This is a genomic window from Microbacterium sp., from assembly GCF_047607225.1.
Classification (GTDB): domain Bacteria; phylum Actinomycetota; class Actinomycetes; order Actinomycetales; family Microbacteriaceae; genus Microbacterium.
Genome location: NZ_JASGDO010000059.1, coordinates 1 through 55,451 on the forward strand (window position 1 = coordinate 1; position 55,451 = coordinate 55,451).

Annotated in this window: 56 protein-coding genes, 2 tRNA genes and 2 pseudogenes (1 of these 60 running past the window's edge); 22 read left to right on the forward strand and 38 right to left on the reverse strand. The window is 68.3% G+C overall.

Annotated features, from left to right (window positions below; translation table 11 throughout):
- Nucleotides 1–245 precede the first annotated feature (245 nt).
- The gene (locus tag QM591_RS11935) at nt 246–749 is read left to right on the forward strand and encodes a DNA modification methylase (RefSeq protein WP_415132620.1); all 504 of its coding nucleotides are present in this window, start codon (nt 246–248) and stop codon (nt 747–749) included.
- A gap of 48 nt (nt 750–797) precedes the next feature.
- Here the strand turns inward: QM591_RS11935 and QM591_RS11940 are convergent, their stop codons facing one another.
- Both QM591_RS11940 and QM591_RS11945 read right to left on the reverse strand, forming a co-directional pair.
- Nucleotides 798–1,481 carry a response regulator transcription factor gene (locus tag QM591_RS11940; RefSeq protein WP_067162090.1) on the reverse strand — a complete coding sequence of 228 codons (684 nt, stop codon included), beginning with the start codon at nt 1,479–1,481 and terminating at the stop codon, nt 798–800.
- Complete coding sequence (locus QM591_RS11945; RefSeq protein WP_415132621.1) at nt 1,478–2,782, reverse strand: sensor histidine kinase; 1,305 nt, start codon at nt 2,780–2,782, stop codon at nt 1,478–1,480. Before QM591_RS11945 ends, QM591_RS11940 begins: the two co-directional genes overlap by 4 nt.
- Before the next feature lie 171 nt (nt 2,783–2,953).
- On the opposite strand from QM591_RS11945, the gene phoU reads away from it, so the two are divergent.
- On the forward strand, nt 2,954–3,634 hold the full coding sequence (gene phoU, locus QM591_RS11950) for a phosphate signaling complex protein PhoU (RefSeq protein WP_067162093.1): 681 nt from the start codon (nt 2,954–2,956) through the stop codon (nt 3,632–3,634).
- 139 nt (nt 3,635–3,773) lie between these two features.
- Here phoU and QM591_RS11955 read toward each other — a convergent pair whose 3' ends face one another.
- Nucleotides 3,774–4,523 (reverse strand): phosphoglyceromutase, encoded by a 750-nt coding sequence (locus tag QM591_RS11955; RefSeq protein WP_067162851.1) that lies wholly within the window; start codon nt 4,521–4,523, stop codon nt 3,774–3,776.
- Between the two features lie 41 nt (nt 4,524–4,564).
- Between QM591_RS11955 and QM591_RS11960 the strand changes: the two genes are divergently transcribed.
- Entirely contained in the window at nt 4,565–5,401 is an 837-nt protein-coding gene (locus tag QM591_RS11960) for a class I SAM-dependent methyltransferase (protein WP_415132622.1), read from the forward strand.
- Between the two features lie 39 nt (nt 5,402–5,440).
- On the opposite strand, the gene QM591_RS11965 is transcribed toward QM591_RS11960, so the two are convergent.
- The 4 genes from QM591_RS11965 to QM591_RS11980 all read right to left on the reverse strand — a co-directional run bounded on the left by QM591_RS11965 (nt 5,441) and on the right by QM591_RS11980 (nt 8,736).
- Complete coding sequence (locus QM591_RS11965; protein ID WP_415132623.1) at nt 5,441–6,529, reverse strand: FUSC family protein; 1,089 nt, start codon at nt 6,527–6,529, stop codon at nt 5,441–5,443.
- Between the two features lie 54 nt (nt 6,530–6,583).
- Nucleotides 6,584–7,675 carry a YgfZ/GcvT domain-containing protein gene (locus QM591_RS11970; RefSeq protein WP_415132624.1) on the reverse strand — a complete coding sequence of 364 codons (1,092 nt, stop codon included), beginning with the start codon at nt 7,673–7,675 and terminating at the stop codon, nt 6,584–6,586.
- Nucleotides 7,675–8,280 (reverse strand): FABP family protein, encoded by a 606-nt coding sequence (locus tag QM591_RS11975; protein ID WP_415132625.1) that lies wholly within the window; start codon nt 8,278–8,280, stop codon nt 7,675–7,677. The genes QM591_RS11970 and QM591_RS11975 overlap by 1 nt, the downstream gene beginning before the upstream one ends.
- Before the next feature lie 165 nt (nt 8,281–8,445).
- Nucleotides 8,446–8,736 carry a hypothetical protein gene (locus QM591_RS11980; RefSeq protein WP_415132626.1) on the reverse strand — a complete coding sequence of 97 codons (291 nt, stop codon included), beginning with the start codon at nt 8,734–8,736 and terminating at the stop codon, nt 8,446–8,448.
- 104 nt (nt 8,737–8,840) lie between these two features.
- Between QM591_RS11980 and QM591_RS11985 the strand changes: the two genes are divergently transcribed.
- The 3 genes from QM591_RS11985 to QM591_RS11995 are packed head-to-tail and all read left to right on the forward strand — an operon-like array spanning nt 8,841 to nt 12,685.
- On the forward strand, nt 8,841–9,539 hold the full coding sequence (locus QM591_RS11985) for a response regulator transcription factor (protein ID WP_415132627.1): 699 nt from the start codon (nt 8,841–8,843) through the stop codon (nt 9,537–9,539).
- A gap of 42 nt (nt 9,540–9,581) precedes the next feature.
- Nucleotides 9,582–11,750 carry an RNA degradosome polyphosphate kinase gene (locus tag QM591_RS11990; protein WP_415132628.1) on the forward strand — a complete coding sequence of 723 codons (2,169 nt, stop codon included), beginning with the start codon at nt 9,582–9,584 and terminating at the stop codon, nt 11,748–11,750.
- The gene (locus tag QM591_RS11995) at nt 11,747–12,685 is read left to right on the forward strand and encodes an NUDIX hydrolase (RefSeq protein WP_415132629.1); all 939 of its coding nucleotides are present in this window, start codon (nt 11,747–11,749) and stop codon (nt 12,683–12,685) included. Before QM591_RS11990 ends, QM591_RS11995 begins: the two co-directional genes overlap by 4 nt.
- Before the next feature lie 31 nt (nt 12,686–12,716).
- Here the strand turns inward: QM591_RS11995 and QM591_RS12000 are convergent, their stop codons facing one another.
- Nucleotides 12,717–12,854, reverse strand: a complete 138-nt coding sequence (locus QM591_RS12000) for a hypothetical protein (protein ID WP_415132630.1) — start codon at nt 12,852–12,854, stop codon at nt 12,717–12,719.
- A 661-nt stretch (nt 12,855–13,515) separates the two neighbouring features.
- On the opposite strand from QM591_RS12000, the gene QM591_RS12005 reads away from it, so the two are divergent.
- The 5 genes from QM591_RS12005 to QM591_RS12025 all read left to right on the forward strand — a co-directional run bounded on the left by QM591_RS12005 (nt 13,516) and on the right by QM591_RS12025 (nt 18,691).
- Nucleotides 13,516–14,619, forward strand: coding sequence for a phosphate ABC transporter substrate-binding protein PstS (locus tag QM591_RS12005; protein WP_415132631.1), 1,104 nt, complete (start codon nt 13,516–13,518; stop codon nt 14,617–14,619).
- Between the two features lie 82 nt (nt 14,620–14,701).
- Nucleotides 14,702–15,667 carry a phosphate ABC transporter permease subunit PstC gene (pstC, locus tag QM591_RS12010; protein WP_415132632.1) on the forward strand — a complete coding sequence of 322 codons (966 nt, stop codon included), beginning with the start codon at nt 14,702–14,704 and terminating at the stop codon, nt 15,665–15,667.
- Nucleotides 15,667–16,764, forward strand: coding sequence for a phosphate ABC transporter permease PstA (gene pstA, locus QM591_RS12015; protein ID WP_415132633.1), 1,098 nt, complete (start codon nt 15,667–15,669; stop codon nt 16,762–16,764). Before pstC ends, pstA begins: the two co-directional genes overlap by 1 nt.
- 23 nt (nt 16,765–16,787) lie before the next feature.
- The gene (gene pstB, locus QM591_RS12020) at nt 16,788–17,567 is read left to right on the forward strand and encodes a phosphate ABC transporter ATP-binding protein PstB (protein ID WP_415132634.1); all 780 of its coding nucleotides are present in this window, start codon (nt 16,788–16,790) and stop codon (nt 17,565–17,567) included.
- A 290-nt stretch (nt 17,568–17,857) separates the two neighbouring features.
- Nucleotides 17,858–18,691, forward strand: a complete 834-nt coding sequence (locus tag QM591_RS12025) for a DUF559 domain-containing protein (RefSeq protein WP_415132635.1) — start codon at nt 17,858–17,860, stop codon at nt 18,689–18,691.
- 239 nt (nt 18,692–18,930) lie between these two features.
- Here the strand turns inward: QM591_RS12025 and QM591_RS12030 are convergent, their stop codons facing one another.
- From QM591_RS12030 to QM591_RS12050, 5 genes are all read right to left on the reverse strand, one after another.
- Nucleotides 18,931–19,815 (reverse strand): aminodeoxychorismate lyase, encoded by an 885-nt coding sequence (locus QM591_RS12030; RefSeq protein WP_415132636.1) that lies wholly within the window; start codon nt 19,813–19,815, stop codon nt 18,931–18,933.
- A gap of 259 nt (nt 19,816–20,074) precedes the next feature.
- On the reverse strand, nt 20,075–20,713 hold the full coding sequence (locus tag QM591_RS12035; RefSeq protein WP_415132637.1) for a DNA-directed RNA polymerase subunit beta: 639 nt from the start codon (nt 20,711–20,713) through the stop codon (nt 20,075–20,077).
- Nucleotides 20,714–20,761: 48 nt separating this feature from the next.
- Nucleotides 20,762–21,649: an anti-sigma factor domain-containing protein gene (locus tag QM591_RS12040; protein WP_415132638.1), complete on the reverse strand. Its 888-nt coding sequence runs from the start codon at nt 21,647–21,649 to the stop codon at nt 20,762–20,764.
- Nucleotides 21,646–22,245 carry an ECF RNA polymerase sigma factor SigK gene (gene sigK, locus QM591_RS12045; RefSeq protein ID WP_415132639.1) on the reverse strand — a complete coding sequence of 200 codons (600 nt, stop codon included), beginning with the start codon at nt 22,243–22,245 and terminating at the stop codon, nt 21,646–21,648. Before sigK ends, QM591_RS12040 begins: the two co-directional genes overlap by 4 nt.
- A 34-nt stretch (nt 22,246–22,279) precedes the next feature.
- On the reverse strand, nt 22,280–23,995 hold the full coding sequence (locus QM591_RS12050; RefSeq protein ID WP_415132640.1) for a cytochrome c biogenesis protein DipZ: 1,716 nt from the start codon (nt 23,993–23,995) through the stop codon (nt 22,280–22,282).
- Nucleotides 23,996–24,258: 263 nt separating this feature from the next.
- On the opposite strand from QM591_RS12050, the gene QM591_RS12055 reads away from it, so the two are divergent.
- On the forward strand, nt 24,259–24,921 hold the full coding sequence (locus tag QM591_RS12055; RefSeq protein ID WP_415132641.1) for a fasciclin domain-containing protein: 663 nt from the start codon (nt 24,259–24,261) through the stop codon (nt 24,919–24,921).
- Between the two features lie 128 nt (nt 24,922–25,049).
- Here the strand turns inward: QM591_RS12055 and QM591_RS12060 are convergent, their stop codons facing one another.
- On the reverse strand, nt 25,050–25,229 hold the full coding sequence (locus QM591_RS12060; RefSeq protein ID WP_415132642.1) for a hypothetical protein: 180 nt from the start codon (nt 25,227–25,229) through the stop codon (nt 25,050–25,052).
- Between the two features lie 113 nt (nt 25,230–25,342).
- Here QM591_RS12060 and QM591_RS12065 point away from each other — a divergent pair.
- Both QM591_RS12065 and QM591_RS12070 read left to right on the forward strand, forming a co-directional pair.
- Nucleotides 25,343–25,418: transfer RNA gene (locus QM591_RS12065), tRNA-Lys, on the forward strand.
- Nucleotides 25,419–25,524: 106 nt separating this feature from the next.
- Nucleotides 25,525–27,114, forward strand: coding sequence for a hypothetical protein (locus QM591_RS12070; RefSeq protein ID WP_415132643.1), 1,590 nt, complete (start codon nt 25,525–25,527; stop codon nt 27,112–27,114).
- A 132-nt stretch (nt 27,115–27,246) separates the two neighbouring features.
- Here QM591_RS12070 and QM591_RS12075 read toward each other — a convergent pair whose 3' ends face one another.
- Nucleotides 27,247–27,591 carry a histone-like nucleoid-structuring protein Lsr2 gene (locus QM591_RS12075; protein ID WP_415132644.1) on the reverse strand — a complete coding sequence of 115 codons (345 nt, stop codon included), beginning with the start codon at nt 27,589–27,591 and terminating at the stop codon, nt 27,247–27,249.
- A 157-nt stretch (nt 27,592–27,748) separates the two neighbouring features.
- Nucleotides 27,749–27,943, reverse strand: coding sequence for a hypothetical protein (locus QM591_RS12080; protein ID WP_415132645.1), 195 nt, complete (start codon nt 27,941–27,943; stop codon nt 27,749–27,751).
- A gap of 267 nt (nt 27,944–28,210) precedes the next feature.
- Here QM591_RS12080 and QM591_RS12085 point away from each other — a divergent pair, with 267 nt between their 5' ends.
- Complete coding sequence (locus QM591_RS12085; protein ID WP_415132646.1) at nt 28,211–29,389, forward strand: cobalamin-independent methionine synthase II family protein; 1,179 nt, start codon at nt 28,211–28,213, stop codon at nt 29,387–29,389.
- A 32-nt stretch (nt 29,390–29,421) separates the two neighbouring features.
- On the opposite strand, the gene QM591_RS12090 is transcribed toward QM591_RS12085, so the two are convergent.
- Nucleotides 29,422–29,961 carry a CGNR zinc finger domain-containing protein gene (locus QM591_RS12090; RefSeq protein ID WP_415132647.1) on the reverse strand — a complete coding sequence of 180 codons (540 nt, stop codon included), beginning with the start codon at nt 29,959–29,961 and terminating at the stop codon, nt 29,422–29,424.
- 26 nt (nt 29,962–29,987) lie between these two features.
- Here QM591_RS12090 and QM591_RS12095 point away from each other — a divergent pair, with 26 nt between their 5' ends.
- Nucleotides 29,988–30,227: a hypothetical protein gene (locus QM591_RS12095; protein ID WP_415132648.1), complete on the forward strand. Its 240-nt coding sequence runs from the start codon at nt 29,988–29,990 to the stop codon at nt 30,225–30,227.
- On the opposite strand, the gene chrA is transcribed toward QM591_RS12095, so the two are convergent.
- The 6 genes from chrA to QM591_RS12125 all read right to left on the reverse strand — a co-directional run bounded on the left by chrA (nt 30,217) and on the right by QM591_RS12125 (nt 35,851).
- Entirely contained in the window at nt 30,217–31,404 is a 1,188-nt protein-coding gene (gene chrA, locus QM591_RS12100; RefSeq protein WP_415132649.1) for a chromate efflux transporter, read from the reverse strand. The genes QM591_RS12095 and chrA overlap by 11 nt on opposite strands.
- Nucleotides 31,405–31,489: 85 nt before the next feature.
- Entirely contained in the window at nt 31,490–32,344 is an 855-nt protein-coding gene (locus tag QM591_RS12105) for a DUF2510 domain-containing protein (RefSeq protein WP_415132650.1), read from the reverse strand.
- Complete coding sequence (locus tag QM591_RS12110) at nt 32,341–32,922, reverse strand: isochorismatase family protein (RefSeq protein WP_415132651.1); 582 nt, start codon at nt 32,920–32,922, stop codon at nt 32,341–32,343. Before QM591_RS12110 ends, QM591_RS12105 begins: the two co-directional genes overlap by 4 nt.
- Nucleotides 32,923–32,949: 27 nt before the next feature.
- A complete protein-coding gene (locus QM591_RS12115; protein WP_415132652.1) occupies nt 32,950–35,247 on the reverse strand; it encodes an MMPL family transporter in 2,298 nt (765 codons plus the stop codon).
- Nucleotides 35,248–35,324: 77 nt separating this feature from the next.
- Nucleotides 35,325–35,714, reverse strand: coding sequence for a hypothetical protein (locus QM591_RS12120; protein WP_415132653.1), 390 nt, complete (start codon nt 35,712–35,714; stop codon nt 35,325–35,327).
- A 64-nt stretch (nt 35,715–35,778) separates the two neighbouring features.
- Nucleotides 35,779–35,851: transfer RNA gene (locus tag QM591_RS12125), tRNA-Thr, on the reverse strand.
- 214 nt (nt 35,852–36,065) lie between these two features.
- Here QM591_RS12125 and QM591_RS12130 point away from each other — a divergent pair.
- The 3 genes from QM591_RS12130 to QM591_RS12140 are packed head-to-tail and all read left to right on the forward strand — an operon-like array spanning nt 36,066 to nt 38,713.
- Complete coding sequence (locus tag QM591_RS12130) at nt 36,066–36,968, forward strand: MetQ/NlpA family ABC transporter substrate-binding protein (RefSeq protein ID WP_415132654.1); 903 nt, start codon at nt 36,066–36,068, stop codon at nt 36,966–36,968.
- A gap of 55 nt (nt 36,969–37,023) precedes the next feature.
- Complete coding sequence (locus tag QM591_RS12135; RefSeq protein ID WP_415132655.1) at nt 37,024–38,061, forward strand: methionine ABC transporter ATP-binding protein; 1,038 nt, start codon at nt 37,024–37,026, stop codon at nt 38,059–38,061.
- The gene (locus tag QM591_RS12140; RefSeq protein WP_082829044.1) at nt 38,054–38,713 is read left to right on the forward strand and encodes an ABC transporter permease subunit; all 660 of its coding nucleotides are present in this window, start codon (nt 38,054–38,056) and stop codon (nt 38,711–38,713) included. The genes QM591_RS12135 and QM591_RS12140 overlap by 8 nt, the downstream gene beginning before the upstream one ends.
- A 30-nt stretch (nt 38,714–38,743) precedes the next feature.
- On the opposite strand, the gene QM591_RS12145 is transcribed toward QM591_RS12140, so the two are convergent.
- The 7 genes and pseudogenes from QM591_RS12145 to QM591_RS12175 all read right to left on the reverse strand — a co-directional run.
- The gene (locus tag QM591_RS12145) at nt 38,744–40,315 is read right to left on the reverse strand and encodes an alpha/beta hydrolase (protein ID WP_415132656.1); all 1,572 of its coding nucleotides are present in this window, start codon (nt 40,313–40,315) and stop codon (nt 38,744–38,746) included.
- Nucleotides 40,312–41,508 (reverse strand): DNA polymerase III subunit delta', encoded by a 1,197-nt coding sequence (locus QM591_RS12150; RefSeq protein ID WP_415132657.1) that lies wholly within the window; start codon nt 41,506–41,508, stop codon nt 40,312–40,314. The genes QM591_RS12145 and QM591_RS12150 overlap by 4 nt, the downstream gene beginning before the upstream one ends.
- 45 nt (nt 41,509–41,553) lie before the next feature.
- Nucleotides 41,554–42,177: a dTMP kinase gene (gene tmk, locus QM591_RS12155; protein WP_415132658.1), complete on the reverse strand. Its 624-nt coding sequence runs from the start codon at nt 42,175–42,177 to the stop codon at nt 41,554–41,556.
- Nucleotides 42,177–44,888, reverse strand: a pseudogene (gene topA / locus QM591_RS12160) (type I DNA topoisomerase); the annotation flags it as partial. The gene tmk and the pseudogene topA, both read right to left, overlap by 1 nt.
- A gap of 83 nt (nt 44,889–44,971) precedes the next feature.
- Complete coding sequence (locus tag QM591_RS12165; protein ID WP_415132659.1) at nt 44,972–45,289, reverse strand: Rv3654c family TadE-like protein; 318 nt, start codon at nt 45,287–45,289, stop codon at nt 44,972–44,974.
- On the reverse strand, nt 45,289–45,627 hold the full coding sequence (locus QM591_RS12170; RefSeq protein ID WP_415132660.1) for a TadE family type IV pilus minor pilin: 339 nt from the start codon (nt 45,625–45,627) through the stop codon (nt 45,289–45,291). Before QM591_RS12170 ends, QM591_RS12165 begins: the two co-directional genes overlap by 1 nt.
- Nucleotides 45,624–45,734 (reverse strand): annotated as a pseudogene (locus tag QM591_RS12175) (DUF4244 domain-containing protein); the annotation flags it as partial. The gene QM591_RS12170 and the pseudogene QM591_RS12175, both read right to left, overlap by 4 nt.
- A 115-nt stretch (nt 45,735–45,849) precedes the next feature.
- On the opposite strand from QM591_RS12175, the gene QM591_RS12180 reads away from it, so the two are divergent.
- Nucleotides 45,850–47,454 (forward strand): recombinase family protein, encoded by a 1,605-nt coding sequence (locus QM591_RS12180; protein WP_415132661.1) that lies wholly within the window; start codon nt 45,850–45,852, stop codon nt 47,452–47,454.
- A gap of 465 nt (nt 47,455–47,919) precedes the next feature.
- On the opposite strand, the gene QM591_RS12185 is transcribed toward QM591_RS12180, so the two are convergent.
- Together QM591_RS12185 and QM591_RS12190 are read right to left on the reverse strand one after the other, a co-directional pair.
- The gene (locus tag QM591_RS12185) at nt 47,920–48,933 is read right to left on the reverse strand and encodes a Cfr10I/Bse634I family restriction endonuclease (RefSeq protein ID WP_415132662.1); all 1,014 of its coding nucleotides are present in this window, start codon (nt 48,931–48,933) and stop codon (nt 47,920–47,922) included.
- On the reverse strand, nt 48,933–49,163 hold the full coding sequence (locus tag QM591_RS12190) for a helix-turn-helix domain-containing protein (RefSeq protein ID WP_415132663.1): 231 nt from the start codon (nt 49,161–49,163) through the stop codon (nt 48,933–48,935). The genes QM591_RS12185 and QM591_RS12190 overlap by 1 nt, the downstream gene beginning before the upstream one ends.
- Before the next feature lie 118 nt (nt 49,164–49,281).
- Here QM591_RS12190 and QM591_RS12195 point away from each other — a divergent pair, with 118 nt between their 5' ends.
- Nucleotides 49,282–50,562 carry a DNA cytosine methyltransferase gene (locus QM591_RS12195; RefSeq protein WP_415132664.1) on the forward strand — a complete coding sequence of 427 codons (1,281 nt, stop codon included), beginning with the start codon at nt 49,282–49,284 and terminating at the stop codon, nt 50,560–50,562.
- A gap of 4 nt (nt 50,563–50,566) precedes the next feature.
- Nucleotides 50,567–51,388 carry a DUF3800 domain-containing protein gene (locus QM591_RS12200; RefSeq protein ID WP_415132665.1) on the forward strand — a complete coding sequence of 274 codons (822 nt, stop codon included), beginning with the start codon at nt 50,567–50,569 and terminating at the stop codon, nt 51,386–51,388.
- A 25-nt stretch (nt 51,389–51,413) separates the two neighbouring features.
- Here the strand turns inward: QM591_RS12200 and QM591_RS12205 are convergent, their stop codons facing one another.
- The 6 genes from QM591_RS12205 to QM591_RS12230 all read right to left on the reverse strand — a co-directional run.
- A complete protein-coding gene (locus QM591_RS12205) occupies nt 51,414–52,001 on the reverse strand; it encodes a recombinase family protein (RefSeq protein WP_415132666.1) in 588 nt (195 codons plus the stop codon).
- Nucleotides 52,002–52,599: 598 nt separating this feature from the next.
- Complete coding sequence (locus QM591_RS12210; RefSeq protein WP_415132667.1) at nt 52,600–52,848, reverse strand: WhiB family transcriptional regulator; 249 nt, start codon at nt 52,846–52,848, stop codon at nt 52,600–52,602.
- A complete protein-coding gene (locus QM591_RS12215) occupies nt 52,845–53,222 on the reverse strand; it encodes a hypothetical protein (RefSeq protein ID WP_415132668.1) in 378 nt (125 codons plus the stop codon). The genes QM591_RS12210 and QM591_RS12215 overlap by 4 nt, the downstream gene beginning before the upstream one ends.
- 2 nt (nt 53,223–53,224) lie before the next feature.
- Nucleotides 53,225–53,704: a hypothetical protein gene (locus tag QM591_RS12220; RefSeq protein WP_415132669.1), complete on the reverse strand. Its 480-nt coding sequence runs from the start codon at nt 53,702–53,704 to the stop codon at nt 53,225–53,227.
- A gap of 118 nt (nt 53,705–53,822) precedes the next feature.
- Nucleotides 53,823–54,404 carry a hypothetical protein gene (locus tag QM591_RS12225; RefSeq protein WP_415132670.1) on the reverse strand — a complete coding sequence of 194 codons (582 nt, stop codon included), beginning with the start codon at nt 54,402–54,404 and terminating at the stop codon, nt 53,823–53,825.
- 922 nt (nt 54,405–55,326) lie between these two features.
- A protein-coding gene (locus QM591_RS12230; protein ID WP_415132671.1) for a hypothetical protein crosses the window boundary here: on the reverse strand, nt 55,327–55,451 show its 3' end. 496 nt of this gene lie beyond the right edge of the window; only the last 125 of its 621 coding nucleotides appear in the window; its start codon lies beyond the right edge, outside the window — the gene reads right to left on this strand; its stop codon occupies nt 55,327–55,329.

The window sequence follows — 55,451 nt, forward strand, 5'->3', positions numbered from 1 at the left end:
ATCGTCGCGGCGCCGTGGTGCGGATAGACGACCGTCTCGCCAACCTCAAAAAGCATGCAGTTATGTCCTTTCGGCAACCTCAAGGATACCACAGCGCAGATAGGGTAAGGTTCGCCGCCTGACCCCTCCTCCCTCACTCTCGCGCGCGCGTGAGCGCCGATGGGATCCGGCCTGCTCGGACACTAGACTGGTGGCGAAATCCCGCCCGGTTCCGCAGATGGAGCCGTGATCACGACGGAGGAACCGTGCACACCACCCCCCGCGCTGCGGCGCTGCGCCCGAAGACGTCCCGACTCGTCGCCGCCGTCGCGGTCGGCCTCGCGGTGGCACTGGGCTCGACCGGGTGCAGCATGATCTCCCCCCAGGCCACGACGATCGAGTACTCGGCGTCCGACGGGGTGAACGTTCCCTCCTCCGGTCCGCTGCTGGTGCGCAACGCCCTCATCGTCGCCGACGAGTCCGGATCGGCGGGCAACTTCATCGCGGCGATCATCAACGACACCGACTCCACCGAGACCCTCAACGTCGGCCTGAACGGTCAGCGCGCCACGGTCACCGTGCCGGCACGCACCACCGTCAGTCTCGGCGTCGACGGTGTCGAGCCCCTTCTCATCCAGGGCCTGGACAGCGCTCCGGGCACCGACGTGTCGGTCGCGTTCCAGTCCGGCGATGGTGAGGGTGTGGAGCTCGCCGTCCCCGTCCTCGACGGCACGCTGCCCCAGTACGCTCCGTTCGTCCCCGAGGGCTGACCGCTCAGGGCCCGACTGCCCAGGGCTGAGCGCTCAGGGCCCGACTGCTCAGGCCTCGAAGCGGTAGCCGAGGCCGCGCACGGTGAGCAGCATCGTCGGTTCGCTGGGGTTCTGCTCGATCCGCGAGCGGATGCGCTTGATGTGCACGTCGAGCGTCTTGGTGTCGCCGAAGTAGTCGCTCCCCCACACGCGATCGATCAGCTGCCCCCGGGTGAGCACACGGCCCGCGTTGCGCATGAGCACTTCCAGGAGCTCGAACTCCTTGAGCGGCATGGCGATCTCGGCTCCGTCGACGGAGACGGTGTGACGGTCGATGTCGATGCGCACGCGGCCGCCCTCGACGATCCTCTCGTCCATGTCGAGGTCCGGGCCCTCCGCACGGCGCAGGACAGCCCGCATCCGCGCGAGGAGCTCACGTGAGGAGTAGGGCTTCGTGACGTAGTCGTCGGCGCCCAGCTCGAGGCCCACGACGATGTCGACCTCGGAGTCCTTGGCCGTGAGCATGATGATGGGGATCTTGGACGTGGTCCGGATGACCCGGCAGACCTCCGTGCCGGGCATGCCCGGCAGCATGAGGTCGAGCAGGACGATGTCGGCGCCGCGCGCAGCGAACGCGTCGAGCGCCGTGGGACCGTCCTCGGCGATCTCCACCTCGAACCCTTCCCGCCGCAACAAGTAGGCGAGGGGGTCGGCGAGGTCCGGTTCGTCCTCGACGATCAGCACGCGGGTCATTTCTTGTCTCCCTTCGCCCGCGTGGCGCTGCGGGCGGATTCCGTGGTCTGGGACTTGCTGTCCTTCGGGGCGCGTTCCTTCGCGCGTTCCTTCGTCGCGCCGGACGTTCCCTTGCCGGAGGCGCCCTTGCCGGAAGCGCCCTTGGCGGCCTTGCTCCGGCGCCGCTTCTTCGACGGAACGTCCTGAGGAGCCGCGACGGTCTGCAACCGGACCGTGAACGTGGAGCCTCGGCCTGGGCGGGACCACAGTTCGATATCGCCGCCGTGACGCTGGATGGCGTGCTTGACGATCGACAGGCCGAGGCCCGTCCCGCCCGTCCGCCGCGAGCGGGCCTGATCCGCCCGGTAGAACCTCTCGAACACCCGCGCCTGCTCGCCTTCCGGGATGCCGATGCCCCGGTCGGTCACGGCGATCTCCACGGCGTCATCGACGAGCTTGACCCCGACTCCCACCGGCGACCCCGGCGGCGAGTAGGCGATCGCGTTGGCGACGAGGTTCGCGAACGCCTCGGTGAGCACCTGGACGTCGCCGCGGACGTACACCCCCCGCGCCCCGCCGCGCACCACCTCGATCCGCGCCGCGTCGGCAGCGACGGCCTGCGACTCGATGGCCGCCGTCAGCACCTCGTCGACGGCCACGTCGCGGAGCTCGGTGAGGTCGTCGGCCGCCTGCAGGCGCGACAGGTTCATGATCCGCGACGTCAACTGGCCGAGACGCCCGGCCTCCGCGGTGAGGCGGCCGGCGAAGTGCCGGACCTGCTCGGGGTCATCGGCCGCCGACTCGATTGCCTCCGCGAGAAGGGTGACCGCACCGACCGGGGTCTTCAGCTCGTGGCTCGTGTTGGCCACGAAGTCGCGGCGCATCTCCTCAACCCGCTCGCGTTCGGTGATGTCGCGGATCACCACCAGCGTCAGACGGGTCGTGATGACGCTGGCTCGCGCGGCGACCGAACGCAGCTCCGATCCCCGCCTCAACCGCAGCGTGTGCGACTCGGGTCGCCCCGTCGCGCGCGCCGACCGGACGAGGTCGCGCAGCTCGTCTCCTGCCAGGGTCTCACCCTCGGTCATTCCGAAGAGCTCGGCCGGGGCCGAGGCGGCCACGACGCGGAGCGAGGAGTCCACGACCACCGCGACATCGTCCATCCCCTGGAGGACGGCACGGGTCCCGTCGGGCAGATCGGTGGAGGCGCGGGCTCGCGCGGCGTCGCGAAGGCGCAACGAGAAGAGCAGCAGTGCCGCCAGCGCTCCCCCGATGAGGGTTCCCACGGCGAGCGCGATTAGCGCCAGCTGCGTTGAATCCATGCCCCCAGCGTAGAGTCGCAGAGACCGTCGAATGGGACGTCCGCCCGTGCTGGCGGGGGTCGCTCGATGAGAGTTCACCGACGCGGCACCATTCGTTAACCTTCGGAGGGGATGATCGCCGCGTCGCCGGACCGGCATCGTGCCGCGCCCGCGAGGAGAGAGGTTCCGCAGATGCGCGAAGTGTTCCACCAGTCGCTCGAAGACGTCCAGGCCCGCCTGGTCGAGATCGGTGACCTCGTGACCGTCGCCGTGGACAAGGCCACGCGCGCATTCGGCGCGAGCGACGTCGCCCTGGCCGAAGAGGTCATCGACGACGACCAGGTGATCGACGACAAGGCGATCGCCCTCGACGAGCTGGCCATCGAGATCCTCGCCCGGCAGCAGCCGGTCGCTCGCGATCTGCGGATCGTCGTCGCCGCCCTCCGGGTGAGCGCCTCACTGGAGCGCATGGGCGACATCGCGGAGCACATCGCTCAGCTGACGCGTATGCGCTTTCCCGAGCGTGCGATCCCGAAGGGGCTGAAGAGCACGTTCATCAAGATGGGCGAGCTCGACGTCGAGGTGGCGCGCACCCTGACGGAGCTGCTTCGCACCGAGGATCTCTCGCTCGTCGAGCGCCTGCGCTCGCTCGAAGAGGAACTGGACGACCTGCACCTCGCGATCTTCGAGAAGGTGCTCGGCGAGACCTGGAAGGGCGAGGCCGCGGCAACCGTCGATGCCACCCTGGCCAGCCGGTACCACGAGCGCTTCGCCGATCACGCGGTGTCGGTGGCGAAGAAGGTCGCCTACCTCGCGACGGGCGACTGGACGCCCGACACCAACTCGATCGCGATCATCGCCGCCGAGGGCTGACCGCCCCCCCTCTTTCGCCGAGAGCACATGCTCCCACCGAGCGCACACGTCTCGGACGCACGGAACATGTGCTCTCGATGAGAGCATGTGCTCTCGATGACGCCGCCGGGCGCGGACGCACTGATGTCGCGACGCGGGGCTACTTCTTGCCCTGCGCGGCGACGGCAGCGGCTCCCGCCGCGGCAGCCTCGGGGTCGAGGTACTCGCCGGGCCCGAGGGGCATGAAGTCCTCGCCCAGCTTGTAGACGAGCGGGATCCCGGTGGGGATGTTGAGCTCGGCGATGTCGGCGTCGCTGATCCCGTCGAGGTGCTTCACGAGACCCCGCAGCGAGTTGCCGTGCGCCGTGACGAGCACCGTCTTGCCGGCGGCGAGGTCGGGGATGATCGCACTCTCCCAGTACGGCAGCATGCGGTCGATCACGATCTTGAGCGACTCGGTTCGCGGGACCTCGCCGTCGATGCCCGCGTAACGAGGGTCGTGCACCTGGCTGTAGGGGCTGTCGTCGTCGAGGTCCGGCGGCGGGACATCGAACGAGCGCCGCCACAGCATGAACTGCTCGTTGCCGAACTCCTCGAGCGTCTCGGCCTTGTCCTTGCCCTGGAGAGCGCCGTAGTGACGCTCGTTGAGCCGCCACGAACGGGCGACCGGGATCCACAGGCGGTCCGCGGCGTCGAGGGCGATGTTCGCTGTCTGGATCGCGCGGGACAGCAGCGACGTGTGGAGGACGTCGGGCAGGAGCCCCGCCTCCTTCAAGAGCTCACCGCCGCGCTTCGCCTCGGCCTTGCCCTGGTCGGTGAGGCGGACGTCCACCCATCCGGTGAACTGGTTCGTCTTGTTCCACTCGCTCTGCCCGTGGCGGAGGAGGATCAGCGTGTACGGCGCGGTCATGTCGACCATCCTATCGAGCGGCTCCCTGCCATCATGGAGGGATGCCGCCGGAGAAAGTGCCCGGCCGAGTGGTCGGCCGGATCACCCGCGGCACGACCAACACCAACCGACTCCGCCGCGTCGATCGCTGGATCGCTCGGCACCCGGCGCTGCGTCGCACGGCGGATCCCCTCGTCGTCGACCTCGGCTACGGCGCCAGCGGCGTGACCGCCTTCGAACTGGAGGCGCGCGTGCGATCGGTGCGACCCGACGTGGAGGTCTGGGGGCTGGAGATCGAGCCGGCGCGCGTGGAGCGGGCGCGCGCGCAGCTCGCGCAGGTGCGGGCAGGCCGGGGTGTCTTCGCTCCGGACGCGCGCGTGGGGTTCGGCCGCGGCGGGTTCGAGGTTCCCACGCCGGAGGGGCGCGCGCCGGTCGTGATCCGCGCGTTCAATGTGCTGCGGCAGTACGACGAGGCCGACGTCGCCGACGCGTGGGGGCGCATGTGCGCACGGCTCCAGCCCGGCGGCATCCTCGTGGAGGGGACGTGCGACGAGCTCGGCCGGATCTGCACGTGGATCGAGGTCGGGGCAGACGGCACACCTCGGAGCCTCACGATCTCGCTGCGTCTGTCGGGGCTGGACTCTCCTGCCGTCGCCGCCGAACGCCTCCCGAAGGCGCTCATCCATCGCAACGTCCCCGGCGAGCCCGTGCACGCCTTCCTCACCGCGCTCGACGAGGAATGGACGCGGGCCGTCGCCGCATCGGCGTTCGGGCCGACACAGCGATGGCGTACGGCTCTCGAGGCTCTGGTGGCCGGCGGATGGCCGGTGGGAGCCCGGTCGCGCTGGCGCCTCGGGGAGCTCACTGTGCCGTGGGAGGTCGTCGCTCCCGCCGAGTGACCCCCGTGGCGCGCTGTGATCGTGACGTCGATCGCGGCCTCAGGTGCGCGGCAAGGCGGCACGGGCTTCCGCGGCGGGCATTCCTGCGGCCGTCAGCAGGTCGACGGCGAGGGGCCGCAGCGCTGCCAGGAGGGTGACGTCGACCGTTCCGCCGTCGGCCGTCAGCGCCGCCGGGTCGAGCCGGCCCGCCACCGCTCGCAGCGCCTCGCGCGCGAGCGGCTCGAAGGAGATGTCGTCGAGGGAGTCGGAGATCAGCCGGGCGCCGGCGGCCAGTTCGTTGAGGAGGTCCGCTGCGACGGGCCGTGGTCGTCCGTCGTCGCATGCGTAGACGGAGCGCCGCGCGATGACGCGGAGATTGCGCACGGCGAGGTCGAGATGCGTGCGGATGCGTTCGTGGCGGTGCAGCTCGGCGCGCTGTCGGTGCAGGAACGGCGAGATGCGCGCGATCGCCCGTCCGGAATCCAACGCCACCGACCAACGATCGATCAGCCCCTGCAGCGCTCGAGCCTTCTGCAGTCCACGTTCCGCTCTCACTCGGTCTCCGCGGTGGAGGGCCTGGACGAGGGTGCGGCTCGCGTCGCCGAATGCGCTCAGCAGCAGTCGTCCTTCGCGGGTGACGGTTCGCAGCGGGCGCCGTGGCACGAGTGCGGTGACCAGGAGCGCGGCCACGCCCCCGATGACCCCGTCGATGAGACGCAGGAAGGGCGCATTGGCCGGGATCACCATCACGATCGCGGACTGGATGGCGGCGGCGATGGCGAACCCGGCCTGCGGGGAGAGGAAACGGGCGACGAGGAGGCTCGCGGCCAGCGTCGCGACGAGCTGCCACCAGCCGGTTCCCGCCGCGACGAGGATGAGCTCGGCGATCAGGATCCCGACGATCATGCCGACCACGGTCTCCAGCACGCGACGCGGGCGCGCGTCGCCGACGAGCCCGAGGCTCGAGATCGTGACGGTGACCGCGAGGAGCGGAGCGGCGTGACCGAGGACGAAATGCGCGAAAGCGTAGGCTGCGCCGGCGGCCACGATGATCTGGAGGACCCCCGGCCCGGACTCTCGGATCCGCGCCAGCCCCGGGCGCACATCGACACGGGTCCGCCATCCGACCCGCACCGATGTCGTGGGCACGGACCCGGTGGAGGGCTGGGCGGGCTCGGACGCCTGCGGCGCACTCACGCGCGGCTACCGGCGGCGCGACAAGCGCGGCAGACGCGGGATCGCGGCGGTGCGACCGGCGTCCGGCGGAACGATCTGCTCCTGCGCGGCGGAGATCACGCCTCCGTCGACCTCGACGGTGACGGGAGTGTCCGTCGGCGTCGTCCGCTTCACGAGGGCCAGGGCGATCGGCCCCTCCTCGAAGTGCCGCGCGACCGAGGTCACCGCGCCGACGACGTCTTCACCGACGCGCACGTCGGCGCCCGGCTCGGGAAGGACGGCGTCGCTGCCGTCGAGCTGCAGAGCGACGAGCCGTCGCGGCGGGTGTCCCAGGTTGTGGACCTTCGCGACGGTCTCCTGCCCGCGATAGCACCCTTTGGAGAGGTGGACGGCGGTGCGGAGCCAGTCGAGCTCGTGCGGGAGCGCCCGGCCGTCGGCTTCGGCGCGCTGCCGCGGACGCCATGCCGCAACCCGCAAGGCATCGGCCGCGAGAGTGCCCGCCAACGCGATCTCGCCCCGTGCCACCGCCTGCGCCAGTTGCACCTCGCCGGCTCGGGGGACGATCGCCTCGACCCAGTCGCGCTCGGTTCCCGGATGCGGCTCGACAGCCGCGTATCCCCAGCCGCCGACCGAGACGGCCGGCCACGGGTCGGCCCAGGTCGTGACGACCCCGGCCTCGGTCGGCAGCCCGGCGATGGCGGCCGCCGTGCCGCCGATCACGGCGTACGCCTCGGAGACCTCTTGCGGATCGACCCGCAGCCGAAAGCGCATCCGGACGAGCCACGCCAGGAGGCTCGCGGCGTCGTCGCGGTCGACGATGAGCCACGTCCGCTCGCAGTCGTCCACGACGGCCGCCGCGTGCTCGACATGGCCCTGGGGGTCGAGCACGAGCAACTCGGTGCTGGTGCCGGGTGCGAGGGCGGCGAGCGCCTGGGACGTCAGGGAGTCGAGCCAGCTCAACCGGTCCTCACCCGAGACCGTCAGCACGGCGCGATCGCCGAGAGGCGCGAGCGCCTCGCCGCCGGCGAGCATGCGCTGCTCGCGCAGCGGGTTTCCCACGTGCAGCAGGACGTCACCGTCCCACACGGTCGCGGGAAGCTCGGCGAACGGGGAGGACATCACTCGGCCCGCGCAAGTCGCGCGGATGCATGCGAGGCGAGCCCGCCGCCGAGAGCCGCGATGTCCCACGCCCAGAGGAGGTGACCGTCGACATAGCCGTACATGCGCGTCGCGGCACCGTACGCCTTGGCGCTCTCGGGACGCACGACGGCATCGGTCGCGAGGTCGATGCGGGGCCCCTGCACCTGGCCGACGTAGACCTCGCTCACGCCGTCGGAGTGGACGATGGCGACTTCGAGATCGAAACCGCCGTTGGCGTTTCGGAGCGCCTCGACGTCGTCGACGGTGCGCGGGGCCGACCGCGACGTGAGGGCGGGAAGCAGAGCCGGTCCGGCGTCTTCATCGGAAGCGGGACGCGCCAGACGCCAGTACCCCTGCTCGGCGACGAGAGGGGTGCGGTGGTCGTCATCGCCGATCAGCCATGCGCTGGCCGCGTAGTTGACGTAGTCGCCGCCATCGTGACTGAAACTCACGCGATGCGCGAACTCGCCGCTGAAGTGGTGATCGGCCGCCTCGTAATCGATGACGCCGGTGCCCTCCCAGACTCCCAACAGCCACGACAGCGGGACGATGTCGGCGGGAAGGTCGGTAGGCAGGTCGATCACGGGATCAGCGCTGGCCGCGGTACAGGTTCTTCAGAACGACGGCCGACACGAACACGATCGCCAGCGACGCGAGCCCGAGCAGCCCGACGAAGAACAGTTCGAGTGCGATGAGGTCCATGTGTCCACTCTACGCCGTGGCGCACCGCGGAGCGGCGCGGCGTCGGCTCATCCGGAGAAGAGTGTCGCGAGGCCCAGCCCCACGCCGATCAGGCCCATGACGAAGAGGGAGCCGATCATGCTCAGCGCCATGCGCTGGATGAAGCCCTGCGATCGCCCCGACCACAAGTGCACCGCGAAGGCGATCGGCACGATGAGGCCCATCCCCACCCCCATCCACGCGGCTCGCCAGTCGGGTTCGGCGAGCGCGCCCACCAGGACCGCCAGCGCTGCCGCGATCCCCCACACCACGAACACCCCGATCAAGGTGTGGCGGGGAGCGATCAGCGGCGAAGTCACTCCGCCATTGTGACGCACTCGAGCCCGATGTGACGCACTCCGCGCCTGCGGCGAGGTCATAAGATGAACTCACGGTTCCGGCATCCGGACCGGGAGGGATGCCCTTGGCTCAGCTGCTCGTCTTGAGTTCCGCCGCGAACGGCGGAGCGGTGCTCCCCGCGCTCGAGTTGCTGAGTCACCGCGTCCGCCAGATCCCCGCCGAGCCGGCGCAACTGGTGAACGCTCCCAGCGCCGACGTCATCTTCGTCGATGCGCGCGTCGACCTCGTCGGCGCCAAGTCGCTCTGCAAGATCCTCAACACGACCGGCCTCGACGCCCCGCTGATGCTCGTGGTCACCGAAGGCGGCCTCACGGCGGTCTCGCCCGATTGGGGCATCGACGACGTGATCCTCGTGGGCGCTGGGCCCGCGGAGGTCGACGCACGGATCCGTCTCGTGATCGGTCGCCTCACGAAGGACCCGGTCTCCACCCGCATCCAGACCTCGGGAATCTCGATCGACGAGTCGTCGTACTCGGCCAAGGTCCACGGAAAGCCCCTCGACCTCACGTACAAGGAGTTTCAACTCCTCCACTTCTTCGCGACGCATCCGTCGCGGGTGTTCACGCGGGAACAGTTGCTGAGCGAGGTGTGGGGCTACGACTACTTCGGCGGCACCCGCACCGTCGACGTGCATGTACGACGCCTGCGGGCCAAGCTCGGCGACATGGAGCAGTTGATCGGCACGGTCCGCAACGTCGGCTACCGCTTCAACGTGTACGAGGACGACCAGCTGCCCGCGCCCCGCGAGCGTTCCGACGCGTGAACGGTTAACGCGCCGGTCACCTGCTCCTGCAAGGATGAGGGAATGATCGACACCGAGGTACTCGACTCCGGCCTGGGCGACGCCGACGACGACGACTTCGACACCGCCGCCGAGGTCGACGACTCCCAGCTCCCCGACCACCGGTACCTCGACCGCGAGGTGAGCTGGCTCGCCTTCAACCAGCGCGTGCTGGAACTGGCCGAAGACCCGACCCTCCCGGTGCTCGAGCGGGCGAACTTCCTCGCCATCTTCGCGAGCAACCTCGACGAGTTCTTCATGGTCCGCGTCGCCGGCCTCAAGCGCCGCATCATGACGGGACTGGCCGTTCCGACCAACGTCGGGCGTTCACCGCAAGAGGTCCTCGCCGACATCTCGGCCGAGGCCCACGCGCTGCAGCTCCGGCACGCCGCGGCGTGGGAGGAGCTGGTCAAGCCGGCGATGTCGGAGGCCGGCATCGACATCGTGTCGTGGGACGACTTGTCCGACGACGATCGCGCCGACCTCTACGACTACTTCCAGGCGCAGGTCTTCCCCGTCCTCATGCCGCTGGCCGTCGACCCCGCGCACCCGTTCCCCTACATCTCAGGGCTCTCGCTCAACCTCGCGATCCGCATCCGCAACGCCCGCACGGGGCGGCAGGAGTTCGCGCGACTCAAGGTGCCGCCCATGCTGCCGCGCTTCGTCGCCCTGCCCCGTTCGGAGTCCGGTGCGCGCTACCTGCCGCTGGAAGAGCTCATCTCCAACAACCTGGGAGATCTGTTCCCCGGAATGGAGATCCTCGAGCACCACGCGTTCCGACTCACCCGCAACGAGGACGTCGTCATCGAGGAAGACGAGACCGAGAACCTCATCCAGGCGCTGGAGGCGGAGCTGCTCCGCCGTCGCTTCGGGCCGCCCATCCGGCTCGAGGTCACCGACTCGATGGACGACGTCACCCTCGACCTGCTCCTGAACGAGCTCACGATCACGGAGCAAGAGGTCTATCGCCTCCCCGGCCACCTCGACCTGCGGGGGCTGTTCGACCTCGCCCGCATCGATCGGCCGGAGCTGCGCTACCCCGCGCACGTGCCGACGACAGCCATGGCGTTCCAGCCGGCGGAGCAGAACGGCCGAGCAGACCTGTTCGCCGCCATCCGCAAGGGCGACGTGCTGGTGCACCACCCCTACGAGTCGTTCAACACGAGCGTGGTCGCCTTCCTCGAACAGGCTGCGCGCGACAAGCACGTGCTCGCGATCAAGCAGACGCTCTACCGCACGTCGGGTGACAGCCCGATCGTCGAAGCGCTCATCGATGCCGCCGAGAACGGCAAGCAGGTGCTCGCCCTCGTCGAGGTCAAGGCACGGTTCGACGAAGCGGCCAACATCGTGTGGGCGCGCAAGCTCGAGAAAGCGGGCGTCCACGTGGTCTACGGGCTCGTGGGGCTGAAGACCCATTGCAAGCTCCTCCACGTCATCCGCGAGGAAGACGGGATGCTCCGCAGCTACAGCCACATCGGCACCGGGAACTACAACCCCAAGACCAGTCGCCTGTACGAGGACTTCGGGCTGTTCACCTCCGACGAGCAGGTGGGTCGCGACCTCACGCGCCTGTTCAACGAGCTGTCGGGATATGCGATCGAGAAGAAGTTCAAGCGACTGCTGGTGGCGCCCCTCCACTTGCGCAAGGGACTGCTTCGCCAGATCGACAAGGAACGACGCAACGCGATCGCCGGCAAGCCCGCCCATATCCGCATCAAGGTCAACTCGATGGTCGACGAGCAGATCATCGACGCCCTGTATCGCGCGAGTCAGGCCGGCGTCCGCGTCGACGTGTGGGTGCGCGGCATCTGCTCCCTCCGCACCGATCTCGACGGGGTCAGCGACAACATCACGGTGCGCTCGATCCTCGGCCGCTATCTGGAGCACTCGCGGATCTTCGCCTTCGCCAACGACGGCGACCCTCAGGTGTACATCGGCAGCGCCGACATGATGCACCGGAACCTGGATCGCCGGGTGGAGGCGCTCGTCCGGGTGACCGCGCCGGCCCACGTCAAGGAGCTCATCGATCTGTTCGACAGTGCCATGGCCGACACCACCAGCTCATGGCACCTCGGTGACGGTGGCGCGTGGACTCGCCACAGCACCGATGCCGACGGCACCCCGCTGACCGACCTGCAGGAGAAGACGATGACCCAGATCCAGCGCCGTCGCCGCGCTCGCGCGGTGCGATGACCGATACGGCGGTCTACGCGGCCGGAGGCGTGGTCTGGCGCCTGGTCGAGGGCAAGCTCAAGGTGCTCGTCATCCACCGCACCGCCTACGCGGATGTCACCCTACCCAAGGGAAAGGTGGATCCCGGCGAGATGCTCGCCGAGACGGCGGCTCGGGAGATCTTCGAGGAGACCGGGATCCGGGTCTCCCTCGGCATCCCGGTGGGGGTGTCGCGGTACCGCATGCCCAACAAACGGCAGAAGATCGTCCACTACTGGTCCGCGGAGGCCACCGACAAGGCCATCCGAGAGTCGGCGTTCGTTCCGAACAAGGAGATCGCCGCGATCGAGTGGGTGGGCCCCAAGCGGGCCCTCAAGCACTTGAGCTACCCGGTCGACGTCGAGATCCTGGAGAACTTCCTCAGGTTCGTCGACGACGGCATCCTCGCGACCTTTCCGATCGTGGTGCTCCGGCACGCGAAGGCCACTCCCCGCGAGGAATGGGACGGTGCGGACGCGGCCCGCCCCCTCACAGCCCGGGGAACGAAGCAGTCCTCGGCGATCGTCGGCCCCCTGCGGGCCTTCGGGGTCCGCAAGATCGTCTCGAGCGATGCGGTGCGGTGCGTCACCACCGTGACTCCGCTCGCGGCGGCCCTCGGCAGGCCGATCGAACGCACTCCCCTCATCAGTCAAGACGCGTGGGAGGAGGGCGCCGCGGATGCCCGCGCGGTCATCGGCAAGCGCGTCCGCGCACGCAAGCCCGCGGTGCTCTGCAGCCACGGCCCCGTGCTCCCCGACATCCTCACCGAGCTCGCCCTGGCGACCGGAACCCTGCGTGGCTCGTACCTCGGGAGCGCGTCGTCTCTCGAAGTGGGCGCGTTCTCCGTCGCGCACCTCTCCGCGACCAATCCGGGCTCAGGGATCGTGGCGATCGAGACGCACGCGCCCAAGGTCTGACGCGAATCACCGGCCGACCGGCATCCGTGGCTCAGTCGCCGCTCGTGCACCAGTCTCGGAAAGAGGCGTCCTTCCAATACCGGGTGTTGTAGTGGATTCCGACGTTCCACGTTCCGTCCTTGCGCTGCACCGACACTCGAGTGAAGCACCGCAAGCCGGCGTCGATCATCGGGCCTGCGCCGACTGTGCCCGACCCTGCCGCGACATACGCCCACGACGTGTCATATTCGGATCCCCCGACCTTTGTGATCATCCGATGCTGGATGCGCACTCGGCAGTCCTTCGGCGCGTTGACCCAAGGCTGATATCGGGTGCCCAGGGATTCCCAGGGCGACACCCAGAAGGATCCGCCACTCGTGCACCTGTTCGTGCCGACCACGATCTCACAGCCTCCCCCTGATGTGCATCCGCTCCGCCAGTCGCCCGTCGCGGCAGCCGACCGCTGGGTCGGCAGGATAACGAGCAAGAGTGTGATGACGACGGTCAGAGCGGCGAGTCCTTTGACGCGGGAATCTCGGGCCTGCGCGAAAAAAACTCGAGTGTGTGCGAACACGATGCTCGACTTTGGGCCCGAGAGTAGGGGCGACAGAGCTTCCATGGTGAGGAGATTCGAGGTGTTCACCTAGTCGTCGCCCCGTCGACACCTGTGGAAGCGCGGCGTCATCGACGTCGATCGGCCGCCGGCCCGAGACTCCCGCGGCGACGTTGCCGGCCGACCGGCATCCGTTCACCTCCCGTTTACCGGCACAGCGCACTCTCTTAAGAGTCGATGTCTACCGTCACGGACGAGCCCTGCACCGGGCTACTACCTGACAACGTGAGGATTCACAGTGAAGCTCAACCGCATCGCCCAGCTGGGCGCTGTTGCCGCCGTCGCGGCTCTCGCACTCACCGGATGCGCCGCCAACGAGCCGGCGGGCAACGGCTCGACCAACTCCCCCGGCGGGTCGTCGTCGGCACTGTCGGGAACGCTGAACGCGACCGGAGCCTCGTCGCAGGATGCTGCGCAGCAGGCGTGGATCGCTGCCTTCCAGACCGCCAACAGCGGCGTCACGATCAACTACCAAGCCACGGGATCCGGAGTGGGTCGCGACAACTTCCTCGCCGGCGGACAGTCGTACATCGGCTCGGACCGCGCTTTCGACGACAGTGAGATCGCCGCAGGCGGCTTCGGCTCTTGCGCCTCCGACGCCATCGTCGAGGTTCCGGTCTACATCTCGCCGGTCGCGATCATCTTCAACCTCGAGGGAATCGACTCGCTCAACCTCGACGCCACCACCGTCGCGAAGATCTTCAACGGCGACATCACCAAGTGGAACGACCCGGCCATCGCCGCCGACAACGAGGGTGTCACGCTGCCCGACGAGGCGATCGCTCCCGTCCACCGCTCCGACCCGTCGGGCACGAGCGACATCTTCACCGGCTACCTGGCGTCGGTCGCGCCGGACGCCTGGCCCCACGAGGCCTCGGACGAGTGGCCGCTGTCATCGGGCGAGGCCGCACAGGGCACCTCGGGCGTCGTCGCCGCCGTCAAGGCCGGCGCGGGAACCATCGGGTACGCCGACGCGTCGCAGGCTGGCGGCCTCGGCACCGTCGCTGTCAAGGTGGGCGACGAGTTCGTTCCCTATTCGTCTGAGGCCGCTGCCGCTCTGGTCGACGCATCCCCGCTGGTCGAAGGCCGCAGTGCCGGTGACCTCGTGTTCGATGTCGACCCCTCGGCCGCTCCGGCAGGCTCCTATCCGATCGCACTGGTCAGCTACCTGATCGCGTGCGAGAAGTACGACGACGCCAACACCGCCGCGGTCGTCAAGGCCTACTTCGATTACGTGACGAGCGCAGACGGCCAGAAGGTCGCCGCCGATGCCGCAGGCTCGGCGCCCCTTTCGGACGGCCTCCGCGAGAAGATCTCGGCCGCGATCGATCTGATCGGCTGACACCACCCGCCGATGCGTGATGCCCCGGCCCGCACGGACGGGCCGGGGCATCACCCCGGAACACCGCAGGTCTGAGGAGAAGATGACAACCACCACCCCGGCGCCCCCGAGTGCGCGGCCCGCCACCCCCACCGCCAAACGGCGACTCGGAGACGTGTTGTTCTCCGGCACCGCTCTCGGCGCCGGGGTGCTGATCCTCGGCATCCTGGTCGCGGTCACGGTGTTCCTCGTGGCCCAGTCGATCCCCGCGCTGACCGAGGATCCTGCCGACAACCCGATCCTCAAGGGCCAGAGCTTCCTCGCCTACGTCGGCCCGCTCGTGTTCGGCACGATCTGGGCCGCCTTTCTCGCCCTCCTGTTGGCTGCCCCGCTGAGCATCGGCATCGCTCTGTTCATCTCGCATTACGCACCACGGCGAATGGCGGCTCTGCTGGGCTATGTCATCGACCTTCTGGCCGCGATCCCCTCGGTCGTTTTCGGATTGTGGGGCTACTCGGTCCTCGCCGGCTTCGTTCAACCGCTCTACGTGTGGCTGAATGCGAACGTCGGTTGGTTCCCCCTCTTCAGCGGCGACCCGTCCAAAACGGGGCGCACCATCCTGACGGCGGCGATCGTGCTGGCTGTGATGGTGATCCCGATCATGACGGCCATCTGCCGTGAGGTGTTCCTGCAGACCCCGAAGCTCCACGAGGAGGCGGCACTCGCCCTCGGATCGACTCGCTGGGAGATGATCCGGATGGCGGTCTTCCCCTTCGCCCGCGGCGGCATGGTCTCCGCAGCAATGCTCGCCCTCGGCCGCGCCCTCGGCGAGACGATGGCCGTCACGATGGTGCTGTCGGCGTCCGGCGTGGTCACGTTCGAGGTACTGACATCGACCAACCCCACTCCGATCCCTGCGAACATCGCCCTCAAGTTCGGTGAGGCGCACGGCACCGGCGTGAACGCCCTCATCGCGACCGGCCTCATCCTCTTCATCGTGACCTTCGCCGTCAACGCGCTTGCCCGCTGGATCGTCAGCCGTCGCGCCGAGTTCTCTGGAGCAAACTGATGGCCACCCTCACCTCCACACCCTCGGTCGAGCGCACCAAGGGCCCGAACACGCTGACCGCAGGGCAGCTGCCCGCCTGGCTGCCGTGGGTTCTCCTCGTTCTGGGTCTCGCCCTCGCGGGCACGTTCTTCGCCATTCTCAACTTCCGCGGGGAGCCCCGCGACTTCAATGTCGCAGGGACCATCTTCTTCGGCTTCCTCATCTTCGCGATCGGGCTCGTGGTCTTCTCGACGATCGTCGAGAGTCGGCGTCGGGCCGTAGACCGCCTGGCTACGGTGCTCGTCAGCTTCGCCTTCGCGGTCGCCCTGATCCCGCTGATCTCGCTGCTCTACACCGTCGTGGTCGACGGAATAGCACGCTTCGACGTGACCTTCTTCACCTGGACGATGCGCAACGTCGTCGGCGAAGGCGGAGGCGCGCTCCACGCCATCTGGGGGACCCTGCTGATCACCCTCGCCGCCACGATCATCTCGGTGCCGATCGGCCTGCTGACCTCGATCTACCTCGTCGAGTACGGTCGCGGTCGACTCGCGCGGGCCATCACCTTCTTCGTCGACGTGATGACAGGTATCCCCTCCATCGTCGCTGGTCTGTTCATCGTCGCACTGTTCACGTTGCTGATCGGACCCGGTCGCTACATGGGGATCATGGGAGCCCTGGCCCTGACGGTCTTGATGATCCCTGTCGTCGTGCGCTCCAGCGAGGAGATGTTGCGACTCGTTCCGAACGAGCTGCGCGAAGCCTCGTACGCCCTGGGCGTGCCGAAGTGGCTGACGATCGCCAAGGTCGTCCTGCCGACCGCGATCGCCGGCATCACGACGGGCGTGATGCTGTCGATCTCGCGGGTGATCGGCGAGACGGCGCCGCTGCTGCTGACCGCCGGATTCACGACGTCGCTGAACACCAACCTGCTCGATCAGCCCATGATGACCCTTCCGGTCTTCGTCTACACGCAGTTCCAGAACCCAGGGACCAACGTCGACGCCGCGCTGGCCCGAGCGTGGGGCGCCGCCCTCACCCTCATTCTCATCGTCATGGCGCTCAACCTCATCGCACGCTTCGTCGCGAAGAAGTTCGCCCCCAAGTTCGGCCGCTGACGGCCCCTCGAGAAAGAACCGACGTGTCCAAGAGCATCGAAGTCAACGACCTCAACGTGTACTACGGCGACTTCCTCGCCGTCGAGGGCGTGTCCCTCGAGATCGAACCGCGGAGTGTGACGGCCTTCATCGGCCCGTCGGGGTGCGGCAAGTCCACGTTCCTGCGCACCCTCAACCGCATGCACGAGGTGATCCCCGGTGCCCGAGTGGAGGGCGAGGTGCTGCTCGACGGCGAAGACCTGTACGGCGCGGGCGTGGATCCCGTGCTCGTGCGGCGTCAGATCGGGATGGTCTTCCAGCGCCCCAACCCGTTCCCCACGATGAGCATCAAGGAGAACGTGCTGGCGGGCGTGAAGCTCAACAACAAGAAGATCTCCAGGAGCGACGCCGATGCTCTCGTCGAGCAGTCGCTGCGGGGGGCAAACCTCTGGAACGAGGTCAAGGACCGCCTCGACAAGCCCGGCTCGGGGCTCTCCGGCGGACAGCAGCAGCGTCTGTGCATCGCACGGGCGATCGCCGTGTCGCCCGACGTCCTGCTGATGGACGAGCCGTGCTCCGCCCTCGACCCGATCTCGACCTTCGCGATCGAGGAGCTCATACAGGAGTTGAAGAAGGAGTACACGATCGTCATCGTGACCCACAACATGCAGCAGGCCTCCCGCGTGAGCGACAAGACCGCCTTCTTCAACATCGCCGGCACCGGCAAGCCCGGCAAGCTCATCGAGTACGACGAGACCGGCACGATCTTCACCACACCGTCGGTCCAGGCCACCGAGGACTACGTCTCCGGCCGCTTCGGCTGATCGCGGCCCGCAATCCTGCTTCCTGCTTCCTGCTTCCTGTTTCCTGCTTCCGGGACACAACGGCGGACGACCGGGCCAACACGCCGCCCTCACCGCCGCGGAGGCCGGCGTGTCGCTCGCTCGATCCGCCGTTGTGCACACGCCAGCTCCCGCGCGGATGTGGGTACCCCGGGTGCGTCGGTTCCTCCCCGGGTGCCCCGGCTCCTCCCCCGCCATGATTCGACATGCGATGTGCACGGTGAGCCCGACGCGGCACTGGGCCCTCTCCGCCGCAGGGACATGGTGGACGCATGTGTGTGCCGTCGATCGCCGTCCAGCGCTACCGCGAGCTGCGCGCGGCAGGCCTCTCGCGCTCAGCCATCCGCAGAGCCGTCGCCGCGGGCGACCTGCACCATTTGCGCCGCGGCGTGTACGCCTCGGCAGACGCGTGCGCGGAGGTCATGATCGCTGCGACGCATGGTGGAGCGCTCGCCTGCGTGTCGGCGGCACGGCACTGGGGGTTGTGGGTGCTCGAAGAGCCCGGCAACGTCCACGTCTGGCTCCATCGCGACGGACATCGTCGGCATGCGGAGGACCCGTGCACCTGCGTCGAGCACTGGGACGAGGGCACTCGCGATGCCTTCGCCCTCCCGTCCGCCGCCCGTGTCCTGCGTCAGATCCTGGCATGCGCAGGTGTGGAGGCATTCTTTGTGGCGCTGGAGTCCGCACGACGCACGGGAATCGTCGGGCCGGCCGCCCTTCGCTGGCTGACCAGTCACATCGGCGGCGAAGGTCGTGAAGCAGTTGCGTTGTCCCGTGACGATGCCGACAGCGGGCTGGAATCGCTCTTCCGCTGGCGCCTGCGGCATCACGGCCTGACCGTTCGCACCCAGGTTCGTATCGTCGGCGTCGGAGTGGTCGACGTCCTCGTCGGCGACCGGCTCATCGTGGAGACCGATGGCAAGGCAAATCACGACAGCCCTTCCCTGCGCCACAAAGATCTCCTGCGTGATGCGCACGCGGCGCTCTGGGGCTACGTCACTCTGAGATTCGACTACGCGATGATCGTTCACGAGTGGGATCTGGTGGAGTCCGCGATTCTCGCGTCCGTGGCCTCCGGGCACCATCTCGTGCCCGGTCGATGAGTCCGCCTCGGTGGGTCCGCCTAGGTGGGTCCGCCCGGGAAGCGAGGCGGCCGCCGATCAGCGACACATCGGCGGATGGGAGAGCCGACACGCCGGGCGCGGGCCACGAAGCATCGGCGTGCCGGCCCGGCCGTCCGCCGTTGTGCATCACGGCACGGCACGGAACGACACCCGCTCGGCCCCGGCCTCGGCCTCGGCACCGGCTCGGCATCACGGCACGGGCACGACACCCGGCCGCGTCAGTCCCGGCGGCCGAGGAGGTAGTGGTTGAGCGTCGAGGTGATCGCCGGGTCGTGGGGAATCGCTCGTCCGTCCACCGCCGTGATCGGAGCGGCCAACCGCACGCTGGACAGAAGCCACGCGGCATCGGCGGCGAGCAGGTCGGCGACGGGAATCGGCTCGTACGCCGTCTCGTAGCCCTCGCTCTGGAGGAAGCCGAAGAGGCTCCGCTGCGTGGTGCCGTGGAGGATACCGGCGTGCGGTTCCGGGGTGACGAAGGTGGCCCCTCGGCGCACGACGACCGACGCGGTCGGGGCCTCCAGAACATAGCCGTCAGTGGTGACGAACACGGCGTCGTCGGCGCCACGTCGCTTCGCCTCACGGATCGCGGCCATGTTCACCGCGTACGAGAGGGTCTTCGCGCCAAGGAGGAGCCAAGGCGCCCGCGCGGGCACGTCGCTCGCAAAGCCGCGGTCGAGCGTGGCCACCCGGACGCCGGACGTGCGCGCGGTGGCGAAGTCAGCCGCGTCGGCGACCGTGACCCAGGCGGTCGGGCCGGATCCGTGTTCCACACCGCGACTGAGGATCAGCTTGACCACGGCCTCCCCCGAGCCCGCATGGGCCACGGCGAGTTCGACCGCCTGCCGCCACTGCGCGAGGTGTGGGCGGGGCAGCTCGCACAACTCCGCCGAGTGCTCGAGGCGAGCGAGATGCGCCTCGACTTCCTGGGCATGACCGCCGATCACGCCGATCGACTCGAACACCCCGTCGCCGCGCTGGGCAGCAAGATCACCGACGCTGAGGCCCGGAGCGAGCGGATCGACCTCGGTGAAGGTCTCGCGAAAGTCGCTGCGCGCGTCGGTTTCCGACGCCGGGACCAGGAGAAGAGCGAAGCGCCAGGCCATTCCCTGAGCCTACGCGCCACACACCGCGGACTCAGGCTCATCGGCCTCACGGGGCGTCGCCCGAGGGAGAGGCCAGGAATAGCCTGCGCGGCCCCTCCGTTACAATGGAACAGCCGGGCCGCAGTAACCCCGGGCTCCAACTTCTGCCGCTGCGAGCGGCCTCGCGCCGAGAGGCGTTCCTGCGGTCCGGCACTTCTTTTTCCCGCTGCGGGCGGGTGGAGACGCTGCGTCGCCGCTCACGACAGCGAGGCCACAACCGTCAGGTCAGCGCATCGCGGCGCCACAGCGCGGCCGCCGCCCCGAGGTCCTCCGCGAACGTCGTCAGCCGGAGCGCGCGGGCGGTGAACGCCGTCGCACGGTCGGGCTCGGTGTGATCGTGGTCATCGGCGAGGTCGGCGGCACCGGCCGCCTCGACGCGACAGAACGAGGCGGCGCGCTCCAGAGCGACGGCGAAATCCCCGCTGAACACGCCGCGCAGGATCTCATCGCTCAACGAGACGAGCTCATCCGGCCCTGCGGGCGTGGGGGCGCCGGCCACCACGTCGTCGGCCGACGCGAGCCGCACCCGGCCCCGCTCGTACAACAGGGCGGCGGTACGCGCATCGTCGTGGACCATGAGCTGGAGCAGGTAGATCCGCCACAGCGTTCCCGGCAACGACTTCGCCGGCGAGCGCGACCAGAGCTCGGCGATCGTGTCGATCCCGTGCTGATCGGTGAAGCTCACGAGCCTGTCCACGGCGCCATCGGCCGGCTGCTCCCGCACGCGCGACAACAACGCCACGGCCGTGGCGTGAGCGACGCGCGACACCTCCGCCGGGTCCTCGGCGCTGAAGAGGCGGTCGAGCATCTCGGCGGGGCGGCGGACGGGCTTGTGGAACGAACGCGGGTCGTCAGACATCGCGTTCCAGGGTACCGGCGGCCGGGTGGCCCGGCTCCGCAGGACCGGTCAGCTGGTCTCGGACGGTACCGCGACGATCGGGTCGGTGGTCGGCTTCCCGTCCGGAGATCCGCCGCGCTGCTCCACCGTCACGGCGATGGTGTCGCCCGGCTTCATCGAGCCCACGAGCTGCGCGGTGGCCTCGCCGTCGCTGGCATCGAAGGTGCCCGCGGCGATCGGGGTGTCGTCACGGACGAACCACAGCTCGAACGTGCGGTCTTCGGCGATCTCTGGCATCCCCTTCGCCACGAAGACGGCTTCGCCGAGCGACTCCGACCAATGGAGCGACGCCTGCCCGTCCTCACCCATCCGGGTGGTCACGGACTGTGCGTCGGGCTGGGACTCGATCTGCGCGAGCAGCTGAACGGCCGGAGGCGTGCGCAGTGAATCGGAGATCGCCCCGACGCCCCAGCCGATTCCGACCAAGAGCGCGACGGACGCGACGAGCGCGAACAGTCCACGGGTCCAGTTGCGGCGCTGGATCGCCTGCACCACCTCGGTGGGAGGAGCGGCATCTGCGGACGGCGCCTCCGGCGACGGGGCATCCGAGGCGGACGGCTCCGCGAATGACGCCGAGGACGTGCCTCGATCGAGAGCGACCGTGTCGTCGGCGGAGGCGGACGGGTCGAGCGGAGCAGCGCCACCGACGACCGAAGCCTCCGGTGTCTCTGCGGCACCGCCACGGATCTGCGACAGCAGCCGCGACCGCACGTTCAGCGGCGGGGCGACGGGGGTCACGCTGTCGCCCAGCGCCCCGACGGTGTCCAGGTCGAGGCGAACGATCTCCTGCCACTCCGGGTGGGCGGCGAGTGCGTCGTGGTAGCGACGCTCGTCGTCGGGAGACAGCGCTCCGAGGGCGTGACCGGCGGAGAGCTCGGCGAATTCCTGCTCGTTCATACGGCCACCCCCAATTCGGTGCGTAGGCGCGACAGGCCGTCGCGCATTCTCGTCTTGATCGTTCCCAGCGGCGTTCCGCTCAGCGCGGCGATCTCGCTTTGAGAGTAGCCGCCGAAGTAGGCCAGAGTCAGTGCTTCACGCTGTGCTTCGGGGAGCGCTTCGAGGGCCCGCGCCACGCGCCTGCTCTCGATCCGCAACTCGACTTGTTCTTCGACGGCGACGGCCGGGGTGTTCAGTTCCCGCATGCCGGCACGGACGTCTCGTTCTCCGGCTGCCTGTGCAGACCGGACCCGGTCGACGGCCCGTCGGTGTGCGATCGTGAGAACCCACGACCTTCCCTGTCCTCTATTCGGAGCGAACGAGCCAGCGGATTGCCAGATCTCGAGGAAGACCTCTTGGAGGACCTCTTCGCTCTGAGCGCGGTCGACCAGCACACGCAGGATCAGTCCGAACACGCGCGACGACATCATGTCGTACAGCGTCCCGAAGGCGGTGTCGTCACCGGCTGCGATACGCATCAGAAGCTCCGCGACGCGATCGGCGCTCTCGCCGTCCTCGCCCACTTCCACACCGTCGATGACCATCTCGACAAGCATGCACCATCTCCCGCTCCATCGTCGTATCCCGTGATCACCCGAAGGTGAAGGAGTAGGCCTCCACGCCCTTCGGAACCTCGAGCGTGATCGTTCCCTGCCGAGCCGCTCCGCGCTCGATCACGGCGTAGGAGCGCGGCGTGCCTCCGACGTCGATCGAGGACTTCTTCCCGTCCACGTCGACCTGAATCGTTCCCTCACCGGCCGCGACGATCCGCACCTCGGAGGCGCGATAGGTCAGCACGATGCGCCCGGTGTCGGCGGTGGGAGTGACGAACTGCGTCTGCACGTTCCACGCGCCGTCGAGGGCGAAGGTGTCGGCGGCCTGATCGGCGGGCGCGGTGAACTGTCCCTCGCCCGCCCGGTACTGCCCGGGGCCGGCGAAGTTGACGTCCTTCGACGACCCGAGGAAGGTCTCCGGCGTCGTCGATCCCAGCTCGGGGGTCTCATCGGTGACGTTCGTGGCCGCGGGGAGACTCACCGACGGGTTGGCATCGGTCAGCAGCTCGCGGATCATCTTCTCGGTGGCGGCGTAGTTCCCCTCGCCGAAGGCGATGTGGCGCACCGTGCCCTGCGCGTCGATCAGGTAGTGCGCGGGCCAGTACCGGTTGCGGTAGTTGGTCCAGGTGGCGAGGTTGTTGTCGAGCGCCACCGGATAGGTGATCCCGAAGTCGCGCGCGCCGGCCTCGACGTTGGCCGCGTCTTTCTCGAACGCATACTCCGGAGAGTGGATGCCGATCACTTGGAGCCCCGCATCGCGGTAGGCCTTGTCCCACGCCACGACGTGAGGGATCGAACGCTGGCAGTTGATGCAGGAGTACGCCCAGAAGTCGATCAGCACGACCTTGCCGCGCAGCTCCTTCAGATCGATCGCCTCACCGCCCGGGGTGTTGAACCACTTCTCGATGCCCTTGATCGACGGCGCCGTGCCGCACGACTCCAGCTGGTCCGCCCCATTGGTGCACTTGTCGAGGTCGCGATTCTCGTCGGTGACGATGCCACCGAGACCGAGCGCCCGAGCGGCCTGGTCGTTGTCGGTGAGGTCGCGCTGCAGCTGGGCCGTGTAGTCCGGAACGAGCCGCTGGAGCGCCTGCGGCACGTTGAACGCGAGTCCCACCGCGAGGGCGAGCATCGCGACGCCCGCCGCGATCCGCAGGCCACGCTCACGACTCCGGAACGCACGGATGCGCTCGACGAGGCCGCGCCCGGCGAGGGCGAACACGAGCAGAGGGATGGCGACGCCGATCGCGAACGACGCCGTGAGGAGCACGGTGTCGACGCCGATGCGACCCGTTGCCCCGGCCACGATGATCGCGGCGAGGACGGGCCCGGCACACGGCACGAACACCGCGCCGAGAGCGAGACCCACGCCGAACCCGCTCCCCCGGTTCTGCACCTCGCGACGGGGCAGCCACTGGAAGGGCTTCTCGAGGAGCTGTTCGAACCGCGGGATCAGCAGGCCGACACCGATGAGGATCAGCACGCCGATGCCGACCCAGCGGATCACGTCTTGCGGAAGGTTCAGGAGGCCGAGCACGAGCGAGCCGACGAGTGTCACGAGAGTGAAGCTGATGACGAGCCCGAGGATCACCAAGTAGGGGCGACTGCGGCGAGCGGGCTTCGTCTTCGCGTCGCCCTCGAAGCGGGCGGACTGCGCGCCTCCCGTGAGGAAGATGACTGGCAGCACCGGCAGGATGCACGGCGATATGCCGGTGATGAGCCCGCCCAGCAGGCCGATGATGATCAGGTCCACGATTCTCCCTCGGTGTTGAGAGCCATTCGGCGGGCGCGGCGAATCGGATTGGCTCGGGGCGCTCGGGGTGCTTGGGGGCGCAGTTCACTGAAGGAAGGAGGCGCCACGCGGAGGGCCCGCGAAGAGGGGGAAACGCGGCGTCGATCAGCCGCGCGGAACTCTTTTCAGTTTTCCTCCCATCCGATTCCGACACCACTCCGAAGAACTGCCAAAGCCGCCGACGGAGCGCGGCACGACAGCACACCACGAGGAATGGAGCCATCATGCTCAGCACCAAGAAGAAGCTCGGCAGCGCACTCGCCCTGACCGTCGCCGGCATGTTCGCGCTGGCCGGATGTTCGATGGGCAGCACCACGACCGCACCGTCCGAGAGCTCGATGGCACCGCAGCCGTCGATGAGCGAGTCGGCGCCGGCCATGGACCCGGCCGCCAACCTGGTCGGATCGGGCTGCGCCGCCTACGCCGAGCAGGTCCCGGACGGCCCCGGCTCGGTCCAGGGCATGTCGCAGGACCCCGTCGCCGTCGCGGCGTCGAACAACCCGCTGCTGAAGACGCTCGTCGCAGCCGTCAGCGGTCAGCTCAACCCCGACGTGAACCTCGTCGACACCCTCAACGGCAGCGAGTTCACCGTCTTCGCGCCGGTGGATGAGGCCTTCGCGAAGATCGACGCCGACACGATCGAGACGCTGAAGACCGACAGCAAGATGCTCACCTCGATCCTCACCTACCACGTGGTTCCCGGCCAGATCGAGCCCGACGCCATCGACGGCACCCACACGACCGTCAACGGCGCCGACCTGACCGTGACCGGATCCGGTGACGACATCATGGTCAACGACGACGCCAAGGTGATCTGCGGCGGCGTCCAGACTGCCAACGCCACCGTCTACCTGATCGACTCGGTGCTCCTCCCGCCGGCCGAGTGATCACGACTCCAGCGAGGGAGCGGTACCCACGCTGAGAGGCCTGCCGCCGCCGGATGCTTCGCGCTCCGGCGGCGGCAGTTTGCCGTGTGCGGGGGCGCGTGTGTGGGGTGGCGTGCGCGTCGCCGGGGTTAGTCCTTCTTCTTGTTCCGCGCATCGAGACCGGCGCCGATGGCGACGCCGAGCGCCATCCCGATACCGACGCCCATCGGAGGATTGCCGAAGAGCGACCCCAGGAGGACGCCGAGCCCCGCGCCGAGGGCGATTCCGATCGCGATCCAGTTCTGTGGACTGTTCGAGTTCTCGGCCATGTCGCTACGGTACGAGGCGGGCGGAGGACGCGCCTCCGTCGCGAGGGGGAGATCCTCGTGGACCAACCGAGGAGCGCGTGAGGGGCCCGCGTCCTGGGTAGGCTAGGGATCGAGGGCCTCTAGCTCAGTCGGTAGAGCATCGGACTTTTAATCCGCGGGTCGTGGGTTCGAGCCCCACGGGGCCCACCAGTCAAGCGCGCGGATCGCGAGGGTGTCGGCGTGACGCCGGACAGCAGCGAGCCCCTCACGTCCATCCAACGGGCCCCTTCACGCCACCTCGGATAACGTACGTCTCGTGACGACGACCCACACCCGAGCCCCCACCACGTCGTCGTCGCCATCCCGCCAGGCGCGGCGCCGCGCGATCCTCCACGAGGCGGGCGGCTACGCCCTCGCCGCGGTGCTAGCGCTGGTCGTCACCGCGCAGCTGGCGACGACGCAGGCATGGATGATGTTCGCCGACGGCGACTCGCTCATCACCGTGCTGCTGACGAAGTCGCTCGTAGCCGGGCATGCGCAGGACTGGGCGATGTCGCCCGTGCTCTTCATTCCGGAGACGGCCGTCTATGCCGCGCTCTCCACGCTCGGGCTCGGCGTACGCGCCACGCTCATGCTGAACGCCTGGGTGAACTTCGTCGCTCTCTATGCCGCGATCCGCGTCGTCAGCGGCAGCCGCCGGCGTGTCTCACACCCGGTGCGGGGCGCGCTCCTCGCCTTCTCGGCGTTCTGCCTGTTGGCGGTGCTGAACAGCGGGGAGGGACGAGATGGCTTTCATCTCGCATCGGCGTTCGGGTTGACGACGTACTACTCGGCAACGGTGGTCGGCGTGATCCTCACGTCGGGAATCACGCGGCGCGTGCTGGACCGTGCTCCGTCGTCGCGGCGGATCCCTGTGCTCGCTCTCACAGGGATCACCCTGGCATCGGCGGTCTCCACACTGACCAATCCCCTCTTCGCGGCGTGGGGCACGGTGCCGCTGGTCGTGGTGCTGTTGCTCTTGCGCGCCGGCGGCATCTCGGCCTGGCGCCCGGTGCTCTTCCTCGCAGTGGCCACGGTCGCCGGCACGGCGCTCGGAATGGCCGCTCGGGTGCCGCTTTCACCGTGGATCGTTGCGGATGCCCGGCTGTATGTGCGCGCCGGCCACTGGGCGGCGTCATTCGTGCGCTATGCCGGACTCGCGGTGGAGTCTGCCGCGAGTCTCCCCGGCGCGGGATTCCTTCTCCTGACCGCGGCGATGTGGGGCATCTCGTGTGCTCTCACCGCCCGGTTCTTCCGCCGAGGAATGACTGCTCCCGCGTTCGTGACCGGGAGTGCCGCGCTCGTTCCGGTGGTGGTCGTGATCGGGATGGTCACCCTCGGCACCGACGGGATTCGATATCTTCAGCCTGTCGCCTTCATGCCTCCACTCGCCCTCGTCACGATTCCGACCCTGCGGAGACAGGAGGAGCGGAATCTCGACTCGCCGAGAAAATGGTGGCGAGCGGGCGCCATCGGAATGGCAGCCATCGTCGCTCTCGGATGGTCTCTGCCGCGGGCCATCAGCGAGGCCCGTGCAACCGATGTCGACCTCGCGTGCGTGGTCGACTGGGTCGACTCCTCCGACAGAGTGGGTGCGGGGCAGTTCTGGACCGTCCGAGCCCCCCAGGCCTATGCGAGAGACCCCGCGTCGCTCATCCAAGTTGACCATCAGTTCGCCGTCTACGAGTGGCTGACCAATCGTGCCGATAGCGCGTCGCCACGGGTGACATTCGTCATCACGGACGGCATGTCCTCGCCCTTCGAGTACCCGGACGGAGTGAGCGAGTCGGACGCATCAACGCTCTCCTGCGGCCGATACACGATCCACGACTTCGGCGACCGCCGCATTCCGATCACTCATCGATAGGAGCCTGCCGCACGCGACCACCGCGTACCGGAACGACAAAAGGTGGCCACCCCGTGCGGGATGGCCACCTCGTCAGGTCACGCGGCGCGGGTGATGCGCAGCGACGACCCGATCAGCTTGTCGAGATCGACCTCAGTGTGCGGCGGCGTAGGCGTCCAGGACGTTCTTCGGGATGCGCCCGCGCTCGTTCACGGTGTGCCCGTTGGCCTTCGCCCAGCTGCGAATCGCAGCGAGGTCGGAGTTGCCACCGGAACGGCGACGCGACGGGCGCGCCTGCGCCGCTGCGGCCGCACTCACCGAACGCCCTGCCGTGATGAAGGGGGCGAGAGCCTCACGGAGCTTGTCGGCGTTCGCCGAGGTCAGGTCGACCTCGTACGCCTTGCCTTCGAGAGAGAACGTGACAGTCCCGCCGTCGCCGTCCGCGATCGGGGTGCCATCGACATCGTCGACGAGTTCCACAGTGACCTTCTTTGCCATTACTGGCTCCTGCTCTGTTTCGGCTTCGAATGCGCATCCGGATAGAGGCGCCGGATAGATCGTACGCAATTCCGCCGGGAAAAACAGGGAGGTTGCGCAGACGACTCGCCGCACGATAGGAGAAACGGCTTTGAGGAGCGCTCCCACGCCGCCGGGATCACATAAACCAGACGATCGCGACGAGGAGGATCGGCACGGCGACGGCGCACGAGAGGAGAATCAGCACACATCGCGTCCGCCATTTGCCGTTGCGTTCCGCCGCGGGTCGCGTCGCCTTCAGCACGCGTCCCGCAAAGGCGGCGATCACCGTCAGGATCACGATGACGACAGCGACAAACAGCTGAGCGGGCACAACGTCCTCCGCTCCGCCGTCGTCGAGACAGGGGTGTCCCGCCGGGGTTGTCGGCGCAGATCGAACACACGCCTCCCTCATCATGCCGCATTCCTCCACGCTCTCGAGCCATGTCATCCAACGTCATGCGAGGGGACACCGACGTGCCGCTCGATAGACTGTGCTCAGCTCGGAAACCGGAAGCCTCCGCCTTGAGCACCGCGATCCGACGCGGTGCAAGAGCAGACATCTCGCCGTCGCGGCCGTCCCCCGGAGGTTCCTTTTCCCATGTCCGTCGCCACCACCACCTCGGGAAGCCTTCCCCGCACCTCTTCACTCATCGAAGCCAATGCGGCGCGCACATTCGCCGCCGATGGATTCACTCTCGAGTCGTCCCCCGAATTCGAAGAGCTCACCGCGCAGGCCGTCGCCGATGTCGTCGCCCGCCAGCGCGAGGCGGGAATCACCCTCGTCGGCGATGGAGAGTTCGGCAAGGCGATGTCGAACCCGGTGGATTACGGCGCCTGGTGGTCATACTCCTTCCAGCGTGCCGCCGGCCTCTCCCTCACCGACGTCAATGCGTTCAATGAGCCGCCGGTGCGATCCGAGCCCGGCAACATCCGCCTCACCTCGTTCCTCGATCGCCGCGACCGCCAGCTCTTCCCGGCGGTGTACGCGGAGGCGGTCGAGGTGGGTGCGGTGGCGACCGCCTTCCCCACCACGACCGGACCGATCTCGTACCGCGGACACGACGCGGTCGCCGCCGACATCCGCCACCTCACCGCGACTCTCGGCGAGGGGGAGCAGGGGTTTCTCACCGCGATCGCTCCCGGGTCGGCGGCGCGCGTGCGCAACGATTTCTACGCCACCGACGAGGAGCACATCTGGGCGTGGGCGGAAGCGCTCCGCGAGGAGTACCGCGCGATCGTCGAGGCCGGCCTCATCGTGCAGCTCGACGACCCGTCGCTCGCAGAGAACTTCGACCAGATCTCCCCCGAGCCCTCGATCGCCGACTACCAGGCCTTCACCCAGATCCGGGTGGACGCGATCAATCACGCGATCGCGGGACTGCCCAAGGAGCAGGTGCGTCTTCACCTCTGCTGGGGATCCTGGCACGGCCCGCACACGACCGACATCGAGCTCCGCCACCTTTTGCCGGTGATCCTGAAGGCCAACGTCGGGTCGATCTCGTTCGAGGCGGGAAACGTCAGGCACGAGCACGAGTTCGCCGATTGGGCGAACGTCGACCTCCCCGACGACCTCGTGCTGGTGCCGGGTGTCGTGAGCCACGCCACGAACGTCGTCGAGCACCCCGAACTCGTCGCTCAGCGAATCCGCCGGTTCACCGACATCGTGGGATCCGATCGCGTGATCGCCTCGACTGACTGCGGCCTGGGCGGGCGCGTGCATCCCGACATCGCGTGGGCCAAGCTCGCCTCTCTCGGCGAGGGTGCCCGCCGGGCCTGACGGCCTCGACCCGGGATCCGTGATCGCACGCGTCAGCCCGACGCGTGGCGGGCACGGTGACGCCGAACGCCGTCGCGGTTCGCGCATCGCACGGAGCAGTAGCGCTGGCGGCCGTTGCGTGTGATGTCTACGACGACGTTCCGGCACGAGTCTCCCGCAGCCTCCCCGGCCGCGCACCGGCGGAGGCGACGCATCCCCCGCGTCGTGACGTGCAGCGCCGTGCCGACCGCGATGACGGCGCGCAGCACTTGCGGCAGACGCTGATCGTCGTCGCGGTAGTGGAGGTGCCACGCGCCGTCGTGATCGGTGAGGCGGGGGTAGGCCGTCGCGCGCGCCATCTGCAGGTTCAGGAGCCGCGCCCGCTCCTCGTCGGTGGGGGCGTCGACGACAGCAAGCCAGTCGTCGATCACGGCGCGCGTGCGCGAATGGTCGTGCTCGGATGCGGGAGCGTAGACGGCTGTCATCCCGTGCTCGTACGTTCGAGCCACGATGCCCTCCCGGTCTGCCGGCCAGTCGTTCGCGAGCGATGCCGCCAGCAGCACGGCGTACTCACCGTAAGGGTTGAGTTGCATAAGGGCATTACATCATGCTGTCGGCTATGAACGCCGCCGACCTCGACACCGCCCTCACCCCCGCCGCCACCGACGCGCACGAACACGGATGGGTCACCGAGTCGTCGCACACCACCTCCGAAGGACGAATCGTCTACGTCCGCTGTGTCACCTGCGACGCTCGGCGCGTCGACGCGGTGCGCCCCGGTCTTCCGCCGGTCGCGGCTGCTCACGTCGTGTCAGCGGCCGCGGCGACGCCGGCGCGGCGCCACGAAATCACCCGGTGATCGCCCCGGCGACCGCTCCCCCCACCGCCCCGACGACCACCAACACCACGGGCGGCAGCCTGCCCGCGACGAGGGCGACGAAGGCGACGAGCGCACAGGCGAAGGTCACCGGGCCTGTGACCGCCTCGGTGAAGACCGGGTCGTAGAGCGCGGCGGCCAGGATACCCACCACAGCGGCGCTCGCCCCCCGCATGATCGCACCGGCCGCGGCGGTCGTGCGCACTCGCGTCCAGAACGGGAGGACACCCACCAGCAGAAGGAGTCCGGGAAGGAAGATGGCGAGCGTCGCGATCGTGGCCCCCGCGATCCCTCCAGGCCCCACCGTCGCCAGCGCCCCCAGATAGCTCGCGAAGGTGAAGAGCGGCCCCGGCACCGCCTGCGCGGCGGCGTAGCCGGTGAGGAATTGATCCGGCGTCACCCAGCCCGACTGGACGACCGCGGCGTCGAGCAGCGGAAGCACGACGTGACCGCCACCGAAGACGAGCGCCCCCGAGCGGTAGAGACCGTCGATGAGCGCGAGGAGCGGATCACGCGTTGCCGCAGCCGCGGCGGGAAGCCCGAAGAGCAGCGCCGCGAACACGACGAGACTCGTCACCCCGACCGCGACCGGAACTCGCAGCGCCAGCGACGGTGAGGGCTCGCGGTTCCCGCCGCGGCAGAACACCAGCCCGGCGAGGCCACCCAGCACCAGCACCGCGATCTGACTGAGCGGACCACCGACGACGAGGACGACCGCGGCCGCGCCCGCGGCGATCAGGGCGCGCGGGAGGTCGGGGGTGAGCGTGCGCGACATCCCCCACACCGCCTGGGCCACCACCGCGACCGCGACGATCATGAGCCCGCGAACCGCTCCCCCTCCCGCGCCGCCAGAGAGGACCGTCGCCCCCGCAGCGACCGCCGTGAGGAGCGCCGCCGACGGTAGCGTGAACCCGAGGAAGGCGAGCAGGGCGCCCGGCGCCCCCGCCCGCAGGAGTCCGAGCGCGAAGCCCACCTGACTCGATGCAGGCCCCGGGAGGAACTGACACAGGGCGACGAGTTCGCCGTACTCCTTCTCGTTCAGCCACTTTCGACGTTCGACGAACTCGGCGCGGAAGTAGCCAAAGTGCGCGATCGGCCCGCCGAACGACGTCAGTCCCAGGCGGAGGAACACGACGAAGACGGAGAGGGCGCGCGGCACCCTCCCATCATGCTCATCCAGGTGAACGGCGGGTGTCGACGCTCTGCGGGAGTAGACCGCTCGAGGAGGTTCCGTCCCCGGCGCGTCAGGAGGTGACGCTGAGAGAGAGCGCCGAGACCATCTGCTGCCAGAACCACATGAACCAGAACACGCCGATCAGGATCGACAGGACGATCGAGCCGATCCACGCCCACAGCGCCGCCATACCCGAACCGGTCTCCCGCTTGAGCACCACCGTGCGGCCGATGATGTAGACGCCGATCGACAGCGCCAGGGCGATGAACGCGAAGGCCCAGTGGAACGGACGTGCCACGCCGCGCTTCTTGAGTTCGCGCCAGTCGAGGTAGGCGAAGACGATCGAGGCGGCCAGGAACACGTAGCTCAGGAGCGACAGGCCGAGAACCCCGCCCGTCCACTGCAGCATCGCGGCCACGGCCTCGCTGCCGGCCGCACTGTTGGGCGAGACGCTCTCCATCGAGACGAGCGCGTCGACGTAGCCGTTCCAGTCGATGAAGAACAGCGTGAACACCGGCAGCGTCGACGCGACGATGCACAGGTAGATCCAGAGGGTGTTCGTGTTCGCTCCCGGGGCCGACGGTCCCGTCGCCACGGCCGGGGCGGCCGCGTAGCCCTGCGAGGGATAGCCGCCCTGGGGGTAGCCGCCCTGGGAGGGGTAGCCGCCGGACGACGGATACGCGGGCGTCGAGGCGTACGGGGGCGCTGCGGGTGCCGCCGGGGCTGCCGGTGCCGCGCCTCCCGGCTCCGCGACGGGCGCGTATTCACCGAAGCGGGGTCGCTCCGGGGCGACAGGAGTGGCCGGCGTGGAGGAAGCCGTAGCAGCGGGGGCGTCCGTCGTGTGCTCGGTCCACCGCGAGCCGTCCCACCAGCGGGTGCGGCTCGCGTCGGCGGGGTCGGGGTACCATCCGGCGGGGGTGCTCATGGCGTGCTCTCCTGGAGTTCGGCGCCCGAGTGGGCGAGTTCGGCAAGGGCGGCGTCGCTGGAGTCGGGGGCGACTCCGGCGACGAGATCGGTCAGCACTCTCACGTGCCGGCCGTGGGCGATCGCGTCCAGCGCCGAGGCGCGAACGCAGTAGTCGGTGGCGATCCCGGTGACATCCACCTCGGTCACGCCGTGGGCGGTCAGCAGGTCGGCGACGGTCTCGCCGTCGTCGGTGACGCCCTCGAACAGGGAGTAGGCGGGGACGCCTTGACCCTTCTTCACATGATGAGTGACGGCCGAGGTGTCGAGCCCGGGGTCGTATTCCGCACCCTCGGTCCCGGCGACGCAGTGGACGGGCCAGGAGTCGACGAAGTCGGGCTGACCATCGGCGAAGTGACCGCCGTTGTCGTTGTCGCCGTCGTGCCAGTCGCGTGACGCGATCACGAGGGCGTAGTCGTCGCGGTGCGCTTCCAGGAAGCGCGAGACCCCGACAGCGACCGCGTCACCTCCGTCGACGCCGAGCGCTCCGCCCTCGGTGAAGTCGTTCTGAACGTCGACGATGAACAGGGCCCTGGTCATACATCGAGCGTATCCCCTCGGGGCGGTTCACGACTCCGGGGTCTGCTCGCGTTGACGGCGCAGCGAACGCCGCGTAGCCGCGGGGGCGACCGCGGCTCCGGAGTCTCCGGGATCGAGGGCGCCCGACGCCGCCTCGGCGACGGGACGCGCATCGACGCGGGCCAGGCGCGAGGGCCACCAGATCGCTCGCCCGATGTCATACGAGACCGCCGGCACCAGGAGCGAGCGCACCACGAACGTGTCGAGCAGCACACCGAAGGCCACGATGAACGCGATCTGCGCGAGGAACAGGATCGGGATCACGCCGAGGGCCGCGAATGTGGCGGCGAGGACCAATCCGGCCGAGGTGATGACGCCGCCGGTCGCGACGAGCCCCCGGAGGATTCCGGGTCTCGTGCCGTGACTGAGCGACTCCTCCCGCACCCTCGACATCAGGAAGATGTTGTAGTCCACCCCGAGCGCGACGAGGAAGACGAAGCCGTAGAGCGGCACCGCGGGATCCGCACCGGGGAACTGGAAGACGTGATCGAAGACGAGGGCGCTCACTCCTAGGGCAGCACCGAACGACACGATGACGCTCAGGATCAGCAGCACGGGCGCGAGGATCGCACGCAGCAGCAGCATCAGGATGAGCATGATCACCACGAGGATGACGGGGATGATCACCGTGCGATCGCGGATAGAGGTGTCGTTGGTGTCGAGGTCGACAGCCGTCGTGCCCCCGACGAAGGCGATGTCCGCGCCCCACGCCTCGGCGAAGTCGGCGCGGATGTCCCGGATCGTCTCCTCCGCCTGCAGCGAATCGGCTTCGTCGGAGAGCGTCGCGATCAGAAGGACGTCACCGCCGGACACGGTCGGTGCGGGAGCCGCACCTCCGGGAGGCCCGGCGGCGGCGTAGACGGGCTCGCCGTCTCTCACCGTCACGCCGACCTGGCCGGCGGCGGAGTCGGTCGAGGCCGCCGCGATCGACTCGATCCCCTCGGCCTTCGTCAACAGGTCGACGGCATCGGCGACCCGCACCTCGGGAACGATGACGTAGGCGGGGCTTCCCGATCCGGCGGGGAAGTGCTCGGCGAGGGCGTCCTGCCCGTCACGGGCCTCGCTGGCGCCGAGCACCAGATCGCTGGAAGGAACCCCGTCGGCCTTCAGCTGAAGGACACCGACCGAAGCGGCCAAGAGGACGACGGTGCAGATGATCCACGTCGCTCGCGCGTGGCGCGCCACGAAACGCGCCTGCCGCGCCCACACGCCGCGCACCGGCTGCGTCAGGTCATCGGGCAAGTCGATCGCCCCGCTCTTCGGGATGAACGGCCAGAACGCCGCGCGGCCGAAGAGAGCCAGGAGCGCCGGGAGGAAGGTGAGGGCCGACAAGACCGAGAACGCGATCCCGATCGATGCGATGGGACCGAGGGCCCGATTGCTGGCGAGATCGCTCAGCAGGAGGCACAGAAGCCCCGCGATGACGGTTCCACCCGAGGCCAGGATCGGCTCGAACGCCCCCCTCCACGCGGTCTTGGTCGCCGGCCACCGCGGCAGCCCGGCTCCGATCGCCTCGCGGAACCGGGCCACGTACAGGAGCGCGTAGTCGGTGGCGGCACCGATCACGAGGATGAAGAGGATCCCCTGAACCTGTCCGTTCAGTACGACGATGCCCGCCTTCGCGAGCCACCACACGGTGAGCAACGCGACGCAGAGAGCGAAGGTCGAGGTCAGCAGCACGAGCACGGGAAGAAGCGGCGAGCGGTAGACCACGATCAGGATCACGAACACGGCGGCGAGCGCCACGATCAGGAGCAGTCCGTCGATGCCGAGGAACCCCTTGACGAGATCGGCGGTGAATCCTGCCGGGCCCGTCACCCACGCATCCACGCCCGCGGCGACCTCTTCCTGCACGAGAGAACGGATCTCTTCCACGATCTCGCGCACCTCGCCGTCGGCGTCGATGGGCACGAAGAGTTGCACGGCTTCGCCATCTTCCGACGCGATCGGGGGTGAGACCTCCCCCACTCCGGGGATCTTCGCGATCTGATCGGCGATACCGGTGAGGTCGGCGAGCTGCGCGTCATCGAGCTTCTGATCGGACGCGAACACCACGACCGCCGGGATCGTGTCGTCGCCCAGGAACTCGCCGAGGCGCTCCTGCACCTGCGTGGCCTCTGCGCTGGCAGGGAGGAAGCTCGATTGGTCGTTCGTGGCGACCTCGTCGACCTTGCCGAAGTACGGTCCACCGACCGAGCCGCCGACCAGCCAGATGAGCACGAGCAACACCGGGATCCCGATCCGCACCCAGCGAGTCGGGATGCGGTCGACGCGCGAAGAAGTCATATCGCTAGCTTATCTAGCAAAATATCCTCGCGCGACCCCGTTCCGACGCAAGAGCGGCGAGGTCACGCCCGCCGAGCTCAACGCACGAAGATCAGCACCCAGGACAGGACGAGAGTCACGACGCCGAGAGCCACGGCCGCACCCGCCGCCCACAGCACAGGGATGAGACCCGGAGGACGTCGAGTGAGGCGCATCCGGTCCCGCCAGCCGTGCCGATACCAGAGGGGAACCCGGTCGCGACCGCCGATCGCCGACGCCTCGGATGGGGTCAGCTGCGCACTGTTGGCGTCGCCGTCGCCGTCGTACCAGCGCACGGTCGCGCCGGACTCGTCGTGATCGACCCAGCCTTCGGCAGGAAGCCAGGTGCCGTCGGCGGCCCACAGGATGACGGCGACGATCAGCAGGAGCAGGCCGGCACCGAAGCCCAGCCAGGAGAAGATCTCGACCACGGCATCCAGCGCGTTCACGCCGCCTCCCGAGGAGTAGTGGAGCCAAGGAGAGGCCCCGTCCGAAGACGGAGCCTCTCACCGGAGCCACCTAAGGGAATCGAACCCTTGACCTATTCATTACGAGTGAATCGCTCTGCCGTCTGAGCTAAGGTGGCGCGTGCTCTGCTCTCGCATGCACGATCAACGATCTTACAGGGTCCGCAGTGATGCTGCGAACCTCCCCCGCATGGCTTCCGGTGTCGGCGTGTTACGACCGATTCTCCGCGGGAGCGAGGTCCCCCGTACGGTCGTCGAGGCACCGCGATGACGCGAGCGCGGTCCCTCGCGTTCGACGTCGCCGCGCTGCCCCGACCCACGAGGAGCACCACGATGTCCGCCAAGATCCTGAAGACCGCAGCACTGACCCTTCCGCTCGCACTCCTGCTGAGCGCCTGCGCCACCGGCTCCCCCGCGCCCGGCGGTTCGGGCAGCGCCGACGCCGCACCGGAGACGGTCAAGATCGGCGTCGTGGGAGCGGGCGACCCGTACTGGAAGACGTACGTCGACGCGGCCGCCGATGCGGGCATCACCGTGGATCTCGTGGACTTCAGCGAGTACACGCAGCCGAACCCTGCCCTGTCGGCCGGCGAACTGGATCTCAACCAGTTCCAGCACATCATCTACCTCGCCACCTACAACGTGCAGGCGGGCGACGACCTCGTCCCGATCGGCTCGACCGCGATCTACCCGCTCGGGCTCTACTCGCAGAAGTACGATTCCGTCGCCGACATCCCCGCCGGCGAGACGGTCGCCGTGCCCAACGACGAGTCGAACCAGGCACGGGGGCTCCTCGTGCTGCAGTCCGCGGGACTCGTGAAGCTGAAGGACGGCGGCTCGACGCTCTCCACCGTCGCCGACGTGCTGGACGGATCGAAGGTCAAGGTCGAGGCGATGGACGCGGCGTTCACCGCGACGTCGCTGCCCGACGTGGCGGCCGCGATCATCAACAACGACTTCGTCAAGGACGCGGGGCTCAGCTTCGACGACGCGATCGCCACCGATGACCCGTCAGACCCCTCCGCCTTCCCGTACATCAACATCTTCGCGGCGCGTGCGGAGGACGCCGACAACCCCACCTACGCGAAGCTCGTCGAGATCTACCAGAACACCCAGGCCGTCCTCGACGGCGCCGACGAGGCCTCCGGCGGCACCGCGGTGTTCGTCAAGACGCCCGCCGCCGACCTCGTGACCTCTCTGCACGACGTCGAAGCCGACATCCGCGACAACCAGTGACACAACCGTGTGCGGCCCGCTCCTCGGGGCGGGCCGCACACGTCGGGAGTTCCCCATGAGCGTGATCCGCCTCTCCGGCGTCACCAAGACGTTCCCGCCGCCCCGCGCGGGAGCGTCGCCGACGACCGCCGTCGACGACGTCAGTCTGGAGGTCGAGGCCGGATCCATCACCGGCATCATCGGCTACTCCGGCGCCGGCAAGTCCACCGTCCTCCGGCTCGTGAACGCACTGGAAACGCCGACCGCCGGCACCGTGGAGATCGACGGACGCGACATCACCGGGTTGCGCGAGCGCGAGCTGCGCGCTCTCCGCACCGACATCGGCATGATCTTCCAGCAGTTCAACCTGTTCACGTCGAGAACGGTGGCAGGCAACGTCGCGTACCCGTTGGAAGTCGCCGGACGACGAAAGCGCGAGATCGCCGAGCGCGTGGATGAACTGCTGCGTTTCGTCGGCCTCGCCGACAAAGCGCGCAGCTACCCCGAACAGCTGTCGGGAGGTCAGAAGCAACGCGTCGGCATCGCCCGCGCCCTCGCCACGAACCCCCGCATCCTCCTCGCCGACGAGGCGACGAGCGCCCTCGATCCACAGACCACCCACGAGGTGCTCGACCTCCTCCGACGAGTGAACAGCGAACTCGGGGTGACGATCCTCGTCATCACTCACGAGATGGAGGTGATCCGAGCGATCGCCGATCGAGTGGTCGTCATGGAGGCGGGGCGCGTGATCGAAGACGGACCGGTCTTCGACGTCCTGTCCTCTCCCCGGGAGCCGGCGACCCGGCGATTCGTCGCGAGCATCATCGAGGAGACCCCCACCGGCGCCGCTCTCGCTGCGCTCCGCGCTCGCCATCCCGGTCGTATCGTCACCGTCTCACTCCGCGACGGCGACGTGTCACAGGCCGACGTCTTCGCCGCGCTGCAGCGCAATGACGTGCGCTTCGAGCTCATTCACGGCGGCATCAACGACATCGGTGGCCGGGTGTTCGGCCACCTCACCCTCTCGCTCACCGGCGACGCCGAAGCGGTCGAACGGGGAGTCGCCGCGGCCCACGCCATCGCCCCGCTCATCGAGGAGGACGTCCATGGATAGGCTCATCGATCTCCTCCCGCAGCTGTGGCCGGCGACCTTCGAGACGCTGTACGTCGCCACCTTCGCCCTCGTGTTCGGCGGCCTGCTGGGGCTTCTCCTCGGGATCCTGCTCTACGCCACCCGGCCGGGGAGCCTCTTCCCGAACGCTCCCGTGTTCACGGTGCTGAACGTGATCGTCAACGTGTTCCGTCCGATCCCCTTCGTCATCCTGTTGATGGCCGTGCAGCCGCTCGCCCGCGGCATCGGCATCCCCGGCATCGGTCCGAACTTCGCGATCTTCGCCATCACGATCGCGTCGCTGTTCGCCATCAGCCGCATCGTCGAGCAGAACCTCATCACGGTGCAGCCGGGGATCATCGAGGCCGCCCGCGCCGCCGGGGCCTCGCGCGCACGCATCCTTTTCCGGCTCGTTCCGCGGGAAGCTCTCGGCCCGCTGATCCTCGGCTACACGTTCGTGGTCGTCGCACTCGTCGACATGACGACCATCGCCGGGGCCGTCGCTGCGGGCGGTCTGGGCGAGTTCGCGATCGTCTACGGCTTCAAGCAGTTCAACCCGTGGGTGACCTGGGCGGCCGTCCTCGTGATCGTCGTCATCGTGCAGGTGGTGCAGTTCCTCGGGAACGGGCTGGCGCGCCGCGTCCTGCGCCGCTGACGCCGCCGCGACGAGCGGCGAACGACGGGCTCACTCGCACCGCAGGCCGTCGGCGGGAACCGTGCCCGTCACGAAGTAGTCCACCACCGCGTCGTCGACGCAGTCGCTTCCCTTGTTGAAGCCGGTGTGTCCTTCGCCGACCCGCGTGACGAGCACTCCCGACGACAGCTGCTCGGCGAGCGAGACCGACCACTCGTACGGCGTCGCGGGGTCATTCGTCGTCCCGATCACGACGATGGGCTCCGCACCCTCGGCCGTGATGCGCTCGCGCACCCCGGTGGGAGGAGCGGGCCACTGCTCGCAGACGTCGACGCCCTGCCAATACGGCGCGATCGTCGGGGCCTTCTCCTTCACCAGCGCGTCGGCGGCGTCTTGGTCGGCCTGCGAGGTGTCGACCGGGTAGTCCATGCAGTTGTAGGCGCGGAACGCCTCGGCGGAGTTGTCGGAGTAGGTGCCGTCCGCATTCCGCCCGTAGTAGAAGTCGGCTAGGAGGAACGCCGTCTGGGGGTCACCGGACAGTGCCTGATCGAGGGCCATCGTGAGGTAGGTCCAGGTCTCCTGCGAATAGAGGGAAGCGATGATCGCGGTCATCAGACTGTCGGCGCCGAGGCGTCGGCCGTCGCTGTTCTGCAGCGCCGTGCGATCGACGCTGGCCAGGAGCGTGCCGAGATCGGCCATCGCCTCGTCGACCGTTCCGCGGAACGGACAGTCGCGGCCTTCCAGGCAGTCGGCCATGTAGGCCCGCAGCGCCGACTCGAAGCCGACGGCCTGGGTCGTGCCCACGTCGAGTCCCGACACCGACGGGTCGATCGCCCCGTCGAGGACCAGGCGCCCGACGCGCTCGGGGAATAGCTTCGCGTAGGTCGCCCCGAGGAAGGTGCCGTAGGAGTAGCCCAGGTAGTTCAGCTTCGCGTCGCCGAGCACGCCGCGCAACAGGTCGAGGTCGCGCGCGGCGTTGTCGGTCGTGATGAACGGGAGGATGCCGTCGCTCCCCTTCACGCACGCGTCGACGAACTCCTTGTTGCGCGCGGTCAGTTCGTCCTCCCACCCGTCGCTTCCTCGCGGGTCTGCGGGGATGTCGAAGAGGTACGCGTCCATGTCGCGGGCGTCGAAGCACGTGACCGCCGTCGAGCGCCCGACCCCGCGGGGGTCGAAACCGATGACGTCGTACTTCTTGGCCAGTTCGTCGCCGACGGCGAACGAGGCACTGTCGGCGATCAGGTCGTATCCGCTGGATCCGGGGCCGCCAGGGTTGGTGAGGAGAGAGCCGAGCGCAGCGCCGTCATCCGCCGCGCGACGGATCACCGCCAGTTCGATCTCGCCTCCCTCGGGATCGTTCCAGTCCAGTGGCGCCGACACCGTGGTGCAGTCGTAGGCGCCGCCGTCGGCACCATCGCACTCGGTCCAGTCCAGACGCTGTCCGTAGTACTTCTCGAACCCGGCCGGGACGCCCTCGAGGTTCGGGGAAGAACTGGTGCCGGGACGCGGCACGGGCTGCGCGCCCTCGGTCTTGAGATCCCACAGGACCCCGCAGCCGCTCAGCGCGAGCGTGGCGACGACGAGTCCGGCGACGACGGTGGAGAGGCGACGAGTCTGGTTCACGGTGTCCTTCCGCTCGCGACGGTCACGAGCATGCTCTCGAGGGCGAGCACCGGCGCGGCGTTGCCTTCGAGGTGGGTTCGGGTCAGGGCGATCTGGTCGAGCACGACGAGAGTGCGTTCGGGCGTCCAGGCGGACGCGAGCGCGGCGATCTGGTCGGACAGCTCCCGATTGATGAGGTCGGCATCGCGACCGAACTGGAGCATCAGCGTGTCGCGGTACATCGATTCCAGGTCGGTCAGCACGCGGTCGATCCCGTCACGCAGGCTCCGCGTCGCACGACGCTTCTGGTCGTCTTCCAGAGCGCTCAGCTGCCCCCGCACCGCGGGCGGCACCGCGCCTCCGGGAGCGATGCCGAGAGTGCGCAGGAGCGACTCCCGCTCCGCCTCGTCGCGCTCCGCGGTGAGCGACTTCGCGTCGTCCGTCGCCAGCTGGACGATCCGCGCCGCGACCTCGACGGCATCACCGACGCCGCGCACCGCCAGCACGGAGCGGAGCGTCTCCTCGCGGCGGGCCCGCGCGGCTTCGTCGGTCGCGAGCCGCTGGGCCATTCCGATGTGCCGCTGTGCGAGCCGCGCCGACTGCTCGGCAATGGCCGGGTCGACCCCGGTGCGCTGGACGATGAGGCGAGCGACGTCGTCGACGGCCGGTTCCCGAAGGCGCAACGTGCGCACACGGGAGCGGATGGTCGGGAGGAGATCGGCGTCGCTCGGGGCGCAGAGGATCCACACCGTGCGCTCCGGAGGCTCCTCGAGAGCCTTGAGAAGGACGTTGCTCGTGCGCTCGACCATACGGTCGGCGTCTTCCATCACGATGACGCGATAACGGCCGAGCGACGGCGAGAAGTACGAGCGTTCGACGAGAGCTCGGGCGTCCTTGATCGAGATGATCACGCCCTCGGTGCGCAGCGCGGCCAGGTCGGGGTGAGTACCGGCGAGCACCTGGCGCATCGCGGCCTCGTCTCCCGGCTCGGCGATCAGCGCGGCAGCGAACGCGTAGGCCAGAGTGGAGCGCCCCGAGCCGGCGGGGCCGGTGATGAGCCAGGCATGGGCGAGCTGGCTCGGATCCTCCGTGGCGGCGCGGAGCTGAGCGATCGCATCTTCCTGCCCCCAGACGGCGCCCCAGGGGACGCTGTCGTGAGCGACCGGTCCCCGCTGCTCCCCCGTCGGGGTCGGCGCCGGCGTCACGGAAGTCATGGGGTCCAGCCTACGGTGTCGGGCCGACACGCCCGCGGATGGATCTCAGCTCAGGAGGGAGGTGACCCGGCCCCGGATTTCAGCGGCGATCTCGGCGATGGGGGCGGTCGCGTCCAGCACGAGGAACCGGCCTGGCTCCGCCGCGGCCAAGCCCAGATAGGCCGACCGTACGCGCGCGTGGAAGTCGGCCTTCTCGGCCTCCAGACGATCGAAGGGCTTGTCGTCCGCGTCGAGGCGACGGCGGGCTGCGGCGGGATCGAGGTCGAGAAGGACGGTGAGATCGGGCAGCGCCCCGCCGGTCGCCCAGAGCGACAGGCGCCGGATCTCATCGGAGTCCAGCACGCGGCCGGCCCCCTGATAAGCCACCGAGGAGTCCAGATAGCGGTCTTGGATGACCACCTCTCCCCGTTCCAACGCGGGTCGCACGAGTGAGGCGACGTGGTGGGCGCGGTCGGCCGCGTACAGCAGCGCTTCGGCACGGGGGGCGATGTCGCCCCGGTGGTGCAGCACGATGTCGCGGATGAGGTTCCCGACCTCGGTGCCGCCCGGCTCGCGGGTGCGCACGACGGAACGGCCGCTCTCGCGGAGCCACTCCTCGAGCAGGCCGGCCTGCGTAGTCTTCCCCGAGCCGTCGCCGCCCTCGAAGGTGACCCAGAGACCGCCCGTCACTTCTTCGCCGGCGCCTTGCGCGTGGTGGTCCGCCGCGTGGTGCGCTTGGGCGCGGGGCCCTTGGCGCGCTTCTCGGCGAGCATCTGCACCGCGATCTCGTACGTGATGTCGTCGGCGGTCTGGCCGCGCGGGATCGTCACGTTCGTCGTGCCGTCGGTGACGTAGGCGCCGAAACGTCCGTCCTTGATCCGGATGGGCTTCTCGCTCACCGGGTCGGGCTCGAACTCCTTGAGCGAGGTCGCTGCACGGTTGGCGTACTTTGGCTGGGCGTAGATTTCCAGGGCCTGCTCGAGGGTGATGTCGAAGATCATCTCCTCGCTCCCGATGCTGCGAGAGTCACGGCCCTTCTTGATGTACGGGCCGTATGGTCCGTTCTGCGCCGTGATCGGCTCGCCGGACTCCGGGTCCTCACCGACGACTCGGGGAAGACTGAAGAGCTTCAGGGCGGTCTCGAGATCGATCGTCTCCGGCGACATGCTCTTGAACAGCGACGCGCGACGAGGCTTGGGAGCCTCTTCCTTCTTGGCGCCGCGCTTCTTCGGAGCGTCCGCGGGCGGTGCGTCCGTCTCGGGCAGCACTTCTTCGAGGTACGGGCCGAAGCGTCCGTCCTTCACCACGATGTCGCGGCCGTTCTCCGGGTTCTGCCCGAGCACGCGGTCGCCGCCGACGGGCGCCTCGATCAACTCGCGCGCCTTCTCGGGCGTGAGCTCGTCGGGGGCGAGGTCGTCGGGGACGTTGATGCGACGCGGGTTCTCCGGATCGTCGCCGGCGACCTCGAGGTAAGGCCCGTAGCGCCCGAACCGGAGCGTGGCGACGTCGCCGATGGGCGTCGAGTTGATCTCACGCGCGTCGATGTCGCCGAGGTTGTCGACGACGTTTCGCAGGCCGACGTGGTCTTCTGCGCCGAAGTAGAACTTGCGCAGCCATTCGGCCCGGTCCTGCTCCCCGCGGGCGATCGCATCAAGATCGTCCTCGAGGGCCGCCGTGAAGTCGTAGTCGACGAGCTCGGAGAAGTGCTGCTCGAGGAGGCGGACGATGCTGAAGGCGAGCCAGCTCGGAACGAGGGCCTGGCCCCGCTTGCTGACGTAGCCGCGATTGAGGATGACGTCGATGATGCTCGCGAAGGTCGAGGGTCGGCCGATGCCCTTCTCTTCGAGAGCCTTGACGAGCGATGCTTCGGTGTACCGCGGCTTGGGGCTCGTGGTGTGCCCCTTCGCCTCGATCTCGGTGAGGGCGACCTCGTCTCCGACAGCGAGAGCCGGAAGCGCCTGATCGTCGGACTTGTCGGCGTCGCTGCGCTTCTCGTCGCGACCCTCTTCGTACGCCTCGAGGAACCCCTTGAACGTGTAGACGGTGCCCGACGCGGTGAACGCCGCCGTCTTGCCGCCCGCGTCTACCTCCAGCGTGACGGTCGTGGTCTCGTACTTGGCGTCGGACATCTGGCTCGCGACGGTGCGCTTCCAGATCAGCTCGTAGAGACGCAGCTCATCCCGGTCGAGCGCGGAGGCCACCGACGCGGGAGTCCGGAAGTCCTCGCCCGAGGGACGGACCGCTTCATGGGCTTCCTGTGCGTTCTTGCTGTTGTTGCGGTAGCTGCGGGGGTTCGCCGGAACCGCCTTGTCACCGTAGAGGGCCACCGCCTGCGCGCGCGCAGCCGAGACCGCCTGCGTCGAGAGGGCGGTGGAGTCGGTGCGCATGTAGGTGATGTACCCCTTCTCATAGAGGCGCTGCGCGACGCCCATGGCGTGCTTGGCGCTCATCGAGAGCTTTCGCCCCGCCTCCTGCTGGAGGGTCGAGGTCGTGAAGGGGGGCTTGGGGCTGCGGGTGCCGGGCTTGGCTTCGACGGAGGTGACGGCAGCCTTCCCCGCCGCCTCGATCGCGGCCGCGAGCTCGCGCACCTGCGACTCGGTGAGGACGACGACGGCCTTCTTCAGCTCGCCGTGGTCGTCGAAGTCGGTTCCGCGGGCCAACGGCGCACCGTCGAGACGGGCCAGTCGCGTGGCGAAGGACTCGGCGGACTGCCCGGTCTTCGCGGCGAGCGCCTCGACATCCCAGTACGACGCGGAGACGAAGGCCATGCGCTCGCGTTCGCGATCGACGACGAGACGCGTGGCGGCGGACTGGACGCGGCCGGCCGACGTGCCCTGGCCGACTTTGCGACGGGTGACGTCGGAGACGTCCCAGCCGTAGAGACGGTCGAGGATGCGGCGGGTCTCCTGGGCGTCGACGAGGGCGAGGTCGAGCTCACGGGTGTTGTCCACGGCGGCGCGAATAGCGTCTTTCGTGATCTCGTGGAAGACCATGCGCTTGACCGGGACCTTGGGCTTGAGCGCCTCGAGCAGGTGCCAGGCGATCGCTTCGCCTTCCCGATCCTCATCGGTGGCGAGGAGGAGTTCGTCGGCCGTCTTCAGCGCGCGCTTGAGCTCGGCGACGGTCTTCTTGCCCCGGTCGCTCTCCACATATAGAGGAGTGAAGTCGTTCTCGATGTCGATGGAGTACTTCCCCACCGAGGTCTTCTTCAACTCGGCGGGGATGTCTTTCTTGTCGGCCAGGTCGCGGATGTGTCCGACCGAGCTGAGCACCTCATAGCCGTCGCCCAGGTACCCCTGGATCGACTTCATCTTCGTCGGCGACTCGACGATGACGAGCTTCTTGCCCGTCGACGCCTTCGTTGCTCGCGCGCCGCGTGTGCCCTTCGTACTCTCCGCCACTGGCTTCCTTTCTCCGTTGCACACCATACACACCGGCGAGACGTGAACTGGCTGGGAGGGCTTGCACTCCCTGGCTTGTCCGCTCAGAGCGGAGGGCCCGCTCGCGCCCGCGCGGCGATCGGGAACGGCCCCATTCGCGTCGTCACGGTCACCGTGACGACCATGCCCTCCACCGTGCACGCCGCGAGGACGGATCCAGCGATCGCGGCGAGGTCGTGCGCTCGCTCGCACGGCGCACCCGGGATGGCGCCGCTGACGGCATCCGCGGCCGCGAGCGCCGCTGCGTCGGCCACCCCGGCCAGACGAGTCGCCGCGACCGACACTCCGCCCGCCGCGGCGCACCCCACGACGAGCGTCGCACTCACGGCCAGCACCCCGACCGACAACACCGCACCGGCCATCAGGGAGTACTCGCGACGGCGCAGGACGAAGCGCGGGCCGAAGGAAGCGGCAGCACGGTGGACAGCGGCACGGCGCTGTCGATGCACACGAGCTCTCCTCGGAGCCGGATCACGACGGTCGCGCCGTCGACGAGGTGGGCGACCGTCGACCGAACCCGCTCGTCGCTCTCACCTCGTGCGGCCAGCCGAGCACCCTGCGCGACAGCCTGTTCCAGCCGGACGAGCTTCCCCGCCGTCAGCAACACCGAGACAGAGAGGAGGACGACGAGGATCACCGCGGGGACGGTGACGGCGAACTCCGCCGCCACCGCACCCCGCTGGTCGCGCCGCAGGCTCACTCGACCGTCAAGGCGCGCCGAACGAGATCGGTGAGAATGCCCCTCACTTCATCGCTGCGCATGATGATCACCAGCAAACCGGCGAAGGCGACCGCCGCCATCGTGGCGGAGTTTTGACATATTCGGCTCGTGAGCGAGATACGTCCCGAACCTTGGTCAAAGAAGGTCCAGGGGCGTATAACAACTGACTCCGTAGTGAGCGGGGCCAGGACTGGAGACATCATGAGCAAGGGAACCAAGCTGTGTGCCGCCATCTACGTGCGCCAGAGCGTGCGCGAGGATCAGGGCATCGCCCAGCAGATCGCTGAGTGCGAGGCCAAGGCCAAGGCCGAGGGCTGGACGGTCTATCGCATCTACAACGACAACCAGACCAGCGCGACCAAGGATCGGGGCGAGGGCACCGAATGGGCGCGGATGCTCGCCGACATCGACGCCGGTCATGTTCAGGTAGTCATCGTCGCCGCCGTGGATCGCCTCATGCGGCGGCTCGTGGATGTGCTGGAGGTCCGCCCGCCGCGCCGGGACGTGCGTGTGGTCATCGCTAATGGGAGCATCGACACGGGCGATGCTGGCGGCATGGGCGCGTTCATCCTCGGGCTGTTCGTGCTCGTGGCTGAGCAAGAGATCCAGCGCAAAGAGGCGCGCACGGTCCCCTATCGTGCTGCGCGCCGCGAAGCTGGCCACCCTGCGCCCGGACTCGTGCCGTTCGGCTACTCGTGGGTTCCCAAGCTCCAGCGCGACGCAAGGGGCACGCGCTATGAGGTCGTGCCGGGCGAGGCTGCCGTGCTGCGGTTCATGTCGCGCGAGTTGCTCGGCGGCTCATCTCTCGGCGGCATCGTCGCGGCGCTCAACGCGGGCGAGGCTAGGGACGAACGCGGCGCGCTGCTCGGCGAGTCCAGCCGCACGACGCGCGCGGGCAAGCGATGGATCACGACGACGGCGCGGCGGCTGCTGCTCTCCCCGTTCCCTGCCGCGCTGCTGCCGCCCAAGATGCCCGAGGGTGAGCACTACAACGCCGCCCGCGTGGACATGTCCAGGTGTACGCCGGGCGCGTGGGAGCCGATCTTGACCGAGGATGCCGTGATGGCTGCGCGGGCCATCCTGCTGAAGCCGTCGCGGCTGACGCACGACGGCGACACGCGGGCCAAGCATCTGCTCTCGGGCATCGGCAGGTGTGCCGTGTGCGGCGGGCCGATCCGCTCGGCCCAGGTCAAGACGACGACCCCGGACCCTCAGCGCGCCTACCGCTGCACGAAAGGGTGTTTCGTGCGCGGGGCGGCGATCATCGAGGCGTACGTGACTGAGGCCGTCGTGACGCTGCTGAGCACCCCCGGTCTGCTCCAGTGGGTGCCCGATGACGGGGCGGACATCGACACGCTGCGCGCTCGCCGTGTGGCCCTCCAGAGCGACCGCGACGACGCCGAGACACTCTATGCCGAGGGCGCGATCTCAGCGGCCACGCTGCGCGCCAAGACGGGCAAGCTCGATCCCGAGATTCAGGCCGTGGATGCCGCGCTCGCCGCCGTGCTCCAGGCTGACCCGCTCGCCGAGATCGTGACCTCTGACGACGTGCGCGGGATGTGGGAGCGCATTACGCCCGCCCGTCGTCGAGCCATTCTCGGCGCGCTCGTGCACCACGTTCATGTCGGACGCGTCGGCAAGGGCGTTCGCGTCCTGACGGTCGAGGCGGCAGAGGGCACGGTCTCGATGGGTTGGAAGCGCACCGAGCATCGCGTGAGCCTCACTCGTGCGCGCCTGGTCAGCACCGGTCGCCCTCTCGTGCCCATGGAAGCACGTGAGGCCATCGCTACCGCTCTGAGCGCGTGAGCGGGCGTCAGGCGAGGCGGACTGCGCCGCATGCTGGGCAGGCCCAATGCGCCCGCTCAAGCACTCCAACAGGGCGCATCCGCTCCAGGGAGTCGCACCCGCCACAGAGCGGCGCGTCGAGCGGGTCGAGCGGCTCGGCGCGAGTGTTCATGGGCACGAGCCTAGGCCCGGCTGCAGTGGGCCGCGCGACACGCGAGACCGCCGCCGCATTGGCTCGCCTGGCGGCCTCGGGGCTGACCGAAACACTCGCCGCGCTCCGCGCAGACCACGTCTACGCCGTCGATATCGCCCCCGAGGATGCCCGGATGGAACGCACCCGCACTTCGCGCTCAGCGCTGACGACATCAGCCGCGCACTGCGACGGGGCGGCATGACGTTGCGCCGTGTCGCCGCGACCCGTTGTGTCGGTGAGTCCACCGTGTACGCGGCGCTGAAGGATTCCTAGGCGGGCCTGGCGCGGTGTTTTCAGGGCGCGACCAGAGCGGTCCGCTCGTTCAGGAAGCCAATGAAGCGCTGGACGACCTGGCCCGCGTTGGCTGGCACGTACAGCTCGCGGATGGCGCGATGCGGGTCCTTACTCCCGGCAGATGAGAGAGCTGCTGCCGAATAGGTGACAACCGCTCCCGTTCCCTCAGCAGTCAGCGTGTGCACCTCGAACTCGACGCGAGGCGCGCCAAGGTGGCCCTCCAGGAGAAACTCCATAACATTGGCTTCGTAGAGCGGCTGATAGAGCCGGTCAGATCGAAGGCTCGTCTTCAGCGCCATCGCGAGCACCAGCTCGCCTGGCTCAATCTTTCCTTCCAGGGTCCGATGCGCGTTGTCCAAGATCCGCTGACTGGCGAGCGAGATGTCGCCCAGATCGGTCGCCCAAACAGGATTGGCCTGTTCGCTCGTCGGGAGTATGACAATCGCGATGTCCGGGGTGGATGTCGGCATCGCGAGATTGCTCTTGGCGAGTCGGTTTCGGAACTTGCGAATCTTCTTCTGAGCCTTTGGGGTGAGGAGTTTCACCCAGTCGTACCGGCGTGGGAGGTTCAGTACAGCAACCTGCCGATTCAGCGAAGGCGACACCTGCGGGCGGGCGTACCGTGGCGTGGTGCGCCACGGCTGGCCGCGCATGAACCTGTTCCAGGCGGCGGCAGTGTCCCAGAGCACGGCGGACGTGACGATTTCGTAGATGTCCCCGGTCACCTTCGAGACCGCGTTCGCGTTGCTCGTGTAGTCCGCGCCGTATAGGAGGTGACCTTCGTCATGCGCGTTGCTGATCGCCTGCAAGACGACCTCGCGAAACGGCATAGAGTTGAGGCCCGGGCTAGTCCATCCGGGAACGCCCGCGTCGAACGTGTACGCCAGCATGTTTTGCTGGGCGAGCCGGAACTGCGTGTCACGACCGCGAACGGGCGCGTTTCGCAAGTCGGCGATCAAGCGCAACTCAGGGGCCAGAGCTTGGGTCGCAACGCTGCTGAAACGGAACGGCACTAACGCTTCTCCTCGGCTTCTCTTACAAGCTCGCTCAGATCGATACCGAGCGCTTCCGCGACTCGCGTTTGGGTCTCCAACGTGGGGTTTTTGTGACCGTTCTCCAGTGCGCTCACATAGGTGCGCGTGACTGCGCTGCGCTGCCCGAGTTCTGCTTGAGTCATTCCGAGAGCCTCTCTGCGGCGGCGAACGATCAGCCCGAACGTTGCCGGGGTCGCTGCAGGGGTCACGGATGCAACCTAGGCGAGGACTGGCAGTCACTCTCGGAGGCGCGGTCGGGTGTACCTCATAGGCGACACCCGCCGGTCATTCCCAGGAACGTCGGAGATCGTTGCTACCGTCGCAACCATGCCTGAGATCTCCCGCCGAACCTCCGCCCAGCCAACCGCCGTCTCCCTCTTCTCAGGCTGTGGGGGATTCTGCGAGGGCGTGCGCGCCGCAGGCTTCGACGTGAAAGCGGCGGTCGAGATTGACCGGTTCGCGGCTGAGACGTACCGCGCCAACTTCCCTGAAACGCCGCTCTACGAGGGCGACGTGACGAACTTTCTCAACGTCGAGTCCCCCACCTGGGCGGATGATGCGGCGCGCTTCGATCAGATCAAGCCGGGAGAGATCGACCTTCTGTTCGGTGGTCCACCATGCCAGGGCTTCAGTCAGATCGGTCCCCGCATGCTGGACGACGACCGCAACAAGCTGTACCTGGAGTTCATCCGGGTGCTGAAGCAGTTGCGCCCCGCCGTGTTCCTCATGGAGAACGTGCCCAACATGCTGCTGATCGGCAAGGGGACGTTCAAGCGGCAGGTGCTGGAAGCTCTCGCGGAAGCCGGGTACAGCAACTGCGCCGTGCGTATTGTGGTCTCCTCGGACTACGGCGTACCTCAGGTCCGAAGGCGAGCTATATTCTTCGGCGTTCGTGATGGCCTCGTGTTGGATGGCCCTGTTGGTGCGTTCTTCGAGAACGCGCTCGCCGAGGAAGAGCGGGCGACGCCGACCGTGTGGGACGCGATCCGTGACCTTCCCGAAGCGACGGCGATTCACTATGAGTCGCTCCCTTACCCGCGCACCAAGGTGGCAAGCGCGATCCTGGATGAGATGCGGATCGACCGCGACGGCGAGACGTTCGCGAGCGAGGCCAAGCTCGCGCAGTCCGGTGTCAGCAAGGCGCGCCTGCACAATCACCACACGAAGGAGATTCAGGAGCGCCGCAAGGCGCTCATCGCTCTCCTGAAGCCCGGAGCCAAGGGCGACAGTCTGCCCAAGGAGGTCTGGAACGGCCTGCGGCCCGAGAAATGGCGGCGTCTTCCCGTGGATAAGCCTGCCTATACGATCCTCGCGCAGATGCACCGTGACCTGTCCGAGTGGGTGCATCCGAAGCACGAGCGCTGGATCACCGTCCGCGAGGCTGCACGCCTCCAGTCGTTCCATGACGGCTTTGTGTTCCACTCCAGTGAGTGGCAAATGCTAAAGCAGATTGGTAATGCCGTGCCGCCGCTGATGGCGCGGGCGCTGGCAAGCGCCGCCCGCAAGGCCTTGAGCGAGGTGCGCGAGGAACACACCGCAGTGGTAACCGAGATCGACGGCTATCGAACGCGAGCCGAGGCGGTCCCCGCCACAGCGGCGGCTCTGTAGCGTCATGTATCTCATCTTCATCGACGACAGCAAGCAGTCGGGACGCCGCTCGGACCTCGGGAAGGTGATCTCGCTGGGCGGGATCGCGTTCCCCGAGGAACAGGTGAAGCCATTCGCGGATGAATTCTGGAGGGTGTACGACGAGCACGGCGTACCTCACGACACCGAGCTGAAGTGGTCTCCCGACAGCAAGACGAGTTGGTGGTCTCAGGAGGGCAACAAAGAGCAACTTACGCCGGTACGGGAAGAGATCGCGACGGCGGCTTGCGCGCTGGGCGGGAAAGCGTTCGTGGTGGCCTGGGATACTGAAACGCAAGGCTTTCAAGGCGAGACTCCCGAGCGACTCGTTCTCCGTTTCCTGTTTGAACGCGTCGAGATGATGCTTCAGAACCTCCCTGCCCTGGGCGCGTTCATATTTGACAGGCCGGGCGGTGGAGTCAAGGAACAAGACGCCTGGGTTGACGACGCTCTGATTCTTACCGACGCGGGGACCGAGTATGTAAAGCCCAACGGCATCATTCTGCCCGTGCTCACCGCGTCGTCCCACCACCACCCGCACCTACAGCTCGCAGACCTGATAGTTGGCAGCACCACAGCGGCGCTTGTGGGCAATCGGTACGGACAGGACCTGATCCCGCTCACTAAGCCGCTGTTTCACACCAACTGGCGGGGTAACATCGGGGGCGCTGGCGTGAAGCTCTATCCCGACGCGCTCAACAACCTCATGCACTGGGTGTTTGGAGAGACTGAGTTCTCGCGCGGCAACGGCGGGCTGGCGCTTCCATACTCTCGCTGGCGATGGCCCACCGACAATGGCCTGCCGTAGGACGCTTTGTCAGCGCTAGCGACTCTCACGCTGCTGCTTTGGTGATCCGGTATACCGTGGCGGCGCTGACGCCCAGCGTGCGCGCGATCTCGGGCACACTCTCGCCCGAGTCCCTCAGCGTCTGCGCCTTGCGGGCGGTCGCCGAGTCGGCGACGCGGGGACGACCTCCCACGCGACCCTGAGCCTTGGCGGCGGCCAGGCCTGCCGTCGTGCGCTCGCGGATGAATGAGCGCTCCAGCTCGGCGAAGATCGCCAGCATCTGAAGCATGGCCTTGCCCGTGGGCGTGGTTGAGTCCAGGCCGTCGCCGACGCTCTGAATGTGGATGCCGCGCTCAGTCAGATCCTGAATGAGCGTCGCAACGTGCGCCGTCGAGCGCCCGATGCGGTCGAGCTTGTAGACGACGATGGTGTCTCCCGGCTGCACGTCGGCGAGCATCGCATCCAGCGCCGGGCGGCTCGTCTTGGCCCCGCTCACGCCGTGGTCAACGTAGCGGCTGCGCTTCAGCACGCCCGCGCCGTCGAGGGCGTCGTGCTGCATCTGCTCGTCTTGCTTGCCCGTGCTCACTCGGATGTACCCGAGGCGCTCGCCCGTGGTGCCCGTCGTCTTGGTCATGGCTCGATTCTCTCATCTACTCGTACGTTTTTGCAACTCACTAACGTATGAATTTTGAGCGAGTCGAAGCGTCGATATCGCGTCGATAACGGCCCTCGCGGCGTTTCTCATCTGAGCATCGTTTTTGAGAGAGCCGCGGGAGGGTGCCCCGGCCCGTCGTGACGGTTGGCTTACCACCTGATGAGGGGTGACGGGCCGGGGGTCTTGGGTGCGACCTCGGCGCGGGGGGATCTCCGCCCAGCGCCGCCGCGCCGAGGTCGCTTTTGGCCCTCACGCCCGAGACCAAGGGACCAGACCGAGCGTGAGGGAGCATTGTTGAGTTTCAGTCAGCGAATCTTGATTAGCGCGGACGCGAAGAAGATTCCGGGAAGTAACGAGCGCGCAACCCGGACATGAGCGGGGCCGTGATCGGGATCTCCCGCGCCTCGGTCAACAGAGGCAACCTGCCCCCCGACTCCAGCCCGTAGACGGCCTCGGCTCGCTTGTGGTCGCCGTGGATAACGCGTGCGACCCAGCCAGGCGGGGAGGTCGTGGCGGCTGCGCTCGATCTGGACGCGCAAGGCATGGCCGCCGAACGTGACCGGGGCAGCCTGCGCGCTCATGCCGCCACCCCCTGCCGCGTCCCACGGCGTCGGCCTGCCCAGAATCCGACAATGCGATGACGAGCCTCGGCGTGGGCGTAGGCGCGGCATGCGGCGAACACGGGGCATCCGGCACAGATCGGCACAAGGTCTTGGTTCGCGCTGTGTGCGCGCCCATCATCCACGAATCGGTCATCGCCCGCGCACGCCGGAGCAGAGACCGTCAGCGCGGCGCTGAGAGCCTCCCAAGCGTGCGCGGCGGTCATGTCGAGGCCTCGGCGATGAGGTCGGCGAGGTCGGCCAGGGTCATGACGGCGTATGCCTTGCTGATCGGCTTCGAGTTGCGATAGGCGACGAGAACGCCGCGGTGTGCGCCCGCGATGCCTGCGGCGCGGCGCGTGCTGTCCAAGCTCGGCCCCCAGCGGCCCGGATCGGCGCTAGTCACGTCCACATACCAGCCCTCGGGCACGCCGAGGATGTCGGGCGCTGGAGTGGTCTGAGGGGCAGCGAACGTCTCGGAGAGCTTGCGGCGGGGCGTGCGTGGTGTCGGGCGTGCATCGTCGTGACCGTGGAGGCGGAGCACGAGCGCGACCGACTCGGCGAGGGCGGCGTGCCGCGTGGCGTTGCGCTTGTCGGCCATGGTCAGCGCGTCCGATCCACGAGGCCACGGGCGCGGCGCTCGGCCTGCTCGCGGGCCTGGCGCTCGGTGTAGTGCTCGGCGATGTCCACGCTCTGCGAGGTCGTGGGGCCGTCTCCGTACACCCGCTGAACCTCGGCGCGAGCTGCGGCGCGTTCCTCGGGGTCTGACACTGCCCACGCGCGGCGGCGGGCGCTCTCCCGCTCGGCCTGCCACTCAGGATCGCCATAGACCCATCGCGGCTCAGTCGCGGGCCACTCGCCGCGCCCAATCCTGCCGTCGGGGTCGTCCACGCGATCCAGCCACGACGTGCCGTCAGCACTCACGCTGCGCTCGATCATGTCGGCGGTCAGCTTCAGCGACGCTCCACGCACGCGGACATCGCCAAAGGCCGTCACGGCCTTGCGGAAGTGGATCACATCGCCCGGTGTGAGCTTGCCGCCCGGCGTCGTCACCCGCTTCGGGGTCGTGTTCTCGGTAGTCATGATTCCTCCTCGGCATCGGCGGACAGGTGCCAGGCAAGCGCCGCCTCGTACTGTGCGCGGGCCTCTGTGTCGTCCGTGTCTGTGATTGCGCACTCCAGCAAGGCGCGTACGTGGTCGGTCATGCGGTGGTCTCCAGTCGTGGCGGTGAATCATGAATCCTGCGGGCACGGTCTCGAACGTTCGCGGCCCACGCCGTACGGCCCATCTGCTCGAACGCAGAGGCGAAAGCCTCGGCGGCGTTGAGGTCGGTCTGCACGGTCAGCAAGACGGCCCCGGTCAGGTCGTCGGCGTCGTGCAGGTTGGCCAGCGCGTCTGCACGGACGATGCCCAGCCGGTCGGCCAGAATCGCAAGCGTCTGCTCCTCCGCCTTGCCTGCTGCGAGAGCCAACCGTGCGTCGTTGCTCTCGTCAGCCTCGCGGCGAATGTCGCGGGCGGCGTCCGCAATGTCAAGCAAGCGAGCCGCGATGCCCAGAGCGGGAGTGCCGGTCACTGCCTCCATGGCCTCGCGCACCTGCGGGGCGACGTGGCCGCGAACGTGACGGCGCATGGACTCAGGTGAAACGGCGTGCTGCCTCGCAATGCCCCGGATCGAGTACTCACCCGTTGCTAGGTCAGCCTCGATGCGGGCGCGGTCAGGATGCGAGCACACGACGCAACGACGGCCCACCGTGCGGGGCTGCTGCTGCAGGTCTGCGCTCATACATTGTGATATCGACCAACAGGCCCAAAATCGCGACGATTCGCAAGAAGTCGTGCCGCTACGACCGTTCGCCGTCGTCCTCCGGCTCCAGGTCGCTGTGGAACTCATAGCCGCGTTCCTCCAGCGTCGGGAGGCCGATGCTCGTGCTCCTCCAGCCAGGCTTCCACTTCGGCGAGGCTCGCCCGTTTCAGGACGTAGGCATCGTCGTTGTAGCCGTCGCTGTCGTCGGTAGCGACTGCTGCACCGGGACGCGGTGCCCAAAACGTCGGGCCTGTCGCTTCAGCCTCAGCCCGAGGTACTCAACGTATCGCCCGAGCAAAATGAGTCCTGCGGCCCTCCTCGGCAGCGGTGTGTTCGGTGCTCATGATGTCTCCCCTGGTCTGGCCCAGAGTGGGGCCACTTGTTCTACGCCGATGCGATGCGCTCAGCCAGGGTGGAGACGAGATTCATGAATCGTCCCTAGAAGTGAAAGTGGGCAGACCGGTGCTCATGAGATTGAGATTGAGGCTCTGGGGCTGCGGAGACTAGGAAACCCTGCGGATGCTGGGCATAGGCCCCCTACCCCCAAGCGTCCGAGCTAATCCAGTCGCTGGGAGAGGTGAACCCACGCCCTCCCGCTTGGGGTTCCGTCATCCGCGCTCTGCGTCCGACTGAGGCCCTGCGCCGGATGGCCTTGCTAGAGGTTCGCGGCGCTCGCTGGAGAGGCTGGGGGCGTCTCTCGACGCCAGGCCCCACGGTGTCCCGTGGGGACGATGATCGCGCCGGTCGGATCGAGTGTCAAGCTCGGTGCGATACGCCCCAAGAAAAGACCAGATCAAGTAGGTATCAGATGTCCGAACTAAGGTGAGCGGTGATCAGGTTAACGATTCACGCAATGACAACACTCGGCGGGACGAGCCGTCGGGCGGAGCATCCGCGCAACCTAGCTCTTCTGTTCCAGGAACCGCCGAGTCTCTCGCTCAGTCCGTACGCGAACCAAAACACCGCTTTGAGTGCGCCTGACTGGTCTTCCGCTCGCTCGGTACCAGATGACTCCTCTTGAGTCGT

Excerpts from the sequence above, each read along its gene's own strand:
- QM591_RS12105 (WP_415132650.1), bottom strand. The coding sequence starts at position 32,344 with ATGAGCACCCCCGCCGGATGGTACCCCGACCCCGCCGACGCGAGCCGC.
- QM591_RS12110 (WP_415132651.1), bottom strand. The coding sequence starts at position 32,922 with ATGACCAGGGCCCTGTTCATCGTCGACGTTCAGAACGACTTCACCGAG.
- sigK (WP_415132639.1), bottom strand. The coding sequence starts at position 22,245 with ATGCTTGTCGAGATGGTCATCGACGGTGTGGAAGTGGGCGAGGACGGC.
- QM591_RS12215 (WP_415132668.1), bottom strand. The coding sequence starts at position 53,222 with ATGGCCGACAAGCGCAACGCCACGCGGCACGCCGCCCTCGCCGAGTCG.
- QM591_RS11940 (WP_067162090.1), bottom strand. The coding sequence starts at position 1,481 with ATGACCCGCGTGCTGATCGTCGAGGACGAACCGGACCTCGCCGACCCC.
- QM591_RS12055 (WP_415132641.1), top strand. The coding sequence starts at position 24,259 with ATGCTCAGCACCAAGAAGAAGCTCGGCAGCGCACTCGCCCTGACCGTC.
- QM591_RS11990 (WP_415132628.1), top strand. The coding sequence starts at position 9,582 with ATGATCGACACCGAGGTACTCGACTCCGGCCTGGGCGACGCCGACGAC.
- QM591_RS12130 (WP_415132654.1), top strand. The coding sequence starts at position 36,066 with ATGTCCGCCAAGATCCTGAAGACCGCAGCACTGACCCTTCCGCTCGCA.
- QM591_RS11955 (WP_067162851.1), bottom strand. The coding sequence starts at position 4,523 with ATGACCGCGCCGTACACGCTGATCCTCCTCCGCCACGGGCAGAGCGAG.
- QM591_RS12095 (WP_415132648.1), top strand. The coding sequence starts at position 29,988 with ATGAACGCCGCCGACCTCGACACCGCCCTCACCCCCGCCGCCACCGAC.
- QM591_RS12115 (WP_415132652.1), bottom strand. The coding sequence starts at position 35,247 with ATGACTTCTTCGCGCGTCGACCGCATCCCGACTCGCTGGGTGCGGATC.
- QM591_RS12220 (WP_415132669.1), bottom strand. The coding sequence starts at position 53,704 with ATGACTACCGAGAACACGACCCCGAAGCGGGTGACGACGCCGGGCGGC.
- QM591_RS12035 (WP_415132637.1), bottom strand. The coding sequence starts at position 20,713 with ATGTCTGACGACCCGCGTTCGTTCCACAAGCCCGTCCGCCGCCCCGCC.
- QM591_RS12085 (WP_415132646.1), top strand. The coding sequence starts at position 28,211 with ATGTCCGTCGCCACCACCACCTCGGGAAGCCTTCCCCGCACCTCTTCA.
- QM591_RS11995 (WP_415132629.1), top strand. The coding sequence starts at position 11,747 with ATGACCGATACGGCGGTCTACGCGGCCGGAGGCGTGGTCTGGCGCCTG.
- QM591_RS12195 (WP_415132664.1), top strand. The coding sequence starts at position 49,282 with ATGCCTGAGATCTCCCGCCGAACCTCCGCCCAGCCAACCGCCGTCTCC.
- QM591_RS12060 (WP_415132642.1), bottom strand. The coding sequence starts at position 25,229 with ATGGCCGAGAACTCGAACAGTCCACAGAACTGGATCGCGATCGGAATC.
- QM591_RS12140 (WP_082829044.1), top strand. The coding sequence starts at position 38,054 with ATGGATAGGCTCATCGATCTCCTCCCGCAGCTGTGGCCGGCGACCTTC.
- QM591_RS11970 (WP_415132624.1), bottom strand. The coding sequence starts at position 7,675 with ATGTCCTCCCCGTTCGCCGAGCTTCCCGCGACCGTGTGGGACGGTGAC.
- phoU (WP_067162093.1), top strand. The coding sequence starts at position 2,954 with ATGCGCGAAGTGTTCCACCAGTCGCTCGAAGACGTCCAGGCCCGCCTG.
- QM591_RS12200 (WP_415132665.1), top strand. The coding sequence starts at position 50,567 with ATGTATCTCATCTTCATCGACGACAGCAAGCAGTCGGGACGCCGCTCG.
- QM591_RS12025 (WP_415132635.1), top strand. The coding sequence starts at position 17,858 with ATGTGTGTGCCGTCGATCGCCGTCCAGCGCTACCGCGAGCTGCGCGCG.
- QM591_RS12210 (WP_415132667.1), bottom strand. The coding sequence starts at position 52,848 with ATGACCGCCGCGCACGCTTGGGAGGCTCTCAGCGCCGCGCTGACGGTC.
- QM591_RS12030 (WP_415132636.1), bottom strand. The coding sequence starts at position 19,815 with ATGGCCTGGCGCTTCGCTCTTCTCCTGGTCCCGGCGTCGGAAACCGAC.
- QM591_RS12150 (WP_415132657.1), bottom strand. The coding sequence starts at position 41,508 with ATGACTTCCGTGACGCCGGCGCCGACCCCGACGGGGGAGCAGCGGGGA.
- pstC (WP_415132632.1), top strand. The coding sequence starts at position 14,702 with ATGACAACCACCACCCCGGCGCCCCCGAGTGCGCGGCCCGCCACCCCC.
- QM591_RS12090 (WP_415132647.1), bottom strand. The coding sequence starts at position 29,961 with ATGCAACTCAACCCTTACGGTGAGTACGCCGTGCTGCTGGCGGCATCG.
- pstA (WP_415132633.1), top strand. The coding sequence starts at position 15,667 with ATGGCCACCCTCACCTCCACACCCTCGGTCGAGCGCACCAAGGGCCCG.
- QM591_RS12075 (WP_415132644.1), bottom strand. The coding sequence starts at position 27,591 with ATGGCAAAGAAGGTCACTGTGGAACTCGTCGACGATGTCGATGGCACC.
- QM591_RS12165 (WP_415132659.1), bottom strand. The coding sequence starts at position 45,289 with ATGGCCGGTGCGGTGTTGTCGGTCGGGGTGCTGGCCGTGAGTGCGACG.
- QM591_RS12000 (WP_415132630.1), bottom strand. The coding sequence starts at position 12,854 with ATGATCGACGCCGGCTTGCGGTGCTTCACTCGAGTGTCGGTGCAGCGC.
- QM591_RS12040 (WP_415132638.1), bottom strand. The coding sequence starts at position 21,649 with ATGAACGAGCAGGAATTCGCCGAGCTCTCCGCCGGTCACGCCCTCGGA.
- QM591_RS11960 (WP_415132622.1), top strand. The coding sequence starts at position 4,565 with ATGCCGCCGGAGAAAGTGCCCGGCCGAGTGGTCGGCCGGATCACCCGC.
- QM591_RS12135 (WP_415132655.1), top strand. The coding sequence starts at position 37,024 with ATGAGCGTGATCCGCCTCTCCGGCGTCACCAAGACGTTCCCGCCGCCC.
- QM591_RS11945 (WP_415132621.1), bottom strand. The coding sequence starts at position 2,782 with ATGGATTCAACGCAGCTGGCGCTAATCGCGCTCGCCGTGGGAACCCTC.
- QM591_RS12205 (WP_415132666.1), bottom strand. The coding sequence starts at position 52,001 with ATGACCAAGACGACGGGCACCACGGGCGAGCGCCTCGGGTACATCCGA.
- QM591_RS12180 (WP_415132661.1), top strand. The coding sequence starts at position 45,850 with ATGAGCAAGGGAACCAAGCTGTGTGCCGCCATCTACGTGCGCCAGAGC.
- QM591_RS12225 (WP_415132670.1), bottom strand. The coding sequence starts at position 54,404 with ATGAGCGCAGACCTGCAGCAGCAGCCCCGCACGGTGGGCCGTCGTTGC.